This is a genomic window from Pseudomonas sp. GW821-FHT04C07 (assembly GCF_059420325.1).
This window is the reverse complement of sequence record NZ_JBWKTM010000007.1, coordinates 179,319-234,093: the sequence shown is the minus strand read 5'-3', so window position 1 is coordinate 234,093 and position 54,775 is coordinate 179,319. Positions and strand designations below refer to the sequence as shown.

Annotated in this window: 55 protein-coding genes, 7 pseudogenes and 2 riboswitches (1 of these 64 running past the window's edge); of the genes and pseudogenes, 35 read left to right on the top strand and 27 right to left on the bottom strand. The window is 57.9% G+C overall.

All coding sequences use genetic code 11. The annotated features are described in order from the left end of the window. Positions 1–3,100, bottom strand: the 5' portion of a protein-coding gene (gene metH / locus AC07UI_RS15410; protein ID WP_494993287.1) for a methionine synthase. It extends 611 nt beyond the left edge of the window; the window shows 3,100 of its 3,711 coding nt (coding positions 1–3,100); it begins with the start codon at positions 3,098–3,100; the stop codon falls past the left edge of the window. A 154-nt stretch (positions 3,101–3,254) separates the two neighbouring features. Here metH and AC07UI_RS15405 point away from each other — a divergent pair, with 154 nt between their 5' ends. Both AC07UI_RS15405 and nfuA read left to right on the top strand, forming a co-directional pair. Continuing rightward, the gene (locus AC07UI_RS15405) at positions 3,255–5,546 is read left to right on the top strand and encodes a fatty acid cis/trans isomerase (protein ID WP_494993286.1); all 2,292 of its coding nucleotides are present in this window, start codon (positions 3,255–3,257) and stop codon (positions 5,544–5,546) included. 100 nt (positions 5,547–5,646) lie between these two features. Then, positions 5,647–6,231: a Fe-S biogenesis protein NfuA gene (gene nfuA, locus AC07UI_RS15400; protein ID WP_007946504.1), complete on the top strand. Its 585-nt coding sequence runs from the start codon at positions 5,647–5,649 to the stop codon at positions 6,229–6,231. A gap of 203 nt (positions 6,232–6,434) precedes the next feature. Here nfuA and cobM read toward each other — a convergent pair whose 3' ends face one another. The 4 genes from cobM to AC07UI_RS15380 form a co-directional block, all read right to left on the bottom strand. Next, on the bottom strand, positions 6,435–7,181 hold the full coding sequence (gene cobM, locus AC07UI_RS15395; protein ID WP_494993285.1) for a precorrin-4 C(11)-methyltransferase: 747 nt from the start codon (positions 7,179–7,181) through the stop codon (positions 6,435–6,437). A gap of 81 nt (positions 7,182–7,262) precedes the next feature. Continuing rightward, positions 7,263–7,676: a cobalamin biosynthesis protein gene (locus AC07UI_RS15390; RefSeq protein WP_494993284.1), complete on the bottom strand. Its 414-nt coding sequence runs from the start codon at positions 7,674–7,676 to the stop codon at positions 7,263–7,265. Then, positions 7,673–8,374, bottom strand: a complete 702-nt coding sequence (locus AC07UI_RS15385) for a CbtA family protein (RefSeq protein ID WP_494993283.1) — start codon at positions 8,372–8,374, stop codon at positions 7,673–7,675. Before AC07UI_RS15385 ends, AC07UI_RS15390 begins: the two co-directional genes overlap by 4 nt. Before the next feature lie 11 nt (positions 8,375–8,385). Then, entirely contained in the window at positions 8,386–8,580 is a 195-nt protein-coding gene (locus AC07UI_RS15380) for a CbtB domain-containing protein (protein ID WP_494993282.1), read from the bottom strand. Positions 8,581–8,680: 100 nt separating this feature from the next. Further along, a riboswitch (cobalamin riboswitch) is annotated at positions 8,681–8,909 on the bottom strand. A 188-nt stretch (positions 8,910–9,097) separates the two neighbouring features. Further along, positions 9,098–9,311, top strand: a riboswitch (cobalamin riboswitch). Positions 9,312–9,405: 94 nt separating this feature from the next. On the opposite strand from AC07UI_RS15380, the gene cobW reads away from it, so the two are divergent. From cobW to AC07UI_RS15360, 4 genes are all read left to right on the top strand, one after another. Then, positions 9,406–10,485: a cobalamin biosynthesis protein CobW gene (gene cobW / locus AC07UI_RS15375; RefSeq protein WP_494993371.1), complete on the top strand. Its 1,080-nt coding sequence runs from the start codon at positions 9,406–9,408 to the stop codon at positions 10,483–10,485. Positions 10,486–10,488: 3 nt separating this feature from the next. After that, a complete protein-coding gene (gene cobN / locus AC07UI_RS15370; RefSeq protein WP_494993281.1) occupies positions 10,489–14,262 on the top strand; it encodes a cobaltochelatase subunit CobN in 3,774 nt (1,257 codons plus the stop codon). A gap of 166 nt (positions 14,263–14,428) precedes the next feature. Next, the gene (locus AC07UI_RS15365; protein WP_494993280.1) at positions 14,429–15,436 is read left to right on the top strand and encodes a magnesium chelatase ATPase subunit I; all 1,008 of its coding nucleotides are present in this window, start codon (positions 14,429–14,431) and stop codon (positions 15,434–15,436) included. Then, on the top strand, positions 15,361–16,101 hold the full coding sequence (locus AC07UI_RS15360) for a vWA domain-containing protein (RefSeq protein WP_494993279.1): 741 nt from the start codon (positions 15,361–15,363) through the stop codon (positions 16,099–16,101). Before AC07UI_RS15365 ends, AC07UI_RS15360 begins: the two co-directional genes overlap by 76 nt. A gap of 70 nt (positions 16,102–16,171) precedes the next feature. Here the strand turns inward: AC07UI_RS15360 and AC07UI_RS15355 are convergent, their stop codons facing one another. Together AC07UI_RS15355 and AC07UI_RS15350 are read right to left on the bottom strand one after the other, a co-directional pair. After that, positions 16,172–17,761 (bottom strand): ABC-F family ATPase, encoded by a 1,590-nt coding sequence (locus AC07UI_RS15355; protein WP_494993278.1) that lies wholly within the window; start codon positions 17,759–17,761, stop codon positions 16,172–16,174. 20 nt (positions 17,762–17,781) lie between these two features. Then, a pseudogene (locus AC07UI_RS15350) lies at positions 17,782–18,452 on the bottom strand (tyrosine-type recombinase/integrase); the annotation flags it as partial. 166 nt (positions 18,453–18,618) lie between these two features. Here AC07UI_RS15350 and AC07UI_RS15345 point away from each other — a divergent pair. Further along, positions 18,619–18,930, top strand: a complete 312-nt coding sequence (locus AC07UI_RS15345) for a hypothetical protein (protein ID WP_494993277.1) — start codon at positions 18,619–18,621, stop codon at positions 18,928–18,930. A 148-nt stretch (positions 18,931–19,078) separates the two neighbouring features. Further along, positions 19,079–19,294: a hypothetical protein gene (locus tag AC07UI_RS15340; RefSeq protein ID WP_494993276.1), complete on the top strand. Its 216-nt coding sequence runs from the start codon at positions 19,079–19,081 to the stop codon at positions 19,292–19,294. A 998-nt stretch (positions 19,295–20,292) separates the two neighbouring features. Here AC07UI_RS15340 and AC07UI_RS15335 read toward each other — a convergent pair. Continuing rightward, complete coding sequence (locus AC07UI_RS15335) at positions 20,293–20,691, bottom strand: phiTE_072 family protein (protein WP_494993370.1); 399 nt, start codon at positions 20,689–20,691, stop codon at positions 20,293–20,295. On the opposite strand from AC07UI_RS15335, the pseudogene AC07UI_RS15330 reads away from it, so the two are divergent. The 5 genes and pseudogenes from AC07UI_RS15330 to AC07UI_RS15310 all read left to right on the top strand — a co-directional run. Continuing rightward, positions 20,676–20,759 (top strand): annotated as a pseudogene (locus AC07UI_RS15330) (DnaT-like ssDNA-binding protein); the annotation flags it as partial. The gene AC07UI_RS15335 and the pseudogene AC07UI_RS15330 overlap by 16 nt on opposite strands. A 34-nt stretch (positions 20,760–20,793) precedes the next feature. Next, complete coding sequence (locus AC07UI_RS15325; protein ID WP_494993275.1) at positions 20,794–20,988, top strand: hypothetical protein; 195 nt, start codon at positions 20,794–20,796, stop codon at positions 20,986–20,988. 45 nt (positions 20,989–21,033) lie between these two features. Further along, positions 21,034–21,162, top strand: a complete 129-nt coding sequence (locus tag AC07UI_RS15320) for a hypothetical protein (protein ID WP_494993374.1) — start codon at positions 21,034–21,036, stop codon at positions 21,160–21,162. A gap of 62 nt (positions 21,163–21,224) precedes the next feature. Further along, a pseudogene (locus AC07UI_RS15315) lies at positions 21,225–21,383 on the top strand (phage minor tail protein L); the annotation flags it as partial. A gap of 3 nt (positions 21,384–21,386) precedes the next feature. Then, positions 21,387–22,151 carry a C40 family peptidase gene (locus AC07UI_RS15310; protein ID WP_494993274.1) on the top strand — a complete coding sequence of 255 codons (765 nt, stop codon included), beginning with the start codon at positions 21,387–21,389 and terminating at the stop codon, positions 22,149–22,151. A gap of 211 nt (positions 22,152–22,362) precedes the next feature. Here AC07UI_RS15310 and AC07UI_RS15305 read toward each other — a convergent pair. From AC07UI_RS15305 to AC07UI_RS15295, 3 genes and pseudogenes are all read right to left on the bottom strand, one after another. Continuing rightward, a pseudogene (locus tag AC07UI_RS15305) lies at positions 22,363–22,536 on the bottom strand (type II toxin-antitoxin system RelE/ParE family toxin); the annotation flags it as partial. 29 nt (positions 22,537–22,565) lie between these two features. Next, positions 22,566–22,895 (bottom strand): hypothetical protein, encoded by a 330-nt coding sequence (locus tag AC07UI_RS15300; RefSeq protein WP_494993273.1) that lies wholly within the window; start codon positions 22,893–22,895, stop codon positions 22,566–22,568. A gap of 448 nt (positions 22,896–23,343) precedes the next feature. Then, positions 23,344–23,796: a hypothetical protein gene (locus AC07UI_RS15295; RefSeq protein ID WP_494993272.1), complete on the bottom strand. Its 453-nt coding sequence runs from the start codon at positions 23,794–23,796 to the stop codon at positions 23,344–23,346. A 71-nt stretch (positions 23,797–23,867) separates the two neighbouring features. On the opposite strand from AC07UI_RS15295, the gene AC07UI_RS15290 reads away from it, so the two are divergent. Then, positions 23,868–24,302 (top strand): anti-virulence regulator CigR family protein, encoded by a 435-nt coding sequence (locus AC07UI_RS15290; RefSeq protein WP_494993271.1) that lies wholly within the window; start codon positions 23,868–23,870, stop codon positions 24,300–24,302. Between the two features lie 815 nt (positions 24,303–25,117). Here AC07UI_RS15290 and AC07UI_RS15285 read toward each other — a convergent pair. From AC07UI_RS15285 to AC07UI_RS15260, 6 genes and pseudogenes are all read right to left on the bottom strand, one after another. Continuing rightward, a complete protein-coding gene (locus AC07UI_RS15285; protein WP_494993270.1) occupies positions 25,118–25,345 on the bottom strand; it encodes a hypothetical protein in 228 nt (75 codons plus the stop codon). Positions 25,346–25,439: 94 nt separating this feature from the next. Further along, positions 25,440–25,580: pseudogene (locus AC07UI_RS15280) on the bottom strand (S24 family peptidase); the annotation flags it as partial. 43 nt (positions 25,581–25,623) lie between these two features. After that, positions 25,624–26,196, bottom strand: a complete 573-nt coding sequence (locus tag AC07UI_RS15275) for a type 1 glutamine amidotransferase family protein (protein WP_494993269.1) — start codon at positions 26,194–26,196, stop codon at positions 25,624–25,626. Positions 26,197–26,594: 398 nt separating this feature from the next. Then, complete coding sequence (locus tag AC07UI_RS15270) at positions 26,595–26,924, bottom strand: hypothetical protein (RefSeq protein ID WP_494993268.1); 330 nt, start codon at positions 26,922–26,924, stop codon at positions 26,595–26,597. A 512-nt stretch (positions 26,925–27,436) separates the two neighbouring features. Continuing rightward, entirely contained in the window at positions 27,437–27,799 is a 363-nt protein-coding gene (gene osmE, locus AC07UI_RS15265; RefSeq protein ID WP_494993267.1) for an osmotically-inducible lipoprotein OsmE, read from the bottom strand. Between the two features lie 1,173 nt (positions 27,800–28,972). Next, positions 28,973–29,326: a bacteriocin gene (locus AC07UI_RS15260; RefSeq protein ID WP_494993266.1), complete on the bottom strand. Its 354-nt coding sequence runs from the start codon at positions 29,324–29,326 to the stop codon at positions 28,973–28,975. A gap of 298 nt (positions 29,327–29,624) precedes the next feature. Between AC07UI_RS15260 and AC07UI_RS15255 the strand changes: the two genes are divergently transcribed. From AC07UI_RS15255 to AC07UI_RS15245, 3 genes are all read left to right on the top strand, one after another. Next, positions 29,625–30,665: an FAD:protein FMN transferase gene (locus tag AC07UI_RS15255; protein ID WP_494993265.1), complete on the top strand. Its 1,041-nt coding sequence runs from the start codon at positions 29,625–29,627 to the stop codon at positions 30,663–30,665. A 401-nt stretch (positions 30,666–31,066) separates the two neighbouring features. Next, positions 31,067–31,483 carry an acyl-CoA thioesterase gene (locus tag AC07UI_RS15250; RefSeq protein WP_494993264.1) on the top strand — a complete coding sequence of 139 codons (417 nt, stop codon included), beginning with the start codon at positions 31,067–31,069 and terminating at the stop codon, positions 31,481–31,483. Between the two features lie 190 nt (positions 31,484–31,673). Further along, positions 31,674–32,063, top strand: coding sequence for a hypothetical protein (locus tag AC07UI_RS15245; protein WP_494993263.1), 390 nt, complete (start codon positions 31,674–31,676; stop codon positions 32,061–32,063). Positions 32,064–32,200: 137 nt separating this feature from the next. Here the strand turns inward: AC07UI_RS15245 and AC07UI_RS15240 are convergent, their stop codons facing one another. Further along, complete coding sequence (locus AC07UI_RS15240) at positions 32,201–32,947, bottom strand: carbonic anhydrase (RefSeq protein WP_494993262.1); 747 nt, start codon at positions 32,945–32,947, stop codon at positions 32,201–32,203. Between the two features lie 578 nt (positions 32,948–33,525). On the opposite strand from AC07UI_RS15240, the gene AC07UI_RS15235 reads away from it, so the two are divergent. Beyond that, on the top strand, positions 33,526–33,696 hold the full coding sequence (locus AC07UI_RS15235; protein ID WP_494993261.1) for a hypothetical protein: 171 nt from the start codon (positions 33,526–33,528) through the stop codon (positions 33,694–33,696). 59 nt (positions 33,697–33,755) lie between these two features. On the opposite strand, the gene AC07UI_RS15230 is transcribed toward AC07UI_RS15235, so the two are convergent. Next, positions 33,756–33,962, bottom strand: coding sequence for a hypothetical protein (locus AC07UI_RS15230; protein WP_494993260.1), 207 nt, complete (start codon positions 33,960–33,962; stop codon positions 33,756–33,758). A gap of 115 nt (positions 33,963–34,077) precedes the next feature. Further along, the gene (locus tag AC07UI_RS15225; protein WP_494993259.1) at positions 34,078–34,284 is read right to left on the bottom strand and encodes a hypothetical protein; all 207 of its coding nucleotides are present in this window, start codon (positions 34,282–34,284) and stop codon (positions 34,078–34,080) included. 403 nt (positions 34,285–34,687) lie between these two features. Here AC07UI_RS15225 and AC07UI_RS15220 point away from each other — a divergent pair, with 403 nt between their 5' ends. From AC07UI_RS15220 to AC07UI_RS15205, 4 genes and pseudogenes are all read left to right on the top strand, one after another. Further along, positions 34,688–35,002, top strand: coding sequence for a hypothetical protein (locus AC07UI_RS15220; RefSeq protein ID WP_494993258.1), 315 nt, complete (start codon positions 34,688–34,690; stop codon positions 35,000–35,002). A gap of 471 nt (positions 35,003–35,473) precedes the next feature. After that, a complete protein-coding gene (gene lpxO / locus AC07UI_RS15215; protein WP_494993257.1) occupies positions 35,474–36,373 on the top strand; it encodes a lipid A hydroxylase LpxO in 900 nt (299 codons plus the stop codon). 194 nt (positions 36,374–36,567) lie between these two features. After that, complete coding sequence (locus AC07UI_RS15210; protein ID WP_494993256.1) at positions 36,568–36,948, top strand: hypothetical protein; 381 nt, start codon at positions 36,568–36,570, stop codon at positions 36,946–36,948. Positions 36,949–37,026: 78 nt separating this feature from the next. Then, positions 37,027–37,170 (top strand): annotated as a pseudogene (locus tag AC07UI_RS15205) (hypothetical protein); the annotation flags it as partial. On the opposite strand, the gene AC07UI_RS15200 reads toward AC07UI_RS15205, so the two are convergent. Then, positions 37,145–37,471: a DUF2834 domain-containing protein gene (locus AC07UI_RS15200; protein WP_494993255.1), complete on the bottom strand. Its 327-nt coding sequence runs from the start codon at positions 37,469–37,471 to the stop codon at positions 37,145–37,147. The pseudogene AC07UI_RS15205 and the gene AC07UI_RS15200 sit on opposite strands and share 26 nt — an antisense overlap. A gap of 292 nt (positions 37,472–37,763) precedes the next feature. Here AC07UI_RS15200 and ilvA point away from each other — a divergent pair. Further along, a pseudogene (gene ilvA, locus AC07UI_RS15195) lies at positions 37,764–38,732 on the top strand (threonine ammonia-lyase, biosynthetic); the annotation flags it as partial. Positions 38,733–39,026: 294 nt separating this feature from the next. Continuing rightward, the gene (locus tag AC07UI_RS15190; RefSeq protein ID WP_494993254.1) at positions 39,027–39,299 is read left to right on the top strand and encodes a DUF1652 domain-containing protein; all 273 of its coding nucleotides are present in this window, start codon (positions 39,027–39,029) and stop codon (positions 39,297–39,299) included. On the opposite strand, the gene AC07UI_RS15185 is transcribed toward AC07UI_RS15190, so the two are convergent. Further along, positions 39,296–39,694, bottom strand: coding sequence for a hypothetical protein (locus AC07UI_RS15185; protein WP_494993253.1), 399 nt, complete (start codon positions 39,692–39,694; stop codon positions 39,296–39,298). The two genes, AC07UI_RS15190 and AC07UI_RS15185, sit on opposite strands and share 4 nt — an antisense overlap. Before the next feature lie 119 nt (positions 39,695–39,813). Then, entirely contained in the window at positions 39,814–40,083 is a 270-nt protein-coding gene (locus tag AC07UI_RS15180; RefSeq protein WP_494993252.1) for a DUF2790 domain-containing protein, read from the bottom strand. 289 nt (positions 40,084–40,372) lie between these two features. Here AC07UI_RS15180 and AC07UI_RS15175 point away from each other — a divergent pair, with 289 nt between their 5' ends. Next, on the top strand, positions 40,373–42,019 hold the full coding sequence (locus tag AC07UI_RS15175) for a phospholipase D-like domain-containing protein (RefSeq protein ID WP_494993251.1): 1,647 nt from the start codon (positions 40,373–40,375) through the stop codon (positions 42,017–42,019). 33 nt (positions 42,020–42,052) lie between these two features. Here the strand turns inward: AC07UI_RS15175 and AC07UI_RS15170 are convergent, their stop codons facing one another. Further along, positions 42,053–43,276: an NADH:flavin oxidoreductase/NADH oxidase family protein gene (locus AC07UI_RS15170; RefSeq protein WP_494993250.1), complete on the bottom strand. Its 1,224-nt coding sequence runs from the start codon at positions 43,274–43,276 to the stop codon at positions 42,053–42,055. A 77-nt stretch (positions 43,277–43,353) separates the two neighbouring features. Here AC07UI_RS15170 and AC07UI_RS15165 point away from each other — a divergent pair, with 77 nt between their 5' ends. Next, positions 43,354–43,764: a MerR family transcriptional regulator gene (locus AC07UI_RS15165; RefSeq protein ID WP_494993249.1), complete on the top strand. Its 411-nt coding sequence runs from the start codon at positions 43,354–43,356 to the stop codon at positions 43,762–43,764. Between the two features lie 43 nt (positions 43,765–43,807). On the opposite strand, the gene AC07UI_RS15160 is transcribed toward AC07UI_RS15165, so the two are convergent. Together AC07UI_RS15160 and AC07UI_RS15155 are read right to left on the bottom strand one after the other, a co-directional pair. Continuing rightward, positions 43,808–45,346: an MFS transporter gene (locus AC07UI_RS15160; protein WP_494993248.1), complete on the bottom strand. Its 1,539-nt coding sequence runs from the start codon at positions 45,344–45,346 to the stop codon at positions 43,808–43,810. After that, on the bottom strand, positions 45,343–45,486 hold the full coding sequence (locus AC07UI_RS15155; RefSeq protein ID WP_494993247.1) for a hypothetical protein: 144 nt from the start codon (positions 45,484–45,486) through the stop codon (positions 45,343–45,345). The genes AC07UI_RS15160 and AC07UI_RS15155 overlap by 4 nt, the downstream gene beginning before the upstream one ends. A gap of 103 nt (positions 45,487–45,589) precedes the next feature. Between AC07UI_RS15155 and AC07UI_RS15150 the strand changes: the two genes are divergently transcribed. Then, positions 45,590–46,465: a LysR family transcriptional regulator gene (locus AC07UI_RS15150; RefSeq protein WP_494993246.1), complete on the top strand. Its 876-nt coding sequence runs from the start codon at positions 45,590–45,592 to the stop codon at positions 46,463–46,465. Between the two features lie 23 nt (positions 46,466–46,488). Here AC07UI_RS15150 and AC07UI_RS15145 read toward each other — a convergent pair whose 3' ends face one another. Beyond that, a complete protein-coding gene (locus tag AC07UI_RS15145) occupies positions 46,489–47,565 on the bottom strand; it encodes a GGDEF domain-containing protein (RefSeq protein ID WP_494993369.1) in 1,077 nt (358 codons plus the stop codon). Positions 47,566–47,915: 350 nt separating this feature from the next. On the opposite strand from AC07UI_RS15145, the gene AC07UI_RS15140 reads away from it, so the two are divergent. The 8 genes from AC07UI_RS15140 (at position 47,916) to AC07UI_RS15105 (ending at position 54,703) form a co-directional block, all read left to right on the top strand. Further along, complete coding sequence (locus AC07UI_RS15140; RefSeq protein WP_494993245.1) at positions 47,916–48,764, top strand: transporter substrate-binding protein; 849 nt, start codon at positions 47,916–47,918, stop codon at positions 48,762–48,764. Between the two features lie 195 nt (positions 48,765–48,959). Continuing rightward, complete coding sequence (locus AC07UI_RS15135) at positions 48,960–49,622, top strand: amino acid ABC transporter permease (protein WP_494993244.1); 663 nt, start codon at positions 48,960–48,962, stop codon at positions 49,620–49,622. Positions 49,623–49,630: 8 nt separating this feature from the next. Beyond that, positions 49,631–50,293, top strand: coding sequence for an amino acid ABC transporter permease (locus AC07UI_RS15130; RefSeq protein ID WP_494993243.1), 663 nt, complete (start codon positions 49,631–49,633; stop codon positions 50,291–50,293). Further along, positions 50,290–51,102 carry an amino acid ABC transporter ATP-binding protein gene (locus AC07UI_RS15125; RefSeq protein WP_494993242.1) on the top strand — a complete coding sequence of 271 codons (813 nt, stop codon included), beginning with the start codon at positions 50,290–50,292 and terminating at the stop codon, positions 51,100–51,102. The genes AC07UI_RS15130 and AC07UI_RS15125 overlap by 4 nt, the downstream gene beginning before the upstream one ends. 40 nt (positions 51,103–51,142) lie before the next feature. Then, complete coding sequence (locus AC07UI_RS15120; RefSeq protein ID WP_494993241.1) at positions 51,143–51,532, top strand: RidA family protein; 390 nt, start codon at positions 51,143–51,145, stop codon at positions 51,530–51,532. A gap of 84 nt (positions 51,533–51,616) precedes the next feature. Beyond that, positions 51,617–52,381 carry an IclR family transcriptional regulator gene (locus tag AC07UI_RS15115; protein WP_494993368.1) on the top strand — a complete coding sequence of 255 codons (765 nt, stop codon included), beginning with the start codon at positions 51,617–51,619 and terminating at the stop codon, positions 52,379–52,381. Positions 52,382–52,420: 39 nt separating this feature from the next. Continuing rightward, positions 52,421–53,638, top strand: coding sequence for an amino acid deaminase (locus AC07UI_RS15110; RefSeq protein ID WP_494993240.1), 1,218 nt, complete (start codon positions 52,421–52,423; stop codon positions 53,636–53,638). A 129-nt stretch (positions 53,639–53,767) separates the two neighbouring features. Further along, positions 53,768–54,703 (top strand): sugar kinase, encoded by a 936-nt coding sequence (locus AC07UI_RS15105; RefSeq protein ID WP_494993239.1) that lies wholly within the window; start codon positions 53,768–53,770, stop codon positions 54,701–54,703. The last annotated feature ends 72 nt before the right edge of the window (positions 54,704–54,775 follow it).

The following is a 54,775-nucleotide window of genomic DNA, read 5'->3' as shown; positions in this document are numbered from 1 at the left end:
GGCGCAGATGATGCAGCTTGGCCAATGGTTGGCCGTCGTCGCCGTAGACTTCCAGGTCATCGTCCTGCACCTGATTGGCCGGCCAGAAGCCGAACACCGCGCGGGCGCTGATGAGTTTTTCGTCGATCAGCTTGGCGAGCATTTCCTGAGCATCGGCAAATAACGAGGTGGCCGCCTCGCCCACGACTTCATCGGTGAGGATGCGCGGGTACTTGCCGGCCAGATCCCAGGAGATGAAGAACGGCGTCCAGTCGATGTACTCGGCCAGCACCTTGAGGTCGATGTTGTCCAGGACCTTGGCGCCGGTGAAGGTCGGCTTGACCGGCTGGTAGCTGCTCCAGTCGAACTGCGGTTTCTTGGCGATCGCCACCGGGTAGCTCAAGCGTTCGGTACGGGCGCTGCGGTTGGCAGTGCGCTCGCGGACTTCGATGTATTCCAGGCGGGTCTTTTCGACGAAGCCGGGTTTCAATTCTTTGGACAGCAACTGGGTCGCCACGCCCACGGCGCGTGAGGCGTCGGTGACGTAGACCACCGCGTCGTTGCTGTACTTGGGCTCGATCTTCACCGCGGTGTGGGCTTTGGAGGTGGTCGCACCGCCGATCATCAGCGGCAGATAGAAATCCTGGCGCTGCATTTCGCGGGCGACGTGGACCATTTCGTCCAGCGACGGGGTGATCAGGCCGGAGAGACCGATGATGTCGCACTTCTGTTCTTTGGCCACCTGGAGGATTTTCTCTGCCGGCACCATCACGCCGAGGTCGACGATGTCGTAGCCGTTACAGCCCAACACCACACCGACGATGTTCTTACCGATGTCGTGCACGTCACCCTTGACCGTGGCCATGAGGATCTTGCCCTTGGCTTCCGGTTTGTCGCCTTTTTCCAGCTCGATGAACGGGATCAAGTGGGCCACGGCCTGCTTCATGACACGGGCGGATTTCACCACCTGTGGCAGGAACATTTTACCGGAGCCGAACAGATCACCGACGATGTTCATGCCGGACATCAGCGGGCCCTCGATCACTTCGATCGGGCGGGCGAACGACAGCCGGGATTCTTCGGTGTCTTCGACAATGTGCGTAGTAATGCCTTTGACCAGCGCATGCTCCAGACGCTTGTTGACGTCCCAGCTGCGCCACTCGCCCGTTTCGGCTTCCTTGACGCTGCCGTCGCCCTTGTACTTGTCGGCGATGGCCAGCAAGGCGTCGGTGCCTTCCGGCGTGCGGTTGAGCACCACGTCCTCGACGGCGTCGCGCAGCTCGGCCGGGATCTGGTCGTAGATCTCCAATTGGCCGGCGTTGACGATGCCCATGCTCAGGCCGTTGCGGATCGCATACAGCAGGAACACCGAGTGGATCGCTTCACGCACCGGGTTGTTGCCACGGAACGAGAACGACACGTTGGACACGCCACCGCTCGTCAGCGCGTAGGGCAGGTGGTCACGGATATAGGCGCAGGCGTTGATGAAGTCGACGGCGTAGTTGTTGTGCTCTTCGATGCCGGTGGCGATGGCGAAGATGTTCGGGTCGAAGATGATGTCTTCCGGCGGGAAGCCCACCTCGTTGACCAGGATGTCATAGGAGCGTTTGCAGATTTCCTTTTTGCGCGCTTCGGTGTCGGCCTGACCGGCTTCGTCGAAAGCCATCACCACCACTGCAGCGCCGTAGCGCTTGCACAGTTTGGCGTGATGAATGAACTGTTCGACACCTTCCTTCATGCTGATGGAGTTGACGATGCCTTTGCCCTGGATGCACTTGAGGCCAGCTTCGATGACTTCCCACTTGGAGGAGTCGATCATGATCGGCACGCGGGAGATGTCCGGCTCACCGGCGATCAGATTGAGGAAGGTCACCATGGCCTTCTTCGAATCGAGCATGCCCTCGTCCATGTTGATATCGATCACCTGCGCGCCGGCCTCGACCTGCTGCAGGGCGACTTCCAGCGCTTCGGTGTAGTTGTCTTCACGGATCAGGCGGGCGAAACGCGCGGAACCGGTGATGTTGGTCCGCTCGCCGACGTTGACGAACAACGACTCGCGATTGATGGTGAACGGCTCCAGGCCCGACAGGCGGCAGGCCTTCGCGATCTCCGGAATCGGCCGCGGTGCGTAGCTGGCCACCGCTTTGGCGATCGCCTCGATGTGCGCGGGGGTAGTGCCGCAGCAGCCGCCGACGATGTTCAGGAAGCCACTTTGGGCGAACTCTTCGATGACTTTGGCAGTGTCTGCCGGCAGTTCGTCGTATTCACCGAATTCGTTCGGCAGGCCGGCGTTCGGGTGCGCTGAAACGTAGGTGTTGGCCTTGTCCGACAGTTCTTCCAGGTACGGCCGCAGTTCACGGGCGCCAAGGGCGCAGTTCAGACCGACAGAGATCGGCTTGGCGTGGCTGATGGAGTTCCAGAAGGCTTCGGTAGTCTGACCGGACAGGGTACGGCCGGAGGCGTCGGTGATGGTGCCGGAAATCATGATCGGCAGTTCGACGCCCAATTCTTCATACACACCTTGCACGGCGAAGATCGCTGCCTTGGCGTTCAAGGTATCGAAGATGGTTTCGATCAGGATCAGGTCGGCACCGCCTTCGATCAGGCCTTTGGTGGCTTCGGTGTAGTTTTCCACCAGCTCATCGAAGGTCACGTTGCGGTAGCCCGGATTGTTCACATCCGGTGACAGCGAGCAGGTGCGGCTGGTCGGGCCGAGCACGCCAGCGACGAAGCGCGGCTTGTCCGGGGTTTCCAGGGTCTTGGCGTCGGCCACCTTGCGCGCCAGGCGCGCACCTTCTACGTTTAGCTCGTAGACCAGTGCTTCCATGCCGTAATCGGCCTGGGACACTTGGGTGGCGTTAAAGGTGTTGGTTTCGAGAATGTCGGCGCCAGCATCCAGATACGCCTTCTCGATCGCCCCGATCACGTCCGGGCGGCTAAGAATCAACAGGTCGTTGTTGCCTTTGACGTCGCTCGGCCAGTCAGCGAAGCGTTTGCCACGGTAGTCCTGTTCCTCGAGCTTGTAGCTCTGGATCATCGTGCCCATGCCGCCATCGAGAATCAGGATGCGCTCTTTGAGGGCTTGATGGAGAGCTTGAAGGCGAGCGCTGCGATCGGACATAGGACTACCTGGAAAGGCCAATACAAAGAAGGGCGATGATAGCAAACCTGTGTGCTTTTAGAGCATGACAGGCTTTTGCATGAATATCGCTCATGTTGGTGGCCGGGTTAGACCGGTAGAATCGCGACGTTTTTCTATCGCCGGAACCAGGGACATGTCTTATCGCGTTGTCATCGGCAGTATTTTGCTGCTGTTAAGTCTCGCCGCCACAGCGCAAGGTCCGGCGCCAGCGATTTCCTATACCCGTGATATTCAACCGATCTTTACCGATAAGTGCGTGGCCTGCCATGCCTGCTATGACTCCGCCTGTCAGCTCAATCTGGGCAGTGGGGAGGGCGCGGCACGGGGCGCTACGAAAATGCCGGTCTATAACGGCCAGCGCAGTCAAGCCTCAAGGCCGACGCGGCTGTTCTACGACGCCTTTGGCAAGGCGGCCTGGCAGCGTGAGGATTTCTATTCAGTGCTCGATGCTCAGGGCAGCCAGGCGGCGCTGATGGCGCGAATGCTTGAACTGGGCCACAAAACGCCACTTCGGCCCAACGCGAAGTTGCCCGAGGAGATCGTTTTGGGCCTCGAGCGCGAGAACATGTGCCCAATGCCGGGCGAGTTTGACAGCTATGCCGGTGCACATCCCAAAGAGGGCATGCCGCTGGCGGTGACGGGCCTGACCGATCAGCAGTACCAGACCCTGCAACGCTGGTTGGCGTCAGGGGCACCGATCGATGATCAAGGCCTGGCGCCCAGTGCCCAGGAGGCGTTGCAGATTGTTCAGTGGGAAAGCCTGCTCAATGCCCCGGGCGCTCGGGAAAGCCTGGTCGCTCGATGGCTGTTTGAGCATTTGTTCCTGGCACACATCTATTTCAAGGGCGGTGAGCCGGGGCATTTCTTCCAATGGGTGCGTTCGCGTACGCCGCCGGGGAAGCCGATCGACCTGATCGCCACCCGTCGTCCAAATGACGACCCCGGTACTCAGATCTATTACCGCTTGTGGCCGGTGCAGGGTGTGATCGTGCACAAGACCCACATCACTTTTGGCCTGGGCCCGGCAAAAATGGCGCGGGTCAAAACCCTGTTCTACAGCGGTAACTGGTACGTCAATGCGTTGCCCGGTTACGGGCCGGAGCGGCGGGCCAATCCGTTCGAAACGTTCGAGGCGATTCCGGCGCAAGCGCGTTATCAGTTCATGCTCGATAATGCCGAATACTTTGTGCGGACCTTTATCCGTGGTCCGGTCTGCCGAGGGCAGATTGCTACTGACGTGATTCGCGACAACTTCTGGGCGTTGTTCCAGGCGCCGGAACATGACCTGTACATCACCAACCGCAACTACCGCACTAAGGCAACGCCGTTGCTGGCGATGCCGGGACAAAATGATGATGTCGGCAGTGTCTTGACCCTGTGGCACAACTATCGCGACAAGCGCAACGAATATGAAGCCTTGCGCCGGGACACCTACGCCGATGCGCCAGCACCAAGCTGGTCGACTCTGTGGGCCGGCAACGACAACGCCTTGCTAAGCATTTTCCGCCACTTCGACAGCGCCTCGGTGAACAAAGGCTTGATCGGTGACGTACCGCAAACGATGTGGCTGTTCGACTATCCGTTGCTGGAACGCACGTATTATCAGTTGGCGGTCAATTTCGATGTATTCGGAAACGTTTCCCACCAGGCCCAGACCCGTCTGTATTTCGACCTGATCCGCAACGGCGCCGAGCAGAACTTCCTGCGCCTGATGCCGGCCGATTCCCGGAACGATTATCTCGACGATTGGTACCAGAGCAGCGGCAAGTTCAAGATGTGGCTGGACTATGAAAGCATCGACAACGACAAACGCACCGCACTGAAGCTGGATGAAAAGGACCCGAAGCGCGATTTCGCCAACCAACTGCTGGCGCGCTACGGTGACTTGAACGCCAGGCCTGACCCGATCAATCGCTGTGACGGCGCGTATTGCTCACGGCCGAATATCGATCCGGCCCTGCAAGACGCCGAACAGGCCTTGAGTCGCCTGGTCTCGCGCCCGGCTGCGGGGCTTCGGGTCATCGATCAGTTGCCAGAGGCCACGATGCTGCGCATCGAGACCAAAAGCGGCAAGCGTGAGGTCTACAGCCTGCTGCGCAACCGCGCCCACAGTAACGTGGCGTTCCTGCTCGGCGAGGCGCTGCGTTATCAACCCGGATTGGATACGTTGACGATTTATCCAGGCGTACTCAGCAGCTATCCGAACTTCATCTTCAACATCCCGGCCGAGCAGGTTCCCGAGTTTGTTGCGCGAATGGAGAGCGCCAAGGATGCTGATCACTTCGAGAAAATCGTTGATCGCTGGGGGATTCGTCGCAGCCATCCACAGTTCTGGCAGTACTTCCATGACCTGACCGAGTACATTCGCGCAACCGAGCCGGTGGAAGCGGGCGTGCTGGACATGAACCGCTACGAGAACCTGTAATCGATGGTGAGGATGGCCAGTTCTTTCCCGACAAAAATACTAGGACTTTGTCCGGCGCGATGATTGGCGTAAACTGCGTCCAAGCCTGCGAGGAGTTTCCATGACCGCTATTACCATTACCGATGCTGCCCACGATTATCTGGCTGATCTGCTTTCCAAGCAGAACACCCCGGGAATCGGCATCCGAGTCTTTATTACCCAGCCTGGCACCCAATACGCCGAAACCTGTATTGCCTATTGCAAGCCGGGCGAAGAAAAACCGGAAGATACCGCGCTGGGGCTCAAAAGCTTCACCGCTTATATCGATTCCTTCAGCGAAGCCTTCCTGGACGATGCCGTGGTTGATTACGCCACCGATCGTATGGGCGGCCAACTGACCATCAAGGCGCCAAACGCCAAAGTTCCGATGGTCAACGCTGACAGCCCGGTGAACGAGCGCATCAACTATTACCTGCAAACCGAAATCAACCCGGGGCTGGCCAGCCACGGCGGTCAGGTCAGCCTGATCGATGTGGTTGAAGACGGTATCGCCGTGCTGAAATTCGGCGGTGGTTGCCAGGGCTGCGGCCAGGCTGATGTCACCTTGAAGGAAGGCATCGAGCGCACACTGCTTGAGCGTATTCCGGAGCTTAAAGGTGTACGCGACGTCACCGACCATACGCAGAAAGAAAACGCCTACTACTAAGGTGTTCGCTGCAAACAGAAAAAACGGCGCCCCGTGAGCGCCGTTTTTTTATGCCTGGGATTTGAGGTGGTCATTACATAGCCCTCGTATTGATCGTTCCCATGCTCCGCGTGGGAATGCAGCCCGGGACGCTCCGCGTCCCAGGAGCTGACGCAGAGCGTCCGTTGAGGTGTTCCCACGCGCGAGCGTGGGGACGATCATGTTCAGGGTCTGTACAAATGCGCATGCCCGGCACGATACAGCGACGATTCACTGAAATTGTCGCTGGCCAGCACCCGACCCACCAGGATGAGCGCGGTACGACGAAATCCCTTTGCCTGAACCTTTTCAGTAATATCAGCCAATGTGCCCACCACCCAATCCTGATCCGGCCAGGTGGCGCGATGAATCACTGCAATCGGGCAGTCCAGGCCATAGTGCGGGACCAGTTCGGCGATGATTTTCTCCAGATGATTGACCCCCAGATGAATCGCCATGGTCGCTCCATGCTGTGCCAGGCTGCCGAGTTCTTCCCCGGCCGGCATCGCCGTTTTGTCGGCATAGCGGGTCAGAATCACGCTCTGGGACACGTCCGGTAGCGTCAGCTCCGCGCCCAGCAGGGCCGCGCAGGCTGCGGTTGCCGTTACGCCAGGGATGATTTCAAAGGGAATATTCAACTCGCGCAAATAGCGAATCTGCTCGCCAATTGCGCCGTACAGGCTCGGATCGCCGGAATGCACCCGGGCCACGTCCTGACCTTTGCCATGGGCGGTCTTGATCAATTCAATGATCTGCTCCAGGTGCAATTCTGCGCTGTTGATCACCTGTTCGGCCTGGTGGCCTTCCAGCACGGCAGCGGGCACCAGCGAGCCGGCATAGATGATGACCGGGCAACTGCGGATCAGCCGCTGGCCTTTGACGGTGATCAGTTCCGGGTCGCCGGGACCTGCGCCGATAAAGTAGACGGTCATGGCTGTTTCCTGTGCAAAGTCGTGTCGGCAATGCTTCAGATGAAGATTGCTCATGATCAAGGGCGGGGATTATCGGGGATTTTACGGCGCAGATGCCAATGCAAAGGTGGCCTGGGCGTATTTCTGTCGCGAGATCAGCAGTTTGGCCGGGCTTTGCGTCAGATGCTCGGCCAGTGCCAGCGCAGCGCTTTCGGCCACGCCATAGCAACCGGTGCGTTCAAAGGCGATCTCTGAGCGATGACTCAATTGTGGCTCATAGGCAGCGAGCTGTGCACTGCTGAAGAATGTCAGCGGCAATGCCAATTGCGCAGCCAGCTCAAGCAGGCCAGGCTCCTCTCGTTTCAGGTCGATACTGGCCAGGGCCTGGATCGCTTGCAGATCGATGTGGTGAGCCTGCAACGCCTGATCGAGCAACGCCTGTAGCGTGGCGGCGGGGCAGCCACGCTGGCAGCCCAGGCCGACCACCAGGGTCGGCGCTGTGCTGATGTCAGTCATGCGCGGTATTGGCCTTCGCTTTTGCGACGGAACAACCAGGCGCTGATCAGGCCCAGGGCCAGCCAGAACGCGGCGTTGGTCAATTGCGAAGCGATTTTGAATTGTGCTTCGAGCGCTTCCGGCGCCAGGCTGGAATGCACCTGCGGTTGCGGCGCGCCAATGATGTGCGGTACCGCCAGAATTGCCACGCCGAGAATCTTCAATAGCCAGTGTTTGCCAAACACGATCAGCGCAATGCCGACAGCGGTGGACGCCGCGGTCCCGGCCCACCAGGTCTGCCGTTGCAGCAGGTCAGCGGCGGCAGTGCCGGGCAGCTCCGGCGGCAGGCCCATGGTCGGTGCCAGGCAGAAGGTCGCGTAACCGGCCAGGCCCCAGAGCAAACCTTCGGACGTGCGACCCGGAGCGCGCAGGGTATAGAGACCCGCAAGCATCAGGGCGAAACCGACGGCCACCACCAGATTGCCACCGGTGGTCGAGAGCACGCGCTGCCAGCCGTCCTCCGGCTCCCAGGCTTCGGCATCGTGGGTATGACCGGCCATGGCGCCTTCAGCGTGTTCGTGAACTTCGGCGGCCGGGGCCTTTTCATAGGTTTCCGCCTGGAGAATCAGCGGCGCGACCCAGAAGCTTTGCAGCAAGGTCAGCAACAAGGCCGCGAGCAGCCCTGTGAAACCTGCGGTTTGCGCAATACGCTTGATCATGTCAGCAGGTCTCAATGGCACGGAAAAGCGGAGCTGTGACGGGTGTCGTGGGCGGCGTTGTGCACCGCTTCGATATGCGAGAAACCGGCGAAATACACCAGGCACGCGCCCAGAATCGATGCGCCGATGGCGGCAATCAGACGTTGGCTCAGGGTGGACGTGGTGCTGGCGGTGCCTGCGTGGCGGGTGCTGCTGATGATCGACATGGCGCTTCCCTCTGATGTGTCAGCGGGTGAATCGAGCGCATGAAAACCCCTGCGAGACAGGCTCGCAGCGGTTCAAACAGCGCCCGCCCACCGCGGGTTTGTTATTTCAGTATTGCGGGCCGGTCTCCGGGCTCACGAGGGGTTTGGGCCAGCGCCTTCACCTGCAAAAGTCACCTTCCCATGCCGGACTGCTGGCACAGTGGATCTGACTCTTCGCTCGCTTACCGTTGCGGGGGCAGCACCGGACTGATCAAGGCTTTGAGTAAAGCACATGACTCACCGGTTTCCCGTTTCACCCTGTGAAGGGCACCCGTAACAAGTTGCGTAGGAGAGCATGGGCGGGGGATGAGAGTCAATTGGCAAGGTTTCTCACCTGGTAACTGTGGTGCTTTCATCGCGGGCAAGCCTCGCTCCTACAGGTGTAGCGGCGCTCTTGTAGGAGCGAGGCTTGCCCGCGAAGGCGCCAGATCAGGCAACGATGTATTTCGCCGGACATTGACCCGCCCCCAAGCGATGCGTAGCCTTGCGCTTTCGAGGTTCTTCGGCACTCTCGCCGAAGCTAAGAAGGGAACGCGGTCAATGCCGCGGCTGCCCCCGCAACTGTGAACGGTTCCGTTTCTGCCATGCCACTGCACCCTCTATCCATAGAGCGAGCGGGAAGGCGCAGAAATCGCCAGTCGAAAGACCGGCAGGCCGTCAGCCAGGAGACCTGCCTCGTACCAGATTCTCACTACAACCGGGCGGGGTGATCCGGTGGCGAAATCTTCCGCGCCCATCGGTGTGGTTGTCGTCCCGTATGCCCGCCACCTTGCCAAAGGGCATCCGATGAAAACACTGGCCAAACTTCCCGTCACCATCGTCACCGGCTTCCTCGGCTCGGGCAAAACCACCTTGCTGCGGCATATGCTTGATAACGCCCAGGGCCGCCGCATCGCGGTGATCGTCAACGAATTTGGCGAGCTGGGCATCGACGGCGAAATTCTCAAGCAATGTTCCATCGGTTGCACTGAAGAAGAGGCCAGCGGCCGGGTCTATGAACTGGCCAACGGTTGCCTGTGCTGCACCGTCCAGGAAGAGTTCTTCCCGGTGATGCGCGAGCTGGTTGCCCGTCGCACCGACCTGGATCACATCCTCATCGAAACCTCTGGCCTGGCGCTGCCCAAACCGCTGGTGCAAGCCTTCCAGTGGCCGGAAATCCGCAGTGCCTGCACTGTCGATGCAGTGATCACGGTGGTCGACAGCCCGGCCGTGGCCGCCGGCACCTTCGCTGCGTTCCCGGATCAAGTCGACGCCCAGCGCAAGCTTGACCCGAACCTGGACCACGAATCACCGCTGCACGAACTGTTCGCCGACCAGCTGGCCAGCGCCGACCTGGTGATCCTCAACAAAGCCGACCTGATCAGCCCTGAAAACCTGGCCAAAGTGCGCCTGGAAGTCGCCGAAGAACTGCCGCCAGCAGTAAAAATCATCGAAGCCAGCAGCGGTCGCTTGCCTCTGGAGGTTTTGATTGGTCTGGGCGCCGGTTCCGAAGAGCATATCGACAGCCGTCACAGCCACCACGACCATCACCACGACGGTGATGCCGATAGTGAAGGGCATGATGACCATGACCACGACGCCTTCGATTCCATTTCCATCGAACTGCCCCAGGCCGACGAAAGCCTGCTGCTGGATGCCCTGACCCAGCTGGTGGTTCAGCACGGCATTCTGCGGGTCAAAGGCTTCGCGGCGGTTGCGAACAAGCCGATGCGCTTGCTGATCCAGGGCGTGGGCACGCGCTTCGACAGACATTTCGACCGTGCCTGGCGCGCCGATGAGCCGCGTGCAACACGCCTGGTGCTGATTGGCCAGGAACTGGATGCCGCTCTGATCGAAGCGCAATTGCGCGCCGCACTCGGCGCCTGAGCCATGCACCTGCTCAGGACCCAGCCCGGCGGTTTCGTGTCGGATGACAACATTGCCGACCTTGGACAAACCCCCGCCGAGCTGGTGATCCTGTGCAGCGGCGATTCCAGCCTGGCGCTGCTCGCCGAAGCCGCGCAGCAATTACCAGACGACTATCCGAGCCTGCGTCTGGCCAATCCGATGCAGGTACAAAACCACGCCTCGGTCGATCTGTATGTCGACGAAGTCTTGCGTCACGCCAAAGTCATTCTGATCTCGCTGCACGGCGGGATCGGCTATTGGCGTTACGGCATCGAGCGTCTGGTGCAGCTGGCCGAAAAGGGCGTGCAACTGGTTCTGGTGCCCGGCGACGATCGTCCCGACCCGGAACTGAGCGACCTGAGCACGGTGGTCGCCGAAGACCGCGATCGGCTTTGGCACTTCCTGCGTCAAGGTGGTTTGGGCAACGCGCTGGACCTGTATCGCTGCCTGGCCAGTCGCTGGCTGGATCGCGATTACCCATGGGCCGAACCACAAATCCTGCCGCGTACGGCGATTTACCATCCGCGCAAAAGCAGCGCCACGCTCAGCGATTGGCAAGCCGACTGGCACGCTGATCAACCCGTGGCGGCGGTGTTGTTCTATCGCTCGCACCTGCAGGCGGCGAACACCGCTTTTATCGATGTTTTCTGCCAGCGCTTGCAGGCGGCGGGGCTTAACCCGTTGCCGATTGCGCTGGCCAGTTTGAAAGAGCCTGGCTGCCTGGCGATGGTCGAGGATTGGCTGGACGAGGTCGAGGCTGGGGTGATTCTGAACACCACCGGTTTTGCCCAGTCCAGTCCTGAAGCACCGCATCTGCGGCCTTTCCGGCGTAATATCCCGGTGATCCAGGCGATCTGCGCCCAGGACAACGAGCCCGGCTGGCGCGCCAGCGAGCAGGGCCTCGGGCCGCGAGACCTGGCCATGCATATCGCTTTGCCGGAGCTGGACGGGCGCATCATCAGTCGGCCCATCAGCTTCAAGGACCTGGCCTGGCGCAGCGAGCGCAGTCAGTCCGATGTGGTCTGCTACCGACCTGCGCCTGCGCGTATGGATTTTGTCGCAGAACTGGCGCGGCGCTGGATTGATCTGGCGCGGGTACCGAACGGCGAAAAGCGTATCGCGCTGATTCTCGCCAACTACCCGACCCGCGATGGTCGGATCGGCAACGGCGTGGGCCTCGACACCCCGGCCGCTGCGCTGAATATCCTGCGGGCGCTGCACGCTGAGGGCTATCCGCTGCCGGCGCAACTGCCTGAAAGTGGCACAGCGCTGATTCAGCAATTGCTTGGCGGGGTCAGCAATGATCTGGAGAGCATCGACCAGCGGCCATGCCAGCAAAGCCTGGCACTGGACGACTATTTTTCGATGTTCAACGCCTTGCCCGAAGCCAATCGCAACGCGGTGCTTGAGCGCTGGGGCGCGCCTGAAAGCGATCCGATGTTTCGCGGCGGGCGGATGATGATTGCAGGTTTGCGTATTGGCCTGACTTTCGTTGGCATTCAACCGGCGCGGGGCTATCAGGTCGACCCGAGCGCGGTCTATCACGACCCGGACCTGGTGCCGCCTCATGGCTATCTGGCGTTCTATTTCTGGTTGCGACAAACCTACGGCACCCATGGGGTAATCCACGTCGGCAAGCACGGCAACCTCGAGTGGTTGCCGGGCAAGGGCGTCGGTCTTTCGGAAAACTGCTGGCCGGATGCGCTGCTGGGGCCATTGCCGAACATCTATCCGTTTATCGTCAATGACCCGGGTGAGGGCGCCCAGGCCAAGCGTCGCACCCAGGCGGTAATCATCGATCACCTGATGCCGCCGTTGACCCGCGCTGAAACCTACGGCCCGCTGCGCGATCTCGAGTTGCTGGCCGACGAGTATTACGAAGCGCAGTTGCTTGATCCGCGCCGAGCCCGGGAGTTGCAGCGCGACATTCTGAAACTGGTGCGCGAAACCCGGATCGACCGCGAACTGCAACTGGACGAAAAGCTCGACAGCGACGCTGACGCGGCGATCTGGCTGCCGCGTCTGGACACCTATTTGTGCGACTTGAAGGAGTCGCAGATCCGCGATGGCTTGCATGTGTTCGGCGAGTCGCCAACCGGCCGCTTGCGCATCGATACCCTGTTGGCGTTACTGCGTATTCCCCGTGGCGATGGACGCGGTGCGCAGTCGAGTTTGCTGCGAGCCTTGGCCAAGGCCTTCGAACTGGGTTTCGATCCGCTGGACTGTGTGTTGGCTGATCCCTGGACCGGACCGCGACCGGTTGAACTGCAAACGCTGAGCAATGAGCTTTGGCGCACCACCGGCGATAGCCGTGAGCGCCTCGAGCTGTTTGCCGCGCAGTTGATCGAGCGGGTGTTAAGCGCTGATGTCGACACGTTGAACGAACCGGGCTGGGCCGAGGTGAAGGCAATTATCGAAAGCCTGCGCGAAGTCGTTGCGCCGCGTCTGGACGCCTGTGGCCCGGCAGAAATGCGCGGTCTGCTGGATGCCCTGAGCGGGCGTTTCGTTCCGGCGGGCCCCAGCGGTGCGCCGAGCCGCGGGCGGCTGGATGTATTGCCCACGGGGCGTAACTTTTTCTCGGTGGACGTGCGTAACCTGCCGACCACCACTGCCTGGCGTATCGGCTTTCAGTCGGCGAACCTGATTCTTGAGCGGCATTTGCAGGATCACGGCGACCACCTGCGTCAGCTTGGGCTTTCGGTCTGGGGCACGGCGACCATGCGTACCGGCGGTGACGATATCGCCCAAGCCATGGCGTTGATGGGTGTGCGTCCGGTGTGGGCCACTGGCAGTCAGCGGGTCGACGATTTCGAAATCCTGCCTCTGAGCCTGCTGGACCGGCCGCGGGTTGATGTCACCTTGCGGGTTTCCGGATTCTTCCGCGACGCCTTCGCCAACCTGATCCGTTTGTTCGATGCGGCGGTGCAGGCCGTTGCCGCGCTGGAGGAGCCGGATGACATGAATCCGCTGGCGGCCAAGGTCCGCAGTGAGCGTGAGGCGCTGTTGCAGTCCGGGCTGGATGAGGACGCCGCAACGCGTCAGGCCGGCTGGCGAATATTCGGCGCCAAACCCGGCGCCTATGGCGCGGGCGTACAGGGCGCCATCGACGGTCGCTTGTGGCAAAGCCGCGAAGACCTGGCTGAGGTCTATCTGAATTGGGGCGGCTACGCCTATGGCGGTTCCGATGAAGGCACCGCGGCGCGCGAGCAATTCGCTCAGCGTTTGAGTCAGGTTCAGGCAGTGCTGCAAAACCAGGACAACCGCGAGCATGACTTGCTCGATTCCAATGACTATTACCAATTTCAGGGCGGCATGCTCGCCGCCGTGGAAAGCCTCGGCGGTGAGCCGGTCGCAAGCTACCATGGCGACCATAGCCAGCCCGATCTGCCGAAGATCCGCACCTTGAAGGAAGAGCTGAACCGGGTGATCCGTTCCCGGGCGGCGAACCCGAAGTGGATCGAAGGGGTCAAGCGTCACGGCTATAAAGGGGCTTTCGAACTGGCGGCGACCGTGGATAATCTGTTCGCGTTCGACGCCACCACGCAGTTGATCGACGATCATCAGTACGCCTTGCTGGCCGATGCCTATTTGCTCGATCCCGCGACCCGTGATTTTGTCCGGCAGCACAACCCGCATGCCCTGCGCGACATGACCGAACGCATGCTCGAAGCCCAGCAGCGCGGAATGTGGAGCGACCCGGGTGAGTATCGTGAGGCGCTGGAGAACTTGCTGCTGGATATAGAAGAAGACACCTGACCTGGAGTGAGCACCGACTGTTCCCACGCTCTGCGTGGGAATGCAGCCCGTGACGCTCTGCGTCACATCAAGCGCCGAACGCGGAGCGTCCGTTGAGGCATTCCCACGCAGAGCGTGGGAACGATCACACAGACGACACATGACCCGACCCAACCGAGACCCGAACATGAGTGACACCCCACATTTTCCACTCTGCGCCGTGGTCGGTGCTGATGCCTTGAAGCTGGCGCTGTGCTTGACGGCTATCGATCCGAAGATTGGCGGCGTACTGATCGAAGGCCCGCGTGGCATGGCCAAGTCGACCCTGGCCCGTGGTCTGGCGGACCTGTTGGCCAGCGGGCAATTTGTCACCTTGCCGTTGGGTGCCACTGAAGAGCGCCTGGTGGGTACGCTGGATCTGGACGCCGCCCTTGGCGAAGGCCGGGCGCAGTTTTCTCCCGGCGTGCTGGCCAAGGCCGACGGCGGGGTGTTGTATGTCGATGAAGTGAATCTGTTGCCCGACCATCTGGTGGACTTGCTGCTGGACGTGGCCGCCAGCGGCATCAACCTGATTGAGCGTGACGGGATTTCCCATCGGCATTCGGCGCGGTTCGTGCTGATTGGCACCATGAACCCGGAAGAAGGCGAATTGCGCCCGCAGTTGCTCGACCGTTTTGGCTTGAACGTCGCCTTGAGCGGGCAGACGCCGCCGACTGAGCGCGGCCAGATCATCCGTCGTCGGCTGGACTTCGACAGCGACCCGCAGGCGTTTTGTGCGCAGTGGGAAAGCCAGCAGCATGCGCTGCGCGAACGCTGCCAGCAGGCGCGCTCGGCCTTGGCCAGCATTCCCCTCGATGATCAGGCCTTGGCACACATTACCGAACGCTGCTTTGCCGCCGGTGTCGATGGGCTGCGTGCCGATCTGGTCTGGCTGCGCGCGGCTCGCGCGCATGCCGCGTGGCGAGGCGTGCAGGCGATTACCGAAGAAGATATCGACGCGGTGGCCGAGTTTGCCTTGCGCCATCGTCGCCGCGAGCATTCGCCGCCTGCGCCAAGCCAGGCCAGCGCGCCACAGTCTCAATCTGCACAGAATCCCAACCCGACCGAAGGCCAGGGCCAATGGGGCGAAATGCCTGCACCTGCGTTGCCGGTCGGCGCTCGACGAGAAGTCCCGAGCTGGCCAAAAAAGCCCTAGGCATTCGCCCTCGATCTGATGCGGGGGCGGATGCCAGGCCCCGTGCGGGACGGCTGGACAATGGCAGGCAGGGCAAGAGTCGTGCGGCGCGCAACGGTTCAATCAATTGGCCAGGCACCTTGCTCAATGGCCGTCCGAACCAGCGTGAGGATTTGCTTTACCGTCTGCGCAGCCGTTCGCCCCATGAGCTGTGGCTGGTGATCGTCGACGCCTCGGCCTCGACTCGCCGTCATCAGGCCCTGAGCGACGCCAAAGGATTGTTGGCGCAGCTGTTCGATGACGCTTACCGGCAACGGGCGCGCCTGGCGTTGCTGACTGCCAGTGGCCACTCGCCGAAATGGCAGGTGCAAGGCCTGAAAGCTTCGAGCGGTCTGCGAGGCTGGCTTGATGCGTTGGGGGCGGGTGGTGGCACGCCGTTGCTGGCGGCTCTGGAGCAAGCGAGCGAGTGGCTGGCACTCCGGCAAAAGCGCTTTGCGGCGGAGCAGCAGCGGCTGTTGTTGTTGACTGACGGCCGCTTGAAGAACTGGCCGGCGCTGCCGTTGCTCAATTGTTCAGGATTGTTGGTGGACATCGAGAGAGGTCCGATTCGGCTTGGGCGGGCCAGGGAGCTGGCGACGCAGTTGCAGGCGGATTATCGGCATATTGATGATTTGCTGCCGGGTTGAAACCTCCATGCCCTGAAACACAAAAGCCCCGTCACAAGGACGGGGCTTTTGCTTAAAGCGGCAAACTAAATCAGAACACCACGCCCTGGCTGCGCAGGTAGTCGTCGTAGGTGCCGCTGAAGTCGATCACACCGCTCGGGCTCAGCTCGATGATGCGGGTCGCCAGGGACGATACGAACTCACGGTCGTGGCTGACGAAGATCAGCGTGCCCGGGTAGTTTTCCAGCGCCAGGTTCAGCGCTTCGATGGATTCCATGTCCAGGTGGTTGGTCGGTTCGTCCATCACCAGTACGTTCGGCTTCTGCAGGATCAGCTTGCCGAACAGCATGCGGCCTTGCTCACCACCGGAAATCACCTTGACCGACTTGAGGATCTCGTCGTTGGAAAACAGCATGCGGCCCAGGGTGCCACGTACCAGCTGCTCGCCGCCTTGAGTCCAGCGACCCATCCAGTCGAACAGGCTGGATTCGTCTTCGAAGTCCGAAGCGTGGTCCTGTGCGTAGTAGCCGATTTCCGCGGCGTCGGTCCATTTCACGCTACCGGCATCCGGGCTCAGGTCGTTGACCAGGGTACGCAGCAGGGTGGTTTTACCGATCCCGTTCGGGCCGATGATCGCCACGCGCTCGCCGGCCTCAACGGTGAAGCTGAAGTCCTTGAACAGTGTCTTGCCATCAAAGCCTTTGGCCATACGCTCGACGATGACCGCCTGGCGATGGAGCTTCTTGGTCTGCTCGAAACGAATGAACGGGCTGACCCGGCTCGACGGCTTGACTTCGGCCAGCTGGATCTTGTCGATCTGCTTGGCGCGGGAAGTGGCCTGCTTGGCTTTCGAGGCGTTGGCCGAGAAGCGGCTGACGAACGATTGCAGTTCCGAGATCTGCGCCTTCTTCTTGGCGTTGTCCGAGAGCAGTTGCTCGCGGGACTGGGTGGCCACGGTCATGTACTCGTCATAGTTGCCCGGGAACAGGCGCAGCTCACCGTAATCCAGGTCAGCCATGTGGGTGCAGACACTGTTAAGGAAGTGTCTATCGTGGGAAATGATGATCATGAGGCTGTTACGCTGGGTCAGAACGTTTTCCAGCCAGCGGATGGTGTTGATGTCCAGGTGGTTGGTCGGTTCGTCGAGCAACAGCACTTCAGGGTCGGAGAACAGAGCCTGAGCCAGCAACACCCGCAGTTTCCAGCCCGGCGATACTTCGCTCATCGGGCCATTGTGCTGCTCGATGCCAATGCCCAGGCCCAACAGCAGCTCACCGGCACGGGATTCAGCGGTGTAGCCGTCCATCTCGGCGAACTCGGTTTCCAGCTCGGCCACGGCCATGCCGTCTTCTTCGGTCATTTCCGGCAGCGAGTAGATGCGATCGCGCTCGGCCTTGACCTTCCACAACTCTTCGTGACCCATGATCACGGTATCGATCACGGTAAATTCTTCGTAGGCGAACTGGTCCTGGCGCAGCTTACCCAGACGTACGTTCGGCTCCAGCATCACCTGGCCACCGGAAGACTCCAGGTCGCCACCGAGGATTTTCATGAAGGTCGATTTGCCGCAACCGTTGGCGCCGATCAGGCCGTAACGGTTACCGGCGCCAAATTTGACCGAAACGTTCTCGAATAACGGCTTGGCGCCGAACTGCATCGTGATGTTAGCTGTGGAGATCAATTACCTTACCTATCAATGGTTTAGAGCTGGCCGTTTTCTACTGATACCGATTTGATACCAATCTGGAGCTTTTCCAGTTCGGTCCAGTCTGAGCTTGAGCTGAGCCAGCGGGCATACGTCGACAGCAACATTTGGACGCTGTGGCCAAGTTGCTGAGCAATAAATGCGGGGTTCATATTGGACATTAAGCATATTGTCGCATATGTGTGACGGCAGTTGTACGGCGGCCGGTAACGGATTTTCAGCTCTTCAAGCGCCGGTCCCCATTGTTTATGCAGGTCTGAGGTCTGTTTCACGTACTCGCTGTTCTTGGACGGAGGGAACACATAGGGAAATTCCTTGATCTTTCCTGCCCCTTTTTTCGACGATCGGCATACTGCTTAGCGAACTCCAGCGCATGAAGCGCGCGAGAGTTGAGCAGCACGAACCGATCCTTGCCCGTCTTCGTGCGCTCCTCGACCTCGCCGAGGGCGATCGTCCGGCATACGTGGACTTGTCGTTTCTCAAGGTCGACAGCGTCCCAGCGGAGCGCCAAAGCTTCAGACAGCCGGAGCCCCGTGAAAAAAGCGAACTCAAAGAAAACGGCGTATATGCCGCTTGGCCAGTGCGATGTTTGGTACAGGAGGTCGATGATCTTATTGGCTTCATCCAGGCTGAATGGATCGATCTCCTTACGTGATCGTTTCGGCAGAAGGTGGTTATTGAGTGGCCTTGGTGATGGCTTCTTCTGCGGCGCCGGTGATGACCAGCTTCGTTGCCATCGAGCGCTCGACACTCAGCGGTTAGGTGATTCGGTTTTCTGTGGGCATAGGGATACCTCATTGGCATAGTGGCGCCACCACTCAGGAGATCATTGGATGAAGATATGGATTGTCATTTTTGTTCTATGGACGGGGATCGCCTTGGCAGAGCCTACGAAGGCGGTTGATTCCGCGTTCAACCATGACTTTTCGAATATCGGTAGCAGCCGGAACCTGACGAAAGCGGACCTTGCTTGGCATGCGCTCAACACCTACGGCTGGGACTGCAAGCAGGTCGTTGATGTACAGCTGGCGGAACCAGGCAAGAGGTATTCAGTCATTACCCGCGCAAATGCTCGCAGGCTCCGGGTATACCCGCGCAGTGATGCTCATCCGATAATTACCAACATGAAAGGTCAGCTTGATTGAAGCTGCTGCAAAATCCGCATTCCAATCCGGCGAACCTTGGTGGTCGCGTTCCTGTTATAGGTCGCTCGGCAGCTATGCGCTGGCGAGATTCGAGTTTTTGGGCTATTTGTTGAGGATTCGGCATGCCGCCGAACCAAGGAGGCCGCGGATGAAAAGCAAGCCTACGATCAAGGAAATTGCTGAAGCCACTGGACTTACAGAGAATGAAGTAGGAGCCTACTTTGCCGACTCGGAGCTAAGGCCTGATGGTACGTGGCTCATCTACTTTGACCCCGGTATATTTGATGACCCTCTCATTTCAGAACGCCTGCGCGATGACCTGAAAGGATTCTTTACTTACAAGATGCCATTTAAGGCTGTTTAAAAATAGGTGAGGGTGGGTTAGGCGGCTTCCGGCGCCACCTTCAGCTCTACGGTGACTGTAGTGTTCTGGCTTGTCGTCCCTAAAAGCTCAGCCATTCTCGCCTCCGACACCTTGTCCGCTTCGAGGGCAACGGCCTGTTTCTGCTCACTCGCCATAATCCACCTCGGTTTCTTGTTTAACTCTGAACATGATCTATCTCGATGCCGCGCGCTGCTGCTTCGGGGGGGCTGTGGGGATGGGGATACTTCGCTGATTGGCGTGACTGTTGGAAGTGGGCTATTAGTTGATCACTTGCACCCGGCCGGAGACCGAAATGGGCTTAGCATCCGAAAGGCCGTATCCCGTGAATTACGTTCATCCGAATGGGGGGAAAGCAACGATCGACTTCATTTGGGGGAGGCAAACAGTTCGACGCCGAGGGTCATTATCATCTGGCTCAATGAATGCGCAAGCTACGTGAGGGTTGGCTTAGAGTCAGGCGGCTGGAGTACATTTGGTGATGCTCGACAGTGCGGTATTGAGTTGGCATCCAGATTACTTGGCCGTGGGAACTGACAGGCGCTTAGGAGTGGCTCATGTTGTGCTTGAACTGCTCGGAAGATGCGCGAAGGATTGAATCCGGAATGGATGGCGTTGAACTAATCTGCCCAGAGTGCGGGCATTTTGGCGTATCTGGCATCGTAATGAAGGAGAGAAGCGAGCGAAAATTTGATGTTGAGCAAACTAAGCTCTGGCTTCATCGCGAGCGTGAGATCAACCCTGACCGGTGTCCTGTTATAAATAGCTCGAACGTTATCTGGGCGTCAGAGCCCTAACCATCTCCGCTTATTGAGGCGTTTTTCACTTCGATTTGGCGCAGTGCCTGCTGCACCGCGGCGATGATCCGGTACAGATACTGATAACGTGGGTTAGGGCCCGGTCAGCGGCGTACCACCACTCTTCACCGAAGATCGAGGACATCAAGCTGTCTGGGCAGCCTGCGAGACTCCCGACATTGCTCAAAACATCTGCAGTTCCCGGGCTTCGTCCTTGTCCAGGTTGTCGTAATCGAGGCTCCGGCCACGCCGGCGTTCAATGACGATCTTGCGAACCATCTTTTGCAGTGCCTGACCGCTGAACTGCGTTGCGTGCAGCTCGGTGCCTCGCACCAGGCAACCAGCCAGATACTGCTCATCGCAGCCGCAGAAAAACTCGGCGACAGTGCGAGACCCCATGCCTCCCCAGTAGGCCGACCATGACTCGCCGTAACGTTCGAGGGGGATCTTGCCTTGGCGAGTCACGTACTCCGAATTGTCCGGCTGCGGGATTGATCGAGAGCTCAGGTCCTCGGCGGACACCGTCACTGGGTCGAGCCGCTTTGCGCCGGAGATGACCAGCTTCGTTACCCGCAGCGCCATATCGGCCAAACGCAACGCAGTTTGCTGATTATCTGTTACGACGCGGGTTGTTTGCGGTTCGGGCGTAAAATAGCAGGGCTACCTCACTAAAAGGAGCCGCATATGAACGCCGACCAAATGAACAAACGGACGGCTGGGGAAAGAGTCGTTTGGGATCAGTATTTTTGTGCTGCGTTGATTGCGGAAAGCAATCTGACGGCACCGGTTGTAGGAGGGTCTAATCACGATGACAGGCAGAACCTGTTAGTTGAAAGGGCCAACGCTCTCGCCGACAAGATGATGGAAAGCAGAAAATAACCGGAGCCCAGCCATCGCGCTGGGCTTTTCACATCTGGAGCCACCATGGCCTTCTACGACGAAATGGCCGTGATGGCTCTGGAGATGATCGCAGAGTTCGGCCAGCCCCTTCTGCTGCGAAACACGAACCCCGCCGGTGCGCCGCTGATATTCGAAATTCAAGGGAGGCGCTGATGAGCGTTCCGACAATCACTGCTCTGCCTGCGCCGCCCGCCCGAACTGAAGCGCCGAGGGACACCCGCGCGGCGATGTTCGATGACGACGATAATCCTACGCACGATCCGGGCAAGGATCAGTGCAAGGGCGGCCTGAAGTCCTGCAAGTTGCGTTTTGGTCAAAACAACGAACCCAACCACGGCGGTTTCCCGGCCGTTTCCCTGATTGCCCGGAGCTGACTCATGCGCAAGCACATCCTGAGCGCAATAAAGACGCATGCGGCCACCGAGTACCCGAAGGAGTGCTGCGGCCTTTTGCTGGCGATCGGCCGAAAGCAGCAGTACTTTCCTTGTCGGAACATCGCAACCAAGCCGAACAAAGAGTTCCAGCTTGAGCCTGAGGACTATGCCGCGGCGGAGGATCTAGGCGAGGTGATCGGCATCGTTCATTCGCATCCGGACGCCACCAGCCGACCGTCATCGCACGACCTGGCCATGTGTGAGGCCACAGCCTTGCCCTGGCATATCTTGAGCTGGCCCGAGGCGGATCTGCGCAGCATCACCCCGACCGGCAACATGCCGCTGTTGAAGCGTCCGTTTGTGCACGGTGCGTGGGACTGTTGGCAGGTTTGCGCAGACTGGTACAAGCGTGAATGGGGCCTTGAATTTGAAGCCTTCCAGCGCACTGATGGCTGGTGGGAGAGTGCCGAAAACACCCGCTTACACAAGGCCGGTTATGAAGCCGCCGGCTTCTACCGCGTCGACCAGCCACAGCGCGGCGACATGATCGTTATGGCGGTCGGCCGAACGGCTCACCCCAACCATGCAGGGATCTACCTTGGCACCGATCCAGCGCTGCCCGGTGAAGAGTCGGAGGTGTTCGGCCCGGGTCCTTTCCTGCTGCATCACCTGTACGGGCGGCCATCTGAAGTGATCGTCTTCGGCGGGCCTTGGCATGATCGGACGCGCCTGATTCTCAGGCACAAAGATGCGCAACCAACCACATGATGCGGCATCCTGAGTCCTGTCCGCGCCGAAATTGGCGCAATCCCAGTCCTTGGGCTTGCAGGCAAAGGACTGGGGTTATGCGCGAGCCACTTCGTGCCCAGGGACGAGGCGAACCTCTACGCTGGCCAAGTGCTCGTGGAATCACTGTCCAAGTGGCCGTGGAATGAGTGTCCAAGTCAGCGTGGAATCGCTGTCCAAGTGCGCGTGGAATCCGCAGCTTGGCAGTAGCCATGTCAGACGCTGGTGTTTTTTTGCTTTTCTTGATGAAACCGTGGAGCAGAACCATGTCTGAGCCCACTACGGTGAACAGAGCGCGTGTGATGGTATCTCCGAGATCGATTCTGATCTCCCAGAGTCCCGTGTTCAGCTTGTGTACCACGGGCATTACGACTTAACTGATCCCGTGCGAATCAGTCAGGAGATGGTTGGAATCTTGTCGATAAAGGCTATTCGCTCACTATTGTAGAAAATTTCAACCGTTGTGTAGGGAGTCGAGTTTGGAGCCATTACTCTGGAGAATCTGCCTTGTGCGCAGCTAGTTTGTTGAATCCAGTTCCCTGGCCGCTGGACCAAGTGCAGATCCAGCATGAGTGCTTGCGGGACGGTACCTTGAGTGGATCGCATGGTGAGGTAGGCCTCGACCCCTGGATTGGCAACCTCAACATCTCCTACCACATGAAAGTCGTCCGGTTTCGGTGGCATAGTGTTTAGCCATGCATGCCAGTTTTTTGAGTTAAAAGTCATTTTCCTATTCCTTGAGAAATGAAGCTCGAAGCTTGAAATACTGCCGTTCCGTATGGCGCTTCGTATGCCATCGAGCTCGAGGCGTAACGCCCAATAGAAAGGAATGGGAACATGGCACCCCGGATATATTTGGGGGTGCATTGAAATGCGACCAGAGATCCCATGTTTAAAGGTGTAGACGAGGAATGGGCTACAGCTCCTCGGCCTGGACGAACGGTTGTCACTGGTCGTTAACCAGTCTGTCGCCTTGCTCAGAGCCGAAAGCCCAGTCTAGTGCTGCAATGCTTTTCACTTAAGCCGATTCTTCAGTCCGGTGACATGTGTGGCGAAGGAGTGGCCGCTGCGTCTTCGACGCTTTTTTATCTTAAGTGAACGGCATTGCGCAGATGGCGGGCTTTGTGCGTTGCACGAGAATATGGCAAAGCTCGCACGACGGTAAGGGCTGGGTTTACTGATCTTGTTTGGTGGTCGAAGTAGCAGCTTTACTCAGGCCTTTTGAATTGTGATCTCCCGGCGTGGTAGTTGAGATCGCAGTGGCCTTTGTCAGTCCGTGTGTAGTTTTGGAGTGTGCAATCCCGGAGGTAGCCAAACCATGGCCTTTGCTGTCATGGCGAGCACTCCCGTAGTGATGGCCATTGACTCCGTGGTCCCTGACCGCTCGCCCGTCATGATCGCTTTCTTTGCCTTCGCTACGGCCATTGCTGTCAGCGTCGGCAGAATGACCTACTCCCTGTCCACAGCCGTTACCGCCACCACCGCTTTTTGCATAAGCAGAGGACATCGGGAGTAAAGGCGCTGCAGCCAGCATCATCACGCATGTCATAACAGCTACGAGATTCGTCTTCTTTAAAGCATGATTGCTTCCATCGATCAGGATGGGTTTGCATGAATTAGGATGCATAGCGTTGTCTATAGTTCTCAGGCCTCCGATGAAAGGCGCTACGGCATGGATTCACGCAGAGGATCATGGATATGACTACTCGTTCAGTTGTGGCTTTTTTAACAAGTATCGCGCTTTTGTGTGGCTCAACTGCTCTGTACGCAGATCCTGGCAATGGGAAGGGGAACCCGCACGGCGATCACGGGAACAAAGGCAACAAATTCCAGAACTACGAACAAGGGGGCGGATACAGCGGCCCACAGGTCGACGTGGGCGGCGTTCGAGTGATTATCGGTGACAGTCGTGACTATTGGTCGCCTGGTCCAGCGCTACCGCCAGGCATTCAAAAGAAGCTTGCTCGAGGAAAGCCGCTGCCACCGGGAATCGCCAGGAAACTGGACGGCCGGATACAGGGCAGGCTGCCGCATTACGATGGTTACGAATGGCAGCAAGTCGGTACGGACCTGATTTTGGTGACCATCGCGACCGGACTAATTTACGAGGTCCTGCATAACGTATTGGACTGAGTTTCCGGCGGCGAGGCGCCAGAACGAAAAAGCCCGGCATCGGGCCCGGCTCTTTGTAGATGGGCCAATTCCTTTTGGCTGACCGCATTGTGCTTGGTGGATGTGACGAAGGCATGACAGGTCAGATCCGAAAAGCCCGGCGCTGGGCCGGGATGCGGTGAGAGACAGTTGCGCAATGCGCCCCGTAATTGCCTCAGGAGTCGCTTGATAGGGCTCAACCTTCAAGATGCTCAGGTTTTGTAGCGTCCCTTTAATCGTGCAAGAGCGTAGATCCGTATTCGTTGTAGCTATTACCCAGCGAGGCGCCACCACCGATATTTAGCTGGGTGTTACTGCCTCCGAGCTTGCAAGCATCTGAAAAGCAAGAGCGTGGTGTCGTTCCTGAGCATGCACTCAAAAGCAATGTTGCGGCCATCAAGAAAACTTTGACGCAGCTTAACTTCATTTTCAGCATCTCCTGACCAGCGCTTTGGCGTGTGTGCCCCTTCAAACAATCCTACGCCGTCACACGGAGTGAAACACATGAAGTATGTGTGCCATGCATCGGAATATTGAGCCACCTACAGTTACGCAACTCCAGCGGGCTTGTAGTCAGCTTGCTTGGATCCCATGAAGGATGCCTGAATAGCCTGCCGTGATCAATCAGCACTAAAGAGCCTTCGGCGCTTCCAGGCAGGTTGCCCAAGTGACGATCACTGTTCTCTGTTCACTCATCAGTCGCTACCAAGCACTGTAAACATCTGCCGATCCTTGATCTTTGATTGTGTAAGTCGGAATGGAAGCCCTTATATACCTACAAATCCCCGCTGCGCCACCTACTCAGGCTTGGCGCGGCTGATAGCTCCCGCCTTCACCTCATCAGCGTAAGCAGTCAGCCGATTAGCTCGCTCATGCAGCTTTTCGATCGTCTCCATTGCCTCCAGAAGCTCTGTATCCCCCCGTTGTTTTGCCAACCTGAACATTTCCAGGGCGGCTTCTTCGAGGGCGAACGCGGCGGCTTTCAAGTCGCGGTGCAACTCTTGGTTGGGTTTGTTGAGTGACATGGTGACCTCCTGCAAATCCCGTCGCGCCAGATGGCTAGAGTTTCTGCAGCGCCCTGACGACAACGCCGACGATCCGGCAATTTTCCGCACACATCTAAATAGGGTAGACGGGATTGAGCGGCTTCAAGCAGCGCCGACCGCCGTCATCAACCAGTTTCTTGAACGTGGCCTGGTCGCTGTCAGCCAGTTTCGCGACCACGGGCTTCCCGGATTGTGCATCAGCTTCGGTGTCTAGAGGTGCCGGTGCAGGTTCCATGTCGGACGCAGGAGATGGCGGTCTAGGCGGACTTGCGGTGCTCAGCAGCGTGCATTGCCAGGTAGGCTTTGAGGTTTTCGTCGCCTATACCCAAGGTGCACAAGATTTCGGCCATGAAGCTGACCGGAGCGGTACCTGGAGCTGTAACGACGCGCTTATCAGCTACTGCATAAGGGACATCCTGATAGTAAGCCGCTCCACCATAATTCAGTTCCGACAGGTTCTCTGCCGAATTGGAAGTGTGACGGAGGGTATCGAGAACGCCCGATTGCGCTAACACACGGGTACCGTCGCAAATGCCAGCGACGATGATGTCTCTTTCATGGGCAGCGGTAACCAGGGAAGCGATATTAGGGGCCTGTTCGGTCTGCCAGATGGTGCCTCCACATATGATTAGCAGGTCGAGTTCATCGAGCTGGATGGCTTCGAGCGCCAAATGCGGGGTGACGATCATGCCTCCGGAAGAGGTGACTGGGGTACCTTTGGGGGTGGCGAAGCGTGTATCGAAGCCGTAATAGGCACGACCAGCGGAGTTGATCAGGGCGGTTTCCCAATCTGAAAAGTTCTCGGTGATAATAGTAATGGCACGTGTCATTAGAGTGTCCTTCTCTTATGGCGTTGATAAATGTCTGAGGAGTCGCCTTCCCCACATGAACCCAAAGCGTAACAAACACGACCGTCAATTTCTGTCAGTAGTATTTGGGTAATGCGCAGGGATGCTGTCAACTTCACCCAACGCCGCGTTTTGAGAAGAACTTGCCGGCGACCTGGATAGTGCCGGGGCTGCTGCCACTGGACATCAGGCAGGTGTTTACGCTTCATTGATCGAAATCGTTCGGCGAATTCTCGCTGGAATGAAAATTAATGCGCCATCGATGGCAAACACTGATCAATACAACCAGCCCGTGAGGTGAAGACCTCGCGGGCTAGCGGGTAAGTCATTTACAAAAAGGCACACTAAGCCGGGCACTAACCGAAAATCACAGGTAAGGCTTAGCCACCAATCCGGTGGCTTACAGCATTTTCTTGTTGGTTAAGGGTCCTTTGCTCCTGCTTGGTGATATGACCGCGATTTTGGCTAGCCATGCTCCGTTCTTCCTGACGAATCTGACGATCTTCCTTATGAAGTCTGGCTGCCTGTCCCTTGGTCATTTCGCCCTCTTTGACTTCGTTATGGATTCGCTTGTTCTGGTTGGCCAGACGATCATTTACCTCGGCCCTACGTGGGTGATCTTTTTCCCATTGAGCATCAGCAGCAACTACATTGCCAGCAACCACGCCAACAAATGCGGACAACAAAATAGCAGCAAGCTTTTTAGACATGTTTGATTCCTACTGAGTGCTTTAAAGGCTGGCCGGTTGTCTTGACCAGCACCAGCCAGGTCGTTACTGAGTCATCACCGGTTTTGTAGACACGATTGAATCCCGACAGTTCATTGCTCTCTACCAGCTATAGAGCAGCGTCATCTCGATACGCCGCACTGAGGCTCAGCCTGAAAAAAAGTGTGGTTATTGAAGGGGTTAGGTGATTTTAATCGGACGGACGGGTGCAAATATCCTGTTACAACTGCCCGAATTGAGATAATATGCCCCTGCGTTCACCACCACGGTTTATGCATTTTGAGTCCCAAGTGTCCATCAGCTGCTTGGGATTTTTTTTGCCTGAAATTTGCCGCTGGCCGGAGCAGTGATCGACCGTCATCACGACTTTTTCAATGGCAAAAGCCGTTCGCCCAAATTGATCTTGGTGGCTATCTGCTACCTTGTCACGCCGGCGATCCGAGCGACTGTAGTCAGTGAACCGGAAAACGGGGAAGGTGAGGGCGTGTCATGCGCTAATAACCTCCGCCTCCCATACCGCCCATACTGCTGGCTGGTTCTCTGGCTTTCTGCTGTGCGCGACTCCATTCAGCGCAGGTCATAAAGCTCTTATGGTCCACTTTGCCTGATCTATCAAAGCTGACATTGAAAGACTGCTGATGGCCGGCTTGAGTGAGCATGTAGTCAAAGCAGGTGCCGGGCTCTACTGTGCGGTTCGTTACTGATAATGGCTTCCCGCCGATACTCTGGACTTGATCTTTGCTCATGCCCGTCTCGACCTTTGCGACCAGCGGCTGGTCACGATAGACATGTGAATTAGTGGCGCAACCACCTACCGCTGATAGCACGGCGACCAGCGCGAATAGATGTTTGTTCATGTTAGGGCTCCCGATGGTAAGCGTTGTGAAGAGACTCCTGGGTGCATCAATTCAATTAAAGTCGAGTTATGCGGGGTGCACCAAATATCCTCAGGGCCGAGGCCGGAGGTGTTGGCGAGTTTGGGGAGGGCAGACAACAAAAAACCCGCACATGGCGGGCTCTCTGTCGAAGGGGGCGCTGATCCTTCAGCTCGCCAGAGTGTGCTCTGCAACTTCAGCCTAATCAACGACGGGGCGACGAAGCGCAGGTCTAGCTACAGAGTGAGTTCCATGAGGGCCGCCTTCGGGGCGAGCTGGCAGTTAAGCCACCAACAAAAAGCCCGCGCGCGGGGGGCTTAAAAAGGGATTCTGTCTCGTCCTGAATAAGGTTTACACCTTCTGGCTTCTTATCAGGAGGGTGCAATGGATACGGGCGTATGGGGCATGTCGCTGGAATGAAAAAGTCCGTACGTGGCGAGCTCCAGGTAGTGAGCTGCCACATCCCTGTGGCTGACTTCAATGTGCCAGCCCGGTGTGACGAGAGTATGACAAGGGCGCTAAAGGGGATGGTTCGGCGGCGCCCCCGGGCCAGTTGAATCCCACGATCGCCTCCTACAAATACTTGTTGTCCTGTCTTTTTCGGCTCGATCTGTTCAGCCTTTTTGTTATCCATCTCTCAAGTGGTTTAACTGAAAAGAAAAATAGATAACCTGCAAGACCGAGTGCGAGTTCAACCCATGTTTCGGCTATTGGGCCTTTAAAATATTCAATGCAATATTTAGCAAGGAACAACGTCGCAATCCCACCTAGAGCCAACAAGGCTGTGATCGCAAAACCTGATATACGTCTCAATTTCTTAAAATCCCCGCCGCGCCGGCTGGCTACAGCTTCTGTAGCGCCCTGACGACTACGCCGACTATCCGGTCGTTTTCCGCATACATCTCAATAGGGTAAGCGGCTTCAGAAAGCGACGTCCACCATCTTCATTCAGTTTCTTGACCGTGGCCTGATTGCTGTCGGCCAGCTTGATGACGGCCGCTTTGAGGTGGAAGAGGTGTAACCTTTGCCGAGGAGATAAACCTTGCACGGTGTGACCACAGATCCGGGCCACCGGGCGCGCGACGGGCAAGAGGTGTGGGATCACCTGAATCATAAAACCCGGCTATAAAGCCGGGTTTTTTGTTAGCGATAGAATCAGTTTCTCTGACCGCCAATAGCGCCGCCAGCAGCACCACCAAGCCCTGCGCCAATGGTGGCGCCGGTGCTACCACCCAGCTTGTTGCCGATGAGTGAGCCACCTGCCGCACCCAGGCCGCCACCAATAGCTGCCTTGGTTTTCTTGCCTTTTTTGGCTGCAACGGCACCACCTGCCGCGCCGCCCAGGCCTGCACCGACGGCTGCGCCTGTGCTGCCACCCAGCTTCTGACCAAGAACGTTACCCAGGGCGCCGCCCAAACCACCGCCGACCGCAGCCTGGGTGCCGCCTGCGGCCATAGCGCCTTGGGCAAACAGGACGCTCAGGGCCAAGACGGAAAGTGCTTTACGCATGTTGCAAACCTCGAAAAAAATTGGGCGCCAATTGTCGCTGCCTGGGGGCGGCTAAGCAAATCGCCGAGCTGGCTTGGTCGGAAATCAACACACCGTCTGTCGCCTCGCCATCGTGCCGGGATGTTTCGTTTGCTGTAGATGGTGGGAGAAATCGCGAACCTGTTTCAACGTCTCTCAGCAATGCGGTTGTGATTGCCTCATAGCCACCCCCTGATAAGCTCGACCCAGCATCAATACAAAGCGTGAAGAATGCTCAGCTCAATCGAGTGCTTTCCTACAGGTTAATTCAGGAATATTGATGTGTAGCCCATTGAGTCATCATGTCAGGAAATGGAGTCTGATCATTGCGCTTGTCGCTCAGGCGGGTTGCGACACTGGTGACTCGCTGGAGCGAATCAGCGGCCCGACCATGGGCAGCACTTACACGGTTCAATACGTGCGGCGTCGAGCCTCGGGGGAAAACTCGCCCGAGCAGGTTCGGGTGCAGGTCGAGGCGATCCTGGCCGAGATCGATCGCACTTTTTCGACCTATCGTGGTGATTCGGATACCGAGCGCTTCAACGAGCTGCCAGCTAACAGCTGTCAGCCCATGCCGCCGCCGTTATTGAAGCTGGTCCGCTATGGCGAGCAGCTTTCGCAGCAAAGCGACGGCGCCTACGACCTGACCGTTGAGCCCTTGGTCAATCTCTGGGGTTTCGGTCCGCAGGCGCGTGAGGAGAAGGTCCCCCAGGCGCAGGCATTGGCGAGTGCTCGGCAAAGGGTGGGTTATCAGCACCTGCGTATCGAAGGCGAGCAGCTGTGCAAGGACGCGGCGGTCGAGCTCGATTTCAACAGCATTGCGCCGGGCTATGCGGTCGATCGCATTGCCGAGCGTCTGCAGGAACTGGGTATCAACAGCTTCCTGGCCGACGTCACCAGCGAGATCAAGGTAGTCGGGCGCAAGCCCGATGGAACGCCTTGGCGAGTGGCGCTGGAGGTTCCGCGGGACGACCGACAGGAGGCGCAACAGGTGCTGTCGTTCGATGGCTATGGCATTTCCACTTCGGGCGACTATCGCAATTATTTCGAGGAAAACGGCCGACGCTATTCGCACACCTTCGATGCGCGCACTGGCAGGCCCATTGAGCATGACCTGACAGCGGTCACGGTAATCGCTCCCTCAGTCATGATCGCCAATGGGCTATCGACTATGTTGCTGGCTCTCGGCCCGCAACAGGGGTGGGACTATGCTTTGCAGCATAAAATTGCAGCGTTTTTTGTGATTCGTGCCGACAAGGCCTTTGTCAGCCGGTCGACGCCGGCTTTCGAGCCATTCGTGGCGGGCGACAAAGGTCGCTGAAGGTTTTGTGGCGATTGATTGACGATGCAGGTTCTGTTGACGGAAGCCCGGCGCTAGAATTTTGCGTTTGCGGCTGACAAGAGTCCCCGAGTCGCCCTGGCAGCCACATATGGGGGCTGCGTGGACCAATAGCTGAAACATACTCAATGCGCAGGGGCAGCCCCCAATGCCAGTCAGTTAAGGAATTTCAGGTTCAGCACTGTCCCCCGTAGCAGCTGCCGAAGGCTGCGTCCGGCGGCGAAGCCGTCGCAAATCCTGCTTCCACGATTTGTCTGGAATACCGCAGTGACTGTTTTACGACTGCTGCGCAGCCGGACGCAGGCTTCGCCAGCTGCTACGGTTCGCGTAATGTCTTAACTGACTGGCATTAGGGGCAGCCCCTCATTATCAAGGATTGATCTATGCCGAATCCGGTGCTTGTTAAAAGAAAGGTATTGTTCGGGGATTGTGACCCTGAGGGAGTAGTGTTTACTCCAAGGTTTTCATATTTTGTTGTGGAAGCCGTTCACGACGCACTGGGTGTCTGGCTTGAGGGGCCGGGGTTAAAAACTCTTTTAGGGTTTAATTTGCTACCTCCTGCGAGGGCATTGTCTTTAGAGTTTTTGCATCCGGTTACTTGGGATGACGAGCTGACTATGACGGTAAGTGTTTCGAATGTCGGGTTGCACTCTTTCTCATTTTCAGTTGAGGGGCGTATTGCGCCAGATGTGCTGGCGTTTACTGCGAACCTTACTCAAGTTTGTATCTCGCCGGGTACAAGAAAAGTTATCGAAGTCCCCGCGCAACTCAGAAAATTACTCCAGTGTTCAGAGGCGTAGTGAGTTGTGTGGGACAGGATTTGCATCAAGCATCGAATAGCCTGATTCAAGTATCCAGGTGTCAGGCTTCAGGCGGCCACCTGCTGCTCTTCCTGGCGCAGCGTCTGATGCCTCTGGGCACTGCGATGGCCTCCGGCGGGTATGGATGGTGCTAGATTGGAAGAGAGGGCACAAACCTAGGGGAAACAAGATGATCACTGACGCTCGGGATGCCGCGAAGTACGTTGAGTGCTATTCGTCTATCGAAAGCCCGCAAGCGCGGGAAGCGTTTTGCATGCTGGTTGGCGCGATTTGCGCAATGAAAGGGCATGACTGCGCCCCCAAGCCGCAGAGCGACTCAACGAGGTCCATTGGAATTTTTTCGGTCGCTGATGGCGACTGCCCCTTCAGCTTTGTGGCCTATCATAATTGGCTTCTATTTTATTTCCGGCTGCCAGCTTTCAAGGCTGGGCACTGTTCCGTTAAAACACTTTGCGCAGAGTTTGGCGAGGTCAATGACAAAGTTGATGGGGAATGGACCATCAAGTTGCGGTCCGTTGATGATGTTCGCCGTTTGCTACGGATAATAAATATTTCCTAGCCTGCCTCATCGCGGCTGCGGCCTGGTCCGGCGTCACGCTGAAGGCGGTGTCCTTCAATAGCGCGTCAAGGAGCTGCGGTTCGTGGGTATCGCGAGCATTGGATGATGCGTCTCTTGGTGAGACGCATCTACTCACGTCAGGCGATAAGCTCTACTTTGCCGGTAGCAAGGCGGTAGACGGCCCCTACGATTTTCAACTTGCCCTGCTTGAGTGCAACACTGAGCAGTGGCGAAGTAGTCTTGAGCTTATTGACCGAGTCTTTGACATTTTGCACGATGGCGTTGTCGAGAAGCGCGCCCGGCTCGTTGAGTACCTTTTCAATAGAGGGTCTAAGTGAATCGGCCAGCCCCTGGATGTGACCAGGGAATTTAATTTTATCCTTTATTGCCTTTACACCCGCATCAATGGCTCCACAGCCTTCATGCCCCAGCACCATAATGAATGGCGCTCCGAGTGATACGACAGCGTATTCAAGGCTGGCCAAACCTTCGTTCGTGACGAAGTTACCCGCGACGCGGACAGCGAAAAGGTCCCCCCGGGCAGTATCAAATGCGTATTCAGGAGCAATACGAGAGTCTGCGCAACTCAGTACCGCAGCGAATGGGTTCTGACCGGCGACCAACGCCTCGCGTTCTGCCTGGAAGTCATGCGTCTTGGAAGTTCCAGTCATATATCGTTGATTCCCGTCCATAAGCCTCTGCAGCGCCATCGTTGGGTTGATTGCGTTTTGTGGCTTTGGAATGGTTTGTTCGGCCGCCAGTGCAACCTTGCCCGGCAGGGCGCCAGCAAGGAGTAGAGCGCCTGCCCCGGCCCCTACGAGCCGAAGAAATCGACGACGATCAGTAGTGCCCGGTATTTGGGTTGGCTCACATGACTCACACATAGTCTTATGCCCTCAGAACGTTTAGATAGTAATAGTTCTCTATTGGAATCAATTACATTCAAGAACCTGAAGCGCTTCATCCTTCGAAGCTTAGGCTAGTGTGTGAATTGTTGTTATCGACTCTCTTGGCGACCCGGCGCTTCGGGCCGGATGCAGCTGAAAATTGTCAGCTTCCAGACTGCCGCATTCCAGAGGGCTGAGTATGCTGATTTTTTTCTGTTCGCAGGCGACCCACACCCTGTGCGCCTGGACAAATGCTTCGTCTGTAATGAGTCGTTCATGCTTTATCCCTGTTTTCGGTAATTGAATGGAGCATGACCCTGGTGATTTGATTTTCTGCCGTCATGGGTGCGCCTCGCCGGTGAATCATTGATCTACTTCGTGGTCGTATCTCTTGTTGATTGCTCGTTTGATTAAAACTGATGGGCAGCGATAACTTTTCTCCATAGCTCTGACCCTTGCTTTTTAGGACGTTCAAATGAAACGAACAGCGATAATGATCTTGGCCATATCAGGTTCCCTCCTGTTGGGAGGATGCTGGCCGTACTGGGAGGATGGAGGAGGGTACGGTCGAGAGCATGACCGAGGTCGTGATTATGGTCGTGAACATGACCGTGGCTATGATCGGGGTCGCGGCGATGATCAGGGGGAAGACCGAGGATATTATCGTCACGGCGATAATGAGGAATATCGTCGTCACCGCGATCATGATCGTGACCATGATCGCGGAGAGCAGGACTAGCGTTTGAAAACTACTCCAGCAGAACGGGTAAATTCCGTTCTGCTGTGCAGCCATTAGTGGCGGCTGTCAAGGTTTGCCGTCATTAACCGGTCCGGCGTTACGCCGGTCTCTACCAGAAGAGTTCCCGGTGTCCAGAAGCCTTCTCTCCAGCAACACATTTTGAAGTGCTTGGCGGGCGGAAGGATCCAGCTGATGTTCTCTCTCCTTCAGCTCCAGCAAGATTGGGCTAGACCAAGTGCGATAGGTCTGCTCGGCAGTGCGAATTGAGCTCATATATCTCCTCCTGACCAAGTGACAGCTAATGAAACGGCACGGTTCCATGTCGCGGAAACCCTAGTAGAGAAACCTGTTTGTCGCCAGCTACCAGCGCGAGTCTGATTTTCGGCGCTTATTCGGCGTTCATCCTGGCCAGTCCCTGTCTGATGTAGCCCACATTTGCGCCAATGGTTTCAAGTGAGCCTCGAATATTTTCGCCTACCACTGTCGACCCGCGCTGCTCTACCCATAGGGCGAGCTCCATGAGCGCGGCCTCGAGTGCGAGCTGGTTTTCGTACATTTTTTCAAGGACGCTTGGGAGGGGGTAATTGTCAGGCATGGCTCGATTCCGTTCGATTAGTTGAAAACTGTCGCGGGTGCTGCCCATGAATCCTACATCGTGGATTCCGCTAAGACACTCAAAAATTGTATTGACTCGTCCCTGGATAAAGCCTGGGAAGTTAGCGTTAAAGGCGTCGATCAATATTTGTTTTTTAATGGCGCGATATCGTGGATTTTTTTTGTAAGCTAATCGCTATTTCAAATGTAGGACTGGGGTTGAAGAAAGCAGAAAACAAGTAATTCAAGAGTGGGGAGATATTCGTCGTGAGCGGTTTGTGCAGTGGTGGACAACGTCTGGGTATGAGCCGGGTTGAAATCTCTCCTCAAGGAGCAGGGGTCTTGATCAATGGGGTGAATGTGACGAACAAACCTCGGTTTTAGCCCGAAATTAAACATGGTCAATGCATCCGAAAGCTGCAAATGAAGCCCATGCTGCTGCACCTCCCAATGCGAAACAGTTAAAGGGAAATGAGATGGGTGGAGTTTTGATAGGTTGCGAACATTCTGGCGTTACGAGTACAGGCTATCCGTTTTCGGAAACTCTCCATCAGGAGGGTACGTCGATAATAAAGATTTCAGGTCAGGATCCGCAAAATGGTTATTGGAAAATTGCCGGAAATGTTATCTGCGTTACGTATCCAAAGTACGGCAAGGAGTGTAATAGCGTGCGTGCTGATGGTGTTTCAATTGGGTTGGTGGATAAAAAAAGAATATGACAAACAATAATTTCAGCATGCACTGACCTACAAAATGCCGAGGACGAAAAAAAGCCCGCATGCGGGCGGGCCAAGGGAATGCTTGAAATGGATGAGTGAAGTTTATGGCGCTGAATGTGATGGGGGCGTGAAAGGTTTGTCGCCGAAATGAAAATGCTGGTGTCGGCGCGCTTGCGGATGACGCCGCCGAACGTCATGTCAGATTGATGGCATCGATGAGCGGATTGCGCTGAATCAAGATAATGGCTTTTTGGCACAGCGGCAGGCATATTTTCACAATTGCGGTTAGCCTAAGGTTACAAACAGAGGCTAAAATGCCATCGTGCGGCCAGATGCAAATCACCGGCATTGAGCTCAGGGATACGCCGCCAGGACCCGCTGTTTCGATTATCAGACGCTGCGCATTTGTCCTTTGGCCCATCCGGCTTGTGCGGGACGCAGTATGTTTTTTTCTGACATGTGACCACTTCCGTGAAACTCATCATTGCCGCTATTTACGTTGTATCCATTGCGTATGTGCATCTGCGTGGTCGTGTACGCCACACATTGAGCCGTCAGTTGAGTGATCACTCGACGTTTCTGGCGCCGGTGAATTGTTTTCTCTACCTGTTCTCGAAGAAACCCAATCGTCCCTACCTCGATCCTGCCGACTTTCCTGACTTGAGCCCTTTGCAAGCGCACTGGGAAGAAATCCGCACCGAAGGCCAGAACCTGCTCAGAGCGGGGGAGATCAAGCGTTCGGACCAATACAACGACGTGGGTTTCAACTCCTTCTTCAAAACGGGCTGGAAGCGCTTCTACCTGAAGTGGTACGGCGACAGCCATCCTTCGGCAATGAAGCTTTGCCCACGCACCACTGAGCTGCTGCAAGGCATCGGCTCGGTCAAAGCCGCCATGTTTGCCGAGTTACCACCTGGCTCCAGGCTGGTACGCCACCGCGACCCGTATGCGGGTTCCTACCGCTACCACCTGGGCCTGGAAACACCGAACGATCCGGGCTGCTACATCGAGGTAGACGGTGAACGCTATCACTGGCGCGACGGTGAAGCGGTGATGTTCGATGAGACGTACATTCACTACGCCGAGAACACCACGCAACAGAACCGTATTATTTTGTTCTGTGATGTGGAGCGTCCGATGAAGTACCGCTGGGCTGCTGCCTTTAACCGCTGGTTCAGCTACACCGTGATGTCAGCCGCCGGCTCGCCGAACGATGCCGGGGACAAGACCGGTGGTTTGAACCGTGCCTTTAACAGGCTGTACAAAATCCGCCTGCGCGGCAAGGAACTGAAAAAGCGCAACCGCACGCGTTACTACCTGGAAAAGTGGGCGATTTTCGGCGGGTTGTTGGCGATTTTCGTATTGATCTGAAGAGTCTCGTGTTCAGGTGGCCTGCGGGGCGCGGCAAAAGCCCCGTCGGTTACTGGCGCGGGCCGTTCGGCAGATCAGCGCTCCGGATAATGCGTGTTATATATTCCGCGGAACTATTTTGTTAACAAATCCGAATCCAGCGCGTAGCGTGTTATTGAAGGTAATGTCTCTATACACATAGATAGAGGTGCCCGATGAACAGGCTAGTGCTTGGCTTCACTGCGCTGGCATTGAGTGGCTTGCTGAGCAGCCTGGCCCAGGCTCGGCCTGAAGCATCCGCGTCTCACAACGCCTCGCCCCAGGCGATACTCCTTGCCCAGAACCTGCCAGGCAGTAGCAACGACAATCCTTACAACAACCCGATCCGCCGAGCCAATCCCAACAGCATGCAAGGCACGCAGCCGAGCGCCCCAGCCTTTCGTGGACCGAACACTGTGCCGGTGCCACGCTCGCCGACCCTGGAAAATGGCGGAATCGGCAACGGTTATCCACGCAAGGACCCTGCGCCGGGCTCGGTAAAACCGTCGATCCAGTCCAACACGCCCCCCAGAGACTCGAACGACAGCAATCGTTGAACCGAGTGTCGCGATGCTGGAAGATGCGCTTGTGCAGGCGTAACGCCTGGGCCCTGCACTGGTGCTGAAGATTGCCGAAAAGTGCTGGTGATCGAGGTCAACGACAACCCGAACATGGACGCCGGCATTGAAGACGCCTACTTGCAGGACGATCTGTATTCATTAGTGCTTGAAGCGTTCGGCCGGCGCCTTGAACTCAAGCGCCGCGGGCAGAGCTGGTGAATCGCCGAAGCCCCTGCACCACCAGGTACAGCAATGGCCCGACGGAAACAAAGACTGCGGTGATCAGCAGATAAGGAAGCACCGAAAGCGCCGACTGACCGCGACTTCGCGCATCCTTGTACATCCAGACACAAGCCAGTATGGCCAGCAGATAGAGGTCGATCACCACTTGCGCGGTATCCGGGCGGGACATCAGGCTGATGCCAAAGTCGATCAGTGACTGTTCGGCCTGCAGCATGACCGATACGGTGTAGCCGGCGAAGGCGATAAGGGCAATCAAAGGCAGTGCGACAGACTTCATGTTTTCCTTCCTTGGGTAGATGAACAGGATTCGAAGATGACAGGATCCATCTATACGCTCAACCGAATTGGCCATTGACTTGCCATTAACGCCCGGCTACTTTCGAGCCATGACTTCAACCGTATTGCGTTCCCAGCCAAGCATTATTACCGCCATTCCTTATTTGGCGGGTTAGCTGACGGCTGCACCCAACCCGCCCTAGAGGCGGGTTTTCTCTATCTGTCTCCGGGGTCTCGAATAAAGCCAGGAGACGTCCATGAGCACCCGCCAGAGCAGCCCCGCCGAGCAGTCGTTGCTAGAGCACTACGTGAAAAAGATCCTCGCCGCGCCGGTCTACGACCTGGCGGTGCGTACGCCTTTGCAACCGGCCCCGGCGCTGTCCGAATCGCTGGGCAACCAGATCCTGCTCAAACGCGAAGATTTGCAGCCGACCTTTTCCTTCAAGATCCGCGGCGCCTACAACAAGCTGGTGCAGCTAAGCGATAGGCAAAAGGCTTTGGGAGTCATCACCGCCTCGGCAGGCAATCACGCACAGGGTGTGGCGCTGGCGGCTCGGGAGCTGGGGATCAAGGCGACCATCGTGATGCCGTGTTCCACGCCTGAACTGAAAGTTCTCGGCGTTCGCACGCGCGGCGCTCAAGCGCTGTTGCACGGAGAAAGCTTTCCGTTCGCCTTGGCCCATGCATTGCGCCTGGCGGAGGAAATGGGTTGCACCTTCGTCTCACCCTTCGACGACCCCGACGTGATCGCGGGCCAAGGGACGGTGGCCATGGAGATTTTGCGCCAACACCCCGGGCCGCTGGATGCGATCTTCGTTCCGGTGGGCGGTGGCGGTCTGATCGCCGGCATCGCGGTCTACGTCAAATACCTGCAGCCGCAGATCAAGATCATTGGCGTCGAATCGGAACACTCCAATTGCTTGCAGGCCGCCCTGCAAGCCGGGGAGCGGGTCGTGCTACCGCAAGTCGGGACCTTTGCCGATGGTGTAGCGGTCGCACAGATTGGTGCTTATGGCTATGAGATCTGTCGACTGCATGTGGATGAGGTGCTCACTGTCAGCAATGATGAGCTCTGCGGGGCGATCAAGGATATCTACGACGACACCCGTTCAATCACCGAACCTTCCGGAGCCTTGGCCGTGGCGGGAATCAAGAAGTACGTGGCGCAAACCGGCGTACGCGGCCAGACCCTGGTGGCGATCGACTCGGGGGCCAACATCAACTTCGACAGCCTGCGGCATGTTGCCGAGCGCGCAGCACTGATTGGCGGGTCGGCATGAGGAGCATTTCGACGAAGAGCAAACCGATATGCTTCTTCAGACTAAAAACTCCTCGGCTAGACCAAACTGCAAATGCCCGGAGGCCAAATGGAGGCGTTTCAATTACAGATGAAAAAAGAGCTTACCGGGATCGGAAAAGCGGCCTAGTCTAGTGGGTGGCATTGCTTTTCAGGGTCGGTGGAGCGATGCAGGAAGCCATTCAAATGAGGTGGCTTGCGAGTACGCAAAGTACTGACTAACGCTGATTGGCAGTCCCACATAAAGGAGAAGGTCGTTATGTTTCTTTCTGCCTTGGAACTACGAAATATCATTGAAAGCAGTTTTCTACCCAAACGTTGCCAATGCACCTTGTCCCCGGATTTGTCGATGACGGTGAAGGTCTACGGCGACCACGAAACCGACCGCGTGGAATTGGTAGTCACAGGCATAAAAGCGGAGCGCCTTAATGGATGCCGCGAGATCAGCGATTTGCTCGCTGAGCTGCGCTATGACCTTGAGCACAACCCCGCTCACCAACCTGTCGTTGATTCAAGAGTGAAAACGCATTAACCGATAGTTTCTTCGCGCTCGACCGACAAGCGCTTGGTCTGGATGAACCCCAGACCAAGCGCGAGTTCGACCACCACCGGCAGCAAGATCCCGGGCCCGGCATGACCGTTGAGCCATTCGCCAAGCCCCAGCGTTGCCAAGCCGAAACATCCCACCACAAAACCTGTACTCAATGCTCTGCGCGTACTCGAAGGTGGCGCCCGTCGAGCCCGATAAAGCATCACGCCCAATGCCAGAAACAACACCGCGGTACGCCTGGACACCAGACCGGTCGCGCTGGAGTACTCGACACTCCATATCGACAGCAGCTCATCCGGCCAAAAGCCCCACACAAACGCCAAGACGAAACTCAGCACAGCGGTGAAAGTAGCGAGAGTGCGAAAGGTGAACTGCATGGCGGACCTTGCGGCAGTAAGGGATGAGCGCAAGAATACCGCCTGACCGCTGCCAGGAACATCGCTCAATGGCCATCTCTCAGCTCAGGACAAACCAGCGCTGTACGGAGTGGCACCACTTAGCTCTGATATTGACAGGCATCCGACAGCTTGAGGTAGGTGATTTCCTCCAGTTTGCCCGCCGTATCGATGAACTTCATGTCCGCGGTCACTACTTTGCACTCCAGTGTTGACGGCTCAGACATGGAAACCACCTTGGCAATATCCAACGACATTCCGTAGTGATAAGGCACGGCTTGGACGGCAGTGTCGGTTGTGTCGGCCTGTACCGCACCGGCAGACGCAAAAAAGGCGAGGGCGCCTGCAACCAACAACGTACGACTGTTCATGAGAGTTCTCCTGAATGCTCTGAATCGCCAGTCCGACGTTAATGCGATGTCGAACACGCCGCGCAGAGCGTCAGAAATTTCTGCGCTAACGCGGTCCTGTCTACTTTTGGACTGCAGGATTAACCGATTATTAAGTAGGGAGCTAACAATTGGTGGGTTCTCAGTCTCCGTAAAAAGAAGCCAACGAATGTCCGGCTAAAGGGGCAGGTTGCGTTGACGTGCACCCAGCGTGTGGGCGCGCGCGCGAGGTCCGCTATGCTGTGGGGCAAACCAATCACAGGAGTGAACCATGCGTGTACTTGCCACCAACAGTCAGGATGATTTCCGCGTCAAAGCCTATGCCGGCACCAACGGGGTGTTACTGGCGATGGACCTCGCCGAATCCAGGCGCAAAGGATTACTGGGCTTTGCCATCGAGAAACAGCAGGACAACAAACCCTGGCTGTTTCTGTTCAATAGCCTGACCTTCCCCGGCAAGGCCCACACGCTCCCTGAGTACCAGGCCACACCAAGTGATATCGCGCCTCTGCAAAAATTTCGCTGGGCCGATTACGCCGTCAATCCAGGTGCAACCATCCACTACCGCGTTCATCTGGCCTACGGCAGCGTCGATGCGCCGCAACTGGGTGAGTCACTGGAAGTGACGGTCACCGCCGACAACGGCCAGCCGCTGGGTCAGAGGGTTATCTTCAACCGCGCCGTGGCGGCCAGTCAGGCGTTTTCACGCAAATTCGCCGATCTCGACGCGCTGCTCAGTGCCAACAAGAACCTGCCCATCGAAGCCTGGCCCGACGCGCCGCTCCAATGGCTGGAAAACGGGTTGCTGGAAGAGCTCCTTGGCTTTATCGAACGCGCCGTGGACGGTCAATGGGCGATGGACATCGCCATCTACGAATACCAGTTGCAGTCGATCATCGATGCGGTCAACGCCGCGTTCAGCCGTGGGGTGAAGGTTCGAGTGCTGTATCATGCGCAGCCGGGTGATAACGACACCACGATGAACGAAGCGAGCCTGGAAAAAATCCCTTCGGCGAATAAACGTGGTCGCGTCACTCACAATATCTTCCATGACAAATTCATTGTGCTCAGCCAGCTCGACCCGGCTGGAGAATACAAGCCTGAAGCGGTGCTCTGCGGCAGCACCAACTTTACCTCCAATGGTGTTTATCGTCAGGCTAACGTGGTGCATGTACTGGACGACGCTCGTGTGGCAGCCAGCTACCTGCAAGTGTTCGAGCAGATCTGGGCGGCACCGGCGGATGTCGGCGCCACCCGCCAATGGCTGACGCAAAACAACCCTATGGATCCGGCACAGCCATTGTTCGCCGGGTTTTCGCCGCGCTCTGGCGAGGGCGATCTGCATGAGTTCGTCGACATCATCAACGCAGCAAAGAAGGACGTATTGTTCGTCACCGCATTCGCGCTGCCGGACGAGATCCTCAATGCCTTGCTCGGTCAACCGCACGATGACGTGTTGCGCTTCGGTCTGCAGAACACTGCCAGCCGGATCACCGGTTTCCATGCCGACCGCACCGCAGAGTTTGCCGCCACGGCGCTGCTGAACACCGGTCTTGAAGGTTGGCTCAAGGAGGGTTTGAAAGGCCAGAAGGGCAACCTGCTGGTGCACACTAAAGCGATCATCAGCGACTTCACCAGCGATGCCCCGGTGATCATCAGCGGCAGCCACAACCTCAGCGTCGCCGCCAGTGACGGCAATGACGAAAACTTCCTGATCATGCGCGGCGATACCGACCTGGCCGATCGCTATGGGCTGGAACTGCTGCGTTTCTACGAGCATTACCGTTTTCGGTACTTTGCCAAACAACTGGCGCTCAAACAGGTCCAGCCTTTGGCGGTCGATGATAGCTGGAGTGATCCTTATTATCTGGAGGGCGATTTGCGGATGCTCTCGCGGTTGCGTTTCTCTGGACGCTAATGGCGTGTGCCGTAAAAGATCGCAGCAAAACCATTACTTGCCCATAGCCTTACGGTATTGGCGGGTGCGTCTGGAGATATACAACTGATCCAGAATCAACGCGAACAGCGCTGAAACCTTCGGTTTTGGTGCGCGGCCGCGGCTCAGGCGGTGCATCTGAAAGCGCACCATCGCCATCGTCGCGAGGGAAGCCATGGGTTTGCGTTTCCAGAGCACGGGTGGCAATTGGGGATGACTGTGCTGGCCGTTGCGCCATTGTTTTGGCAATTGCGGTTCCAGCGCCAGGGCAGTGGCAATCCCGGCCATGGCGATGCCGCTGTCCAGGACCTGCTGAACGATCGGTAAACGGCGGATGCCGCCGGTGACCATCACCGGCATTTTTGCCTGCGTCGCCAATTCACTGGCCATCTCCATGAAGTACGCCTCGCGAGCGAGTGTGCGACCGTCTCGGGCTTCGCCTTGCATGGCGGGCGCCTCATAACTGCCGCCGGACAACTCGAGCAAATCCACCGCAAGCGGGTTGAGCAACTCGATGACCTGGCGGGCATCGTCAGCATCGAAGCCACCTCGCTGGAAGTCGGCGGAGTTCAGCTTGACCGCCACACAAAACCCCGGCGAAACCCGTTGGCGAACGGCGTTGATTACCGCCACCAGCAGACGTGCGCGGTTCTCCAGCGAGCCGCCCCAGCGGTCGGTCCGCTGATTGCTCAGCGGCGAGAGAAACTGGCTGATCAGGTAGCCATGCGCGGCGTGAATCTGGACGCCGGTAAAACCAGCTTGCTCCGCGAGCCAGGCGCTGGTGGCGAAACGCTGGATCACTTCTTCAATATCGTCTTCGGTCATCGGCTTGGGCCGGGCGAACATTTTCGAGAACTGGCCCAGCTCCAGGGCGACAGCGGATGGTGCCCAGGCTTCTTGACCGAGATTGGCCATGGTCTGTCGACCGGGGTGGTTGAGCTGTACCCAGAAGTGCGCGCCCCTGGCCCGGCCGATAGCGGCCCATTGGCGGAATTTTTCCAGGTGACGATCATCTTCCAGCGCCACGCCGCCGGGGCCGGTCATCGCGCGACGGTCGATCATCACATTGCCGGTGAGTAGCAGGCCAGGCTCACCGTCGGCCCACGCCTGATACAGCCGTATCAAGGCTGGGGAGGGCGCCTGCTCGGTATCGGCGAGGTTCTCCTCCATCGCGGCTTTGGCAATGCGATTGCCGATCGTCTGACCGTTGGGCAAATTCAACGCTTGGAAGGGTGACATGCTTGACTCCTCATCGGTGGAGAGTAGAGGCTAAGCTTAAAGTTAACTTTAATGTCAAGCGTGCAAATGAGGCCTTTATGAAAATCGGTGAGTTGGCGCTACTGAGCGGGTTCGCCGCTTCGCGCATCAGGTTTTATGAGGCTCAGGGACTGATCCGTCAGGTCCACCGTCGAACCAATGGTTATCGCGAATATCCACCCCAGGTGTTGCAGACGCTGAAAATCATCCAGTGCGCGCAACAGGCAGGCTTCACCTTGCAGGAGCTCAAGCAGTTATTGCCGGGTGGTGTGCAGGGTGATTGGAATCGTGATGAGTTGCTCGCCAGTCTGGAAAGCAAGGTCGAGCAGATTGAAGAGATGCAACGGCACCTGGCCCAGAGCAAGGCCAAGCTGTTGGGCGTCATCGATACCATCAGGGTGCGGCCAGACGGCATGCCCTGTGATGAAAATGCCGAGCGGGTGTTGGCATCGCTCAAGGGCCCTCAGTAACCTGTGGCAAGGGAGCAAGCTCCATCGCCACCCCCGTTTCGGTTTACTCAACACCCAGGGAAAAAGACCGAGGCTTTGGAGTCGGATTACGCATTAGCGTGCCGACCACCAGCGCCGCCAGCAGCGCCAGCAAACCCGCGACCCACAGCACCACGCTGAAGCCGCCGACAAAGGCCTGGCGGGCCAGTGGCTCGACGGCCGGACGTGCCGACTCCGGCAGTTGGCTCAATGCCGCAGGCATGTCGCCGGCCACCACTCGTGAGGCGATGCTCTGCGCTTGCCCGAGCCACTGCGACGCTTCAATCGTCAGGCTGCCTTGCAGCAACTGTTGGGTATGGCTGGTCAGCAGTGCACCGAATACCCCGATGGCCAGCATGATCGCGCTGAAGCGCATGGTGGTGCTCATGCCCGAAGCCATGCCGGAGCGATCCCGAGGCACACAGGCCATGATGTTTTTCTGCGTATCACCGTTGAGCAGGCCGGCACCGGCACCGGTCACGGCAATCGCCAGGGCAAAGCTCAGGTAGCCACCGTGGTTGACTGCCCAGGCGCTGAGCAGGTTGCCGCTACCCACCAGGGTCAAGCCGGCAGCCATCAGCGTGGCAGGGGCGAAGCGCGTCGCCAGGCGTGCGCCAATGCGTGGGCAAATCAGCATCGTCAACGCGAACGGCAACATGCCCAGCCCGGAAGCGATCGCCGAGAAGCCCAAACCGTTCTGCAGGTAAAACGGCAGTAGGGTCATCATCACTTGCGCGCAACCGGCATAGGCGAACATCCCCAGCAGCGCACCGATAAAACGCGGATGCCTGAACAGTTGCAGATCAACCATGGGCCGTTGTTGCAGCCGTTCGATTACCACGAACATGCCGAGCAACAGTGCGCCACCGAGCAATCGGGCATAGGTCATCGGGTTGCTCCAGCCGACCCGGTTGGCTTCAATCAACCCCCAGATCAGACACAGCAGGCTGGCGCTGAAAGCCAGACTGCCCCAGGGATCGAGGCGTGCAGCCCCGGTATCTCGAGACTCCGGCACGGCGCGCCAGACCATGGTTATCAACAGCAAACCCACCGGCAGGTTGAGGTAAAAAATCCAGCGCCAGCCGATGAGCCCGGTGATCAAGCCGCCGATGGTCGGCGCTGCAGTCATCGCGACCCCCATACACATTCCCCAGAACGCCCAGGCGTTGGCCCGTTCCACCTCGTCGTGAAAGGTGTGGCCAATGGAGGCCAGGGCTGAGGTCAGCAGCAGTGCCGCACCGACGCCTTTGACTGCGCGGGCGATGTCGAGGAACAGCGCAGTGGGCGCCGCGCCGCAACCGATGGAGGCGAGGATGAAAATTCCCAAGCCACAGAGCAGGGTTTTCTTGCGCCCAAAGCGATCGGCGATACTTCCGGCGGGCAACAGCAACGCGGCGAAGGCCAGCATGTAAGCACTGACCACCCATTCGATGTCGACAAAATTCGCGCCCAGATCCCGGGCGATACTCGGCAAGGTGACAGCGACGATATTGGTGTCGAGCACGATCAGCGAGCAGACCCCGGAAGCGGTCAACAGCGTAAGGCGCGGGCTGACTCGGCTCATGGCGTCACCAGCCCTGGTACCGCGATCTTGTCATTAATCAGGATTGCTTTTCGGGCAATGCTTTGCGACTGCTCGGCGGCGAGCGCTGTTTTCAGGCTGAAACAGGTGGTCGGCACCAACGCAAGAGGTTTGACGCGCATGGCTTGAGCTTTCTACTGTGGAGGTTCGGCCAGCTTATCCCGCGTTCTACGGTGCTCTATTAGCTGAAGACGAGCTTTTCATTACCTTTGAGCTAATCAAGTTATGGATATACGCCATTTTCGCTACTTTCTAGCCGTTGCCCGGCAGCGCAATTTCACCCGTGCCGCAGAGCAACTGGGCATCGCGCCGCCGACCTTGACTCGACAGATTCAGGACATGGAAAGCGCGCTGGGGACTCGATTGTTCCTGCGTCAGCAGCGCGAGGTCAGTCTCACCGAAGCCGGCGCTGTCCTGGTGATCGAGGCCGAGGCGACGGTGCGTCAGTTCGAGTTGGCCCAGCACAGTGCCCAGCGGGCCGGGCGCGGTGAAATCGGTCATATCGAATTGGGTTATGTGGCGTCGGCGGTGTACTCAGGCTTGCTGCAAAAACAGGTACTGGGCTTTAGCCGTGAATACCCGGATGTCAGCCTGAGTGTGCGGGAAAGTCCGATGGCGGCGTTGCCGGGGTTAGTCGCTGACGGGCGTTTCGACATAGGCTACATCCGCTCGCCCATGACCTTGCCCCAGGAGCTGGAAGCGATTCACCTGAATGCCGAGGGCTTTGTTCTGGCGCTGACGGCCGAGTCCTGGTTGTGCCGTTTACAGGACATCACGCCTGAGCATTTGCAGAACCAGACGTTTATCCTCCCCGAGCAAATCAGCGGGACCTTGCAGGTCGCGGCGCAAGGCGGTTACGCGCCGCAATTGGGGCCGCAACCGGGCGGGCTGGTGGCGGTGATTGCGCTGGTGTCGTTGGGGCAGGGCGTGGCAGTGGTGCCCGAGTCGGTAGTCGGGCACATCAGCTTGCCGAACGTGGTGTACCGGCCAATCAAAGGCAGCGAGGCTGGCTCCTGGTTGTCGCTGATCCATCGCCGCTTCGAAAAGGCCCCGGCGGTGGCGCGTTATATCGAGCGGGTTAAAGGCAGTCCCGGTGGCTGAGGGACGCAAAGTACAGGCGGCATTCACTGATAAAACGTATACCGATCCTTGCCCGTATGCTTTGACTCATACAGCGCCCGATCGGCCTTGATCAGTGCCAGATTCAAGGTGTCGTGCTCTTCGACCCGCGCAAGGCCCATGCTGATGGTCACCGGGTGGCCGGTCGGTTCATCGCGCACCACGCGGCAAAGGTTCGCCGCCAGTGTTTCGACGTCTTCGCGACGTACACCGGACAGGTAGACTCCAAACTCTTCACCCCCCAGACGGGCGTACTCGAAGTCGGCCATCACGGTCTTGATGGCGGCGGCGACGCGCTTGAGCACTTCGTCACCGATGTCGTGGCCGTACAGGTCATTGACCTTCTTGAAGTTGTCGACATCAATCATGGCCAGATAGTGATCGCGTTGGCGCGGTCCATGTTCCAGTTGATTGTTGGCGGCGGCCATGAACGAGCGACGATTGGGGATGTCGGTCAGGGCATCGACGTAAGCCTGGTCGAGCAGAAGCTTCGACATGATGTAGTTGTGCAGCTTGGCCTGACGCAGTTTGAGGAAGGTATAAAGCGTCAGCGCGGTGAGAAACACCCCATAGAAAAACACCATGGTGCCCTTGAGTTCGAATACCGAGGTGTTGGTCATGAAGAACGGGTTGAGGACGACCCAGGTGAGCAGGGTGGCGCCGAAGAACGACCATCGATTCAATGGCAGCACCGAAGCACTGTAGAGAATGCTCGATGCCGCCAGGATCAGCCAGCCGGGGTGCAGGTCCATGGGCAGGCCCTCGATCACCAGGCGAACGCCGAGGGTTATCACCAGCACAAAGACCAGGTTGATCCACTGGAAGTGTCGGGCGTTACGGGTGAAGCCCAGGGTGATAGAGATGACCACCAGAGCGATGAGGAACATCATCGAGTAGACAGTGAACCCCTGACCGCCGCGCACGCTGACGATCAGGTCGAAGAGCAGCCAGATGGAAATGCTCGCCATGTAAATCAACACGCAAAAGCCGTGCAACCGTTCGAAATCATCCTGGGCGAATTCAGCCTTGAGGGCCGCGGGTGTAGATTGTTTGAGGACTTGCGCTTCAATGGTCTTGAGCATTGCTGGCCCAGGCTTTGCGGTGGTGGTCGAGAATCCGCTTGCTTCAGGGACGATAGCGCAACTCGAAGAGGGTTGTCGTGCGCTGACGTCTTCGGACCACTGCCCGCTTTTGACCTGCCTCGCCCTCATTTGTGGCCCCACTACCCGCGAGCTGTAGCCAACGGTAGCGTTCATTCTGTGTGCCTTTCGTGACACGTTCCGGGCACGTTCCCTCATCCCATTGATTCAAAACACTTTTCAATCCCTCCAGGATTTCTGGCACAGGCTATGGCACACTTTCTGCTGTCTATTCCGTTGTTACATACCAAGTTCCGGTATAACGGAATACACATCACCCAGGAGTGCTTGTCATGCATCACCGACCTTCCTTGTTTAAAGCGTGTGTTTTTCTCTTCGCTGCTGTGACGTCTGCTGTGGGTGTCGCGCAAGCGGCGGATAGCAAGCTCGATAGCGTGTTGAAGCGCGGGCATTTGATTGTGGGCACGGGCAGCACTAACGCGCCGTGGCATTTCCAGGGTGCGGACGGCAAGTTGCAGGGTTTTGATATCGATATCGCGCGGATGGTTGCCAAGGGTTTGTTCAATGACCCGAGCAAGGTCGAGTTCGTGGTGCAGTCCTCCGATGCGCGGATTCCGAACCTGCTGACCGACAAGGTCGACATGAGTTGCCAATTCATCACCGTAACCGCCAGCCGTGCGCAGCAAGTGGCATTCACCTTGCCGTACTACCGCGAAGGCGTCGGTCTGTTGCTGCCGGCCAACAGCAAGTACAAAGAGATCCAGGACCTGAAAGCGGCTGGCGACGGCGTAACCGTTGCGGTGCTGCAAAACGTGTACGCCGAAGAGCTGGTGCATCAGGCGCTGCCCAAGGCCAAGGTCGATCAGTACGACAGCGTCGATTTGATGTATCAGGCAGTGAACTCTGGCCGCGCCGACACGGCAGCCACCGATCAGTCGTCGGTCAAATACCTGATGGTGCAGAACCCCGGCCGCTATCGCAGCCCGGCTTACGCCTGGAGCCCACAGACCTATGCCTGCGCAGTCAAACGCGGCGATCAGGACTGGCTGAACTTCGTCAACACGACTTTGCATGAAGCCATGACCGGCGTTGAGTTCCCGACGTACGCGGCGTCCTTCAAGCAGTGGTTCGGTGTCGATCTGCCTACCCCGGAAATCGGTTTCCCCGTCGAATTCAAATGAAAACTACTGCGGGCTTCGCGCAAAATACTGCGTTGAAAACAGACTCGAAATGCTCATTGACTAGTCAAGTCGGGTGCGACCCCAGCCGTTTCTCGCCTGTTCTCGCCTTGTCTTTCCTTCGCTCGCTACGTTTCCAATTGTTTTAATGCGCAGCGGGGTGGCGCTGGTCGCGCCCCGCTCAAGGTACTGCTGACCATGAACTATCAGTTGAACTTTGCCGCCGTATGGCGTGATTTCGACACCTTGCTGGCGGGGCTCGGACTGGGCCTGGAGCTGGCGCTGGTGTCGATCGCCATCGGTTGTGTGATCGGCCTGATGATGGCGTTTGCTTTGTTATCCAGGCATCGCTCGCTACGGGCCATGGCGTCGGTGTATGTGACGGTCATCCGCAACACGCCGATTCTTGTGTTGATTCTGTTTATCTACTTTGCCTTGCCAGGTCTGGGTATTCGGCTGGACAAGGTCCCCTCGTTCATCATCACCCTGTCGCTGTACGCCGGGGCGTATCTGACCGAAGTGTTCCGCGCCGGATTGCTGAGTATTCCCAAGGGCCAGCGCGAAGCCGGGTTGGCGATCGGTTTGGGTGAGTGGCAAGTACGGGCCTACGTCACGGTGCCGGTGATGCTGCGCAATGTACTGCCGGCGCTGTCGAACAACTTCATTTCGCTGTTCAAGGACACCTCGCTGGCGGCAGCGATTGCCGTGCCGGAGCTGACCTATTACGCGCGCAAGATCAATGTCGAGAGCTACCGGGTCATCGAAACCTGGCTGGTGACCACTGCGCTCTATGTCGCTGCCTGTTACCTCATTGCCATGCTGCTGCGTTACCTGGAGCAGCGTCTGGCGATTCGTCGTTAGGAGGGCTCATGTACGAATCTCCAAGTTGGTTGCACGAGTTGTGGGTCGCTCGCGATACCTTGTGGTCGGGATTTTTGACCAGCGTTGAGTGTTCAGTGCTGGCGATTCTGCTCGGCACCTTGGTCGGCATCGTCGCCGGGCTGGTGCTGACCTACGGCAAGTTCTGGATGCGTGCGCCATTTCGCTTTTACGTCGACCTGATCCGCGGCACACCGGTGTTTGTCCTGGTGCTGGCTTGCTTCTATATGGCGCCGGCGCTGGGTTGGCAGATCGGTGCGTTTCAGGCCGGTGTTCTGGGCCTGACGCTGTTCTGCGGTTCCCATGTCGCCGAAATTGTGCGCGGCTCATTGCAAGCGTTGCCGCGCGGTCAGATGGAGGCGAGCAAGGCTATTGGCCTGACGTTTTACCAGTCTCTTGGCTACGTGCTGTTGCCTCAGGCACTGCGGCAGATCCTGCCGACCTGGGTCAATTCATCGACCGAGATCGTCAAGGCTTCGACCTTGCTGTCGGTGATTGGTGTGGCCGAGATGCTGCTCAGTACCCAGCAGATAATCGCCCGGACCTTCATGACCCTGGAGTTTTACCTGTTCGCCGGTTTTCTCTTTTTCATCATCAACTACGCCATCGAATTACTCGGCCGGCATATTGAAAAGCGGGTGGCTTTGCCATGACTCAAGCTCAAGTTTCGATTCAAACCCTGTCGAGCCCAAAAGAAGCCCAGGCCCTGCTGAGCATTCGCGGGCTGCACAAACAATATGGCCAGCTCGAGGTACTCAAGGGTGTTGACCTGGAAATGCAGCGCGGCAACGTGGTTACGCTGATCGGCTCCAGCGGCTCGGGCAAGACTACGCTGCTGCGTTGCGTGAACATGCTCGAAGAGTTTCAGGGCGGGCAGATCATGCTCGATGGCGAGTCCATCGGTTACGACGAGGTCAATGGCAAGCGCATACGGCATCCGGAAAGGGTCATTGCCCAGCATCGGGCCATGACCGGCATGGCGTTCCAGCAATTCAATCTGTTCCCGCACCTGAGCGCATTGCAGAACGTCACGCTTGGGCTGCTGAAGGTCAAAAAGCTGCCGAAGGATCAAGCGGTCGCGCTGGCTGAAAAGTGGCTGGAGCGCGTTGGCTTGCTGGATCGGCGCGACCACTATCCGGGCCAATTGTCCGGAGGTCAGCAACAGCGCGTGGCGATTGCCCGGGCGATTGCCATGAACCCGAGCCTGATGCTGTTCGACGAAGTGACCTCGGCCCTGGACCCGGAGTTGGTGGGTGAAGTGCTGAGTGTGATCAAGGGCCTGGCCGAGGACGGCATGACCATGTTGCTGGTCACCCACGAAATGCGCTTTGCCTTTGAAGTCTCGGACAAGATCGTTTTCATGAATCAGGGTCGCATCGAAGAGCAGGGGCCACCCAAAGAGTTGTTCGAGCACCCGCAATCGCCGCGACTGGCGGAATTCCTCAAGAACACTCGATTCTAGTTTTTATATTCAACTTGGTTTTTTAGCAGGAGAAACATCCATGAGCATCACTCGTTACGGCACCGGTAGCACCGCCGGTGGCGGCCAGCCACGTCCTTTCGCCCGCGCAGTCGAAGCCGATGGCTGGTTGTATGTGTCTGGCCAGGTCCCGGCGGTGGATGGCGAGATCATCATTGGCGGGATCATCGAGCAGACTCACCAGACCATGCGCAACTTGATCGCCATCCTCGAAGAGGCCGGTTATGGCCTGGAAGACGTGGTGCGTACCGGCGTATGGCTGGAAGATCCACGGGATTTCTGGAGTTTCAACAAGGTGTTTTCCGAGTACTTCGCCAGCGAACACGCCCCGGCGCGGGCCTGCGTGCAGGCGAACATGATGGTCGATTGCAAGGTTGAGATTGATTGCGTTGCGTACAAGAAAAAGGCCTGAACACTGATGATCGTTCCCACGCAGAGCGTGGGAACGATCATTGGCGGTAAACTCTCCGCCGAATTTGAATGGGAATCCACTGACATGACCGAAGACACCATCAAGCGCCGGGCTCGCGGGTTGGACCGGGCGTTCGATATCCTCGATTTCCTCAAGGAAATCGGCCAGCCACTGCGCCCCAACGATATCGCCAGCGGCATCGGCAGCCCGAAGTCCACCGTCTATGAACTGGTTGCATCCCTGCTCGAACGACGGATTCTCGAGCCGGTGGGCAAGGACGGTCATGTCTATCTGGGCCGCCAGCTGTACTTCCTCGGTCAGGCGCACTTACGTCATTTCGACCTGACCCGCGAGGCTGACCACGCCTTGCAGGAAATCGTCAGCCAGACCCGTGAGACCGCACAAATGTGCCTGCTCAACGGGCGCAAATACACGGTCGCGCTGATGAAAGAAGGTGAGCGGCATTTTCGGATTTCCTCGGACATCGGCGAGAACGCGCCGATCCCCTGGACCGCCTCCGGGCGTTTGCTGCTCAGCCATTTGAGCGATCAAGAGATTGTCGACCTGATCGATCACGACGACTTCATCCTGCCCGACGGTGAGCGCTTGCCGCTGGAAAACTTCCTCAAGGAAATTCGTCAGGCCGGCATCGATGGTTTCTTTTCCTTCGACAGTGTGGCCGACACCTTTACCCATTGCTTCGCCGCACCGGTGAAGGACGAGCGCGGCATTTGCATTGCGACCCTGTGCATCGTCGCCCCGCGGGCCGATGCCAAGAACAATTACAACGACTACCGCCGGGTGCTGATCGACAGCGCGAACAACCTGGCCCGTCGCATCAACGAATAGCAGCGGTTGCTCGCGGCCGCGTTTGTGAGGAGTTAGATCATGCCTTCTACCTTGAATATCGCTGCCGTGGAGAAGGGCGCCGCCCAGCCCGGTGTCAACCTGGTGCGCGACGTCAGCCTGCCGGCTCTGGTGCTGCACCGTGATGCGCTTGAGCACAACATTCGCTGGATGCAGGACTTTGTCAGCAACAGCGGCGCAGAGCTGGCACCCCACGGCAAAACCAGCATGACCCCGGCGCTGTTCCGTCGTCAGTTGGCGCAGGGCGCCTGGGGCATCACCCTGGCCACCGCCGTGCAGACCCGTGCGGCCTACGCCCATGGCGTGCGTCGGGTGCTGATGGCCAATCAATTGGTCGGCGCACCCAACATGGCGTTGATCGCCGAGTTGCTGGCCGATCCGCAGTTCGAATTTCACTGCATGGTCGATCACCCGGACAACGTCGCCGACCTCGGGGCGTATTTCGCCGAGCGCGGTGTGCGTCTGAACGTGATGATTGAATACGGCGTGGTTGGCGGCCGTTGCGGTTGCCGCAGCGAGCAGGAAGTGCTCGATCTGGCGAAGGCCATCAAGGCGCAACCGGCACTGGCCCTGACCGGCATCGAAGGTTACGAAGGGGTGATCCACGGCGATCAGGCCGTGAGCGGGATTCGTGAGTTTGCGGCCTCTTTGGTCCGCCTGGCGGTTGACCTGCAAGACAGTGGCGCCTTCGATATCGCCAAGCCGATCATCACCGCTTCCGGTTCTGCGTGGTATGACTTGATCGCCGAATCCTTTGAAGCGCAGAACGCCAGCGGACGTTTCCTCAGCGTGTTGCGCCCCGGCAGTTATGTGGCCCACGACCATGGCATCTACAAAGAAGCGCAATGCTGCGTGCTGGACCGTCGAAGTGACTTGCACGAAGGCTTGCGCCCGGCGCTGGAAGTCTGGGCCCACGTGCAATCATTGCCGGAGCCGGGTTTTGCGGTGATCGCTCTGGGCAAACGCGATGTGGCGTACGACGCCGGTTTGCCGGTACCGCTATTGCGATATCGGGCGGGTGTGGTACCCGCCAGGGGCGACGACGTCAGTGCCTGCAAGGTGACCGCGGTGATGGATCAGCATGCGTTTATGACTGTGGCTCCCGGTTGCGAATTGCGCGTGGGCGACATCATTTCCTTCGGCACCTCGCACCCGTGCCTGACCTTCGACAAGTGGCGCACCGGCTGTTTGGTGGATGAGCAGTTGAATGTCATCGAAAGCATGGAAACCTGTTTCTAAGGTTCAACACCGAGTCGCAGCCTTCGCGAGCAAGCTCGCTCCTACAGGAGATCACCTACCCCTGTAGGAGCGAGCTTGCTCGCGAAGGCTGCCTGCCAGACGCCGCAGAATCATCGGAGCTCTCCAAACATGAATACCATCAGCAATCTCGGCCCCAACCCTCCGCGCATTGCACTGATCGGCGAATGCATGATCGAGTTACAGCAGCGCGCTGACGGCAGTCTGCAGCAAAGCTTTGGTGGTGACACGCTGAATACTGCGGTCTATCTGTCTCGCGAATTGGGCGATGCGGCGACGGTGGATTACGTCACGGCCCTGGGGGATGACAGCTTCAGCGAGGCGATGTGCCAAAACTGGGCTAGCGAAGGTATTGGCCTGAGCATGGTCCAGCGCCTGCCGGGGCGCTTGCCCGGTTTGTATTGCATCCAGACCGATGCCCAGGGCGAGCGGCGCTTTCTCTATTGGCGTAACGAAGCGGCGGTGCGTGACTGCTTCACCACGCCTGCGGCCACGCCGATTCTGGCGGCATTGCCGGACTACGACGTGCTGTATTTCAGCGGTATCACCTTGGCGGTGCTCGGCGTGCAAGGACGAGAGAAGTTACTGGAGACCCTGATTGAAGCCCGGCAACAGGATGCGCGAATAGTCTTCGACAACAATTACCGGCCGCGCTTGTGGGCATCGGTCGAGGATGCGCAGACGGCGTATCGCAGGGTATTGCCGTATGTCGATCTGGCGTTGCTGACGCTCGATGACGAGCAGGCGCTGTTCCGGTTTTCCGATAGTGCAGCCGTGTTTGCCGCCTATGAGCAGATCGGCATCCCGGAAGTGGTGCTCAAGCGCGGCGCCGAGGCGTGTTTGATCCGTTGTGAAGGCGAGTATTTTGAAGTGCCGGCGCAGGTGGTCGAGCGGGTGGTGGACACTACGGCGGCGGGGGACTCGTTCAGTGCAGCGTATCTGGCCAGCCGGCTCGGCGGTGGTAGCCCGGTGCAGGCGGCAGAGGCTGGGCATCGGTTGGCGAGCCGGGTGATTCAAGTACCGGGGGCGCTAATCCCTAGAGAGTAGAACTCCGTCCGGTGGGGGGGGGGGGGGGACCCCCCCCCCCCACAACCTCCCCCCCCCCCCCCCCCCCCCAAC

Coding starts and splice junctions, on each gene's coding strand:
- AC07UI_RS15405 (WP_494993286.1), top strand. CDS start 3,255: ATGTCTTATCGCGTTGTCATCGGCAGTATTTTGCTGCTGTTAAGTCTC.
- nfuA (WP_007946504.1), top strand. CDS start 5,647: ATGACCGCTATTACCATTACCGATGCTGCCCACGATTATCTGGCTGAT.
- cobM (WP_494993285.1), bottom strand. CDS start 7,181: ATGACCGTCTACTTTATCGGCGCAGGTCCCGGCGACCCGGAACTGATC.
- AC07UI_RS15390 (WP_494993284.1), bottom strand. CDS start 7,676: ATGACTGACATCAGCACAGCGCCGACCCTGGTGGTCGGCCTGGGCTGC.
- AC07UI_RS15385 (WP_494993283.1), bottom strand. CDS start 8,374: ATGATCAAGCGTATTGCGCAAACCGCAGGTTTCACAGGGCTGCTCGCG.
- AC07UI_RS15380 (WP_494993282.1), bottom strand. CDS start 8,580: ATGTCGATCATCAGCAGCACCCGCCACGCAGGCACCGCCAGCACCACG.
- cobW (WP_494993371.1), top strand. CDS start 9,406: ATGAAAACACTGGCCAAACTTCCCGTCACCATCGTCACCGGCTTCCTC.
- cobN (WP_494993281.1), top strand. CDS start 10,489: ATGCACCTGCTCAGGACCCAGCCCGGCGGTTTCGTGTCGGATGACAAC.
- AC07UI_RS15365 (WP_494993280.1), top strand. CDS start 14,429: ATGAGTGACACCCCACATTTTCCACTCTGCGCCGTGGTCGGTGCTGAT.
- AC07UI_RS15360 (WP_494993279.1), top strand. CDS start 15,361: ATGGGGCGAAATGCCTGCACCTGCGTTGCCGGTCGGCGCTCGACGAGA.
- AC07UI_RS15345 (WP_494993277.1), top strand. CDS start 18,619: ATGAAGATATGGATTGTCATTTTTGTTCTATGGACGGGGATCGCCTTG.
- AC07UI_RS15340 (WP_494993276.1), top strand. CDS start 19,079: ATGAAAAGCAAGCCTACGATCAAGGAAATTGCTGAAGCCACTGGACTT.
- AC07UI_RS15335 (WP_494993370.1), bottom strand. CDS start 20,691: ATGGCGCTGCGGGTAACGAAGCTGGTCATCTCCGGCGCAAAGCGGCTC.
- AC07UI_RS15325 (WP_494993275.1), top strand. CDS start 20,794: ATGAACGCCGACCAAATGAACAAACGGACGGCTGGGGAAAGAGTCGTT.
- AC07UI_RS15320 (WP_494993374.1), top strand. CDS start 21,034: ATGGCCTTCTACGACGAAATGGCCGTGATGGCTCTGGAGATGATCGCA.
- AC07UI_RS15310 (WP_494993274.1), top strand. CDS start 21,387: ATGCGCAAGCACATCCTGAGCGCAATAAAGACGCATGCGGCCACCGAG.
- AC07UI_RS15300 (WP_494993273.1), bottom strand. CDS start 22,895: ATGACTTTTAACTCAAAAAACTGGCATGCATGGCTAAACACTATGCCA.
- AC07UI_RS15295 (WP_494993272.1), bottom strand. CDS start 23,796: ATGCATCCTAATTCATGCAAACCCATCCTGATCGATGGAAGCAATCAT.
- AC07UI_RS15290 (WP_494993271.1), top strand. CDS start 23,868: ATGACTACTCGTTCAGTTGTGGCTTTTTTAACAAGTATCGCGCTTTTG.
- AC07UI_RS15285 (WP_494993270.1), bottom strand. CDS start 25,345: ATGTCACTCAACAAACCCAACCAAGAGTTGCACCGCGACTTGAAAGCC.
- AC07UI_RS15275 (WP_494993269.1), bottom strand. CDS start 26,196: ATGACACGTGCCATTACTATTATCACCGAGAACTTTTCAGATTGGGAA.
- AC07UI_RS15270 (WP_494993268.1), bottom strand. CDS start 26,924: ATGTCTAAAAAGCTTGCTGCTATTTTGTTGTCCGCATTTGTTGGCGTG.
- osmE (WP_494993267.1), bottom strand. CDS start 27,799: ATGAACAAACATCTATTCGCGCTGGTCGCCGTGCTATCAGCGGTAGGT.
- AC07UI_RS15260 (WP_494993266.1), bottom strand. CDS start 29,326: ATGCGTAAAGCACTTTCCGTCTTGGCCCTGAGCGTCCTGTTTGCCCAA.
- AC07UI_RS15255 (WP_494993265.1), top strand. CDS start 29,625: ATGTGTAGCCCATTGAGTCATCATGTCAGGAAATGGAGTCTGATCATT.
- AC07UI_RS15250 (WP_494993264.1), top strand. CDS start 31,067: ATGCCGAATCCGGTGCTTGTTAAAAGAAAGGTATTGTTCGGGGATTGT.
- AC07UI_RS15245 (WP_494993263.1), top strand. CDS start 31,674: ATGATCACTGACGCTCGGGATGCCGCGAAGTACGTTGAGTGCTATTCG.
- AC07UI_RS15240 (WP_494993262.1), bottom strand. CDS start 32,947: ATGTGTGAGTCATGTGAGCCAACCCAAATACCGGGCACTACTGATCGT.
- AC07UI_RS15235 (WP_494993261.1), top strand. CDS start 33,526: ATGACCGAGGTCGTGATTATGGTCGTGAACATGACCGTGGCTATGATC.
- AC07UI_RS15230 (WP_494993260.1), bottom strand. CDS start 33,962: ATGAGCTCAATTCGCACTGCCGAGCAGACCTATCGCACTTGGTCTAGC.
- AC07UI_RS15225 (WP_494993259.1), bottom strand. CDS start 34,284: ATGCCTGACAATTACCCCCTCCCAAGCGTCCTTGAAAAAATGTACGAA.
- AC07UI_RS15220 (WP_494993258.1), top strand. CDS start 34,688: ATGCATCCGAAAGCTGCAAATGAAGCCCATGCTGCTGCACCTCCCAAT.
- AC07UI_RS15210 (WP_494993256.1), top strand. CDS start 36,568: ATGAACAGGCTAGTGCTTGGCTTCACTGCGCTGGCATTGAGTGGCTTG.
- AC07UI_RS15200 (WP_494993255.1), bottom strand. CDS start 37,471: ATGAAGTCTGTCGCACTGCCTTTGATTGCCCTTATCGCCTTCGCCGGC.
- AC07UI_RS15190 (WP_494993254.1), top strand. CDS start 39,027: ATGTTTCTTTCTGCCTTGGAACTACGAAATATCATTGAAAGCAGTTTT.
- AC07UI_RS15185 (WP_494993253.1), bottom strand. CDS start 39,694: ATGCAGTTCACCTTTCGCACTCTCGCTACTTTCACCGCTGTGCTGAGT.
- AC07UI_RS15180 (WP_494993252.1), bottom strand. CDS start 40,083: ATGAACAGTCGTACGTTGTTGGTTGCAGGCGCCCTCGCCTTTTTTGCG.
- AC07UI_RS15175 (WP_494993251.1), top strand. CDS start 40,373: ATGCGTGTACTTGCCACCAACAGTCAGGATGATTTCCGCGTCAAAGCC.
- AC07UI_RS15170 (WP_494993250.1), bottom strand. CDS start 43,276: ATGTCACCCTTCCAAGCGTTGAATTTGCCCAACGGTCAGACGATCGGC.
- AC07UI_RS15165 (WP_494993249.1), top strand. CDS start 43,354: ATGAAAATCGGTGAGTTGGCGCTACTGAGCGGGTTCGCCGCTTCGCGC.
- AC07UI_RS15160 (WP_494993248.1), bottom strand. CDS start 45,346: ATGAGCCGAGTCAGCCCGCGCCTTACGCTGTTGACCGCTTCCGGGGTC.
- AC07UI_RS15155 (WP_494993247.1), bottom strand. CDS start 45,486: ATGCGCGTCAAACCTCTTGCGTTGGTGCCGACCACCTGTTTCAGCCTG.
- AC07UI_RS15150 (WP_494993246.1), top strand. CDS start 45,590: ATGGATATACGCCATTTTCGCTACTTTCTAGCCGTTGCCCGGCAGCGC.
- AC07UI_RS15145 (WP_494993369.1), bottom strand. CDS start 47,565: ATGCTCAAGACCATTGAAGCGCAAGTCCTCAAACAATCTACACCCGCG.
- AC07UI_RS15140 (WP_494993245.1), top strand. CDS start 47,916: ATGCATCACCGACCTTCCTTGTTTAAAGCGTGTGTTTTTCTCTTCGCT.
- AC07UI_RS15135 (WP_494993244.1), top strand. CDS start 48,960: ATGAACTATCAGTTGAACTTTGCCGCCGTATGGCGTGATTTCGACACC.
- AC07UI_RS15130 (WP_494993243.1), top strand. CDS start 49,631: ATGTACGAATCTCCAAGTTGGTTGCACGAGTTGTGGGTCGCTCGCGAT.
- AC07UI_RS15125 (WP_494993242.1), top strand. CDS start 50,290: ATGACTCAAGCTCAAGTTTCGATTCAAACCCTGTCGAGCCCAAAAGAA.
- AC07UI_RS15120 (WP_494993241.1), top strand. CDS start 51,143: ATGAGCATCACTCGTTACGGCACCGGTAGCACCGCCGGTGGCGGCCAG.
- AC07UI_RS15115 (WP_494993368.1), top strand. CDS start 51,617: ATGACCGAAGACACCATCAAGCGCCGGGCTCGCGGGTTGGACCGGGCG.
- AC07UI_RS15110 (WP_494993240.1), top strand. CDS start 52,421: ATGCCTTCTACCTTGAATATCGCTGCCGTGGAGAAGGGCGCCGCCCAG.
- AC07UI_RS15105 (WP_494993239.1), top strand. CDS start 53,768: ATGAATACCATCAGCAATCTCGGCCCCAACCCTCCGCGCATTGCACTG.